This window comes from Phaeodactylibacter sp. (assembly GCF_022763345.1).
In the GTDB taxonomy this organism is placed as follows: Bacteria; Bacteroidota; Bacteroidia; order Chitinophagales; family Saprospiraceae; genus Phaeodactylibacter.
In genome coordinates, this window is the sequence record NZ_JALEGS010000022.1 from 1 (window position 1) to 57671 (window position 57671).

The 57671-nt window shown below is 50.4% G+C and carries 36 protein-coding genes (1 of these 36 running past the window's edge); 9 read left to right on the forward strand and 27 right to left on the reverse strand.

The window, feature by feature from the left end; all coding sequences use genetic code 11:
• The 7 genes from MRY86_RS06245 to MRY86_RS06275 form a co-directional block, all read right to left on the reverse strand.
• The coding region (locus MRY86_RS06245; RefSeq protein ID WP_293571081.1) for an HYR domain-containing protein at window positions 1–11386 on the reverse strand (11386 nt) is incomplete at its 3' end.
• Between the two features lie 883 nt (window positions 11387–12269).
• Window positions 12270–12839: a DinB family protein gene (locus MRY86_RS06250; protein WP_293567043.1), complete on the reverse strand. Its 570-nt coding sequence runs from the start codon at window positions 12837–12839 to the stop codon at window positions 12270–12272.
• 55 nt (window positions 12840–12894) lie between these two features.
• Window positions 12895–13437 (reverse strand): Crp/Fnr family transcriptional regulator, encoded by a 543-nt coding sequence (locus MRY86_RS06255; RefSeq protein ID WP_293567042.1) that lies wholly within the window; start codon window positions 13435–13437, stop codon window positions 12895–12897.
• A 27-nt stretch (window positions 13438–13464) separates the two neighbouring features.
• Complete coding sequence (locus MRY86_RS06260) at window positions 13465–14046, reverse strand: TetR/AcrR family transcriptional regulator (RefSeq protein WP_293567041.1); 582 nt, start codon at window positions 14044–14046, stop codon at window positions 13465–13467.
• Between the two features lie 85 nt (window positions 14047–14131).
• The gene (locus MRY86_RS06265; protein ID WP_293567040.1) at window positions 14132–14893 is read right to left on the reverse strand and encodes an SDR family oxidoreductase; all 762 of its coding nucleotides are present in this window, start codon (window positions 14891–14893) and stop codon (window positions 14132–14134) included.
• Between the two features lie 250 nt (window positions 14894–15143).
• Window positions 15144–15554 carry a hypothetical protein gene (locus tag MRY86_RS06270; RefSeq protein ID WP_293567039.1) on the reverse strand — a complete coding sequence of 137 codons (411 nt, stop codon included), beginning with the start codon at window positions 15552–15554 and terminating at the stop codon, window positions 15144–15146.
• A 285-nt stretch (window positions 15555–15839) separates the two neighbouring features.
• The gene (locus MRY86_RS06275; protein WP_293567038.1) at window positions 15840–16346 is read right to left on the reverse strand and encodes a KilA-N domain-containing protein; all 507 of its coding nucleotides are present in this window, start codon (window positions 16344–16346) and stop codon (window positions 15840–15842) included.
• A gap of 160 nt (window positions 16347–16506) precedes the next feature.
• Here MRY86_RS06275 and MRY86_RS06280 point away from each other — a divergent pair, with 160 nt between their 5' ends.
• Window positions 16507–16644 carry a hypothetical protein gene (locus MRY86_RS06280; protein WP_293567037.1) on the forward strand — a complete coding sequence of 46 codons (138 nt, stop codon included), beginning with the start codon at window positions 16507–16509 and terminating at the stop codon, window positions 16642–16644.
• A gap of 31 nt (window positions 16645–16675) precedes the next feature.
• Here the strand turns inward: MRY86_RS06280 and MRY86_RS06285 are convergent, their stop codons facing one another.
• From MRY86_RS06285 to MRY86_RS06305, 5 genes are all read right to left on the reverse strand, one after another.
• Window positions 16676–16906 carry a hypothetical protein gene (locus MRY86_RS06285; RefSeq protein WP_293567036.1) on the reverse strand — a complete coding sequence of 77 codons (231 nt, stop codon included), beginning with the start codon at window positions 16904–16906 and terminating at the stop codon, window positions 16676–16678.
• 600 nt (window positions 16907–17506) lie between these two features.
• Window positions 17507–17956: a hypothetical protein gene (locus tag MRY86_RS06290; RefSeq protein ID WP_293571083.1), complete on the reverse strand. Its 450-nt coding sequence runs from the start codon at window positions 17954–17956 to the stop codon at window positions 17507–17509.
• 3 nt (window positions 17957–17959) lie between these two features.
• The gene (locus tag MRY86_RS06295) at window positions 17960–24463 is read right to left on the reverse strand and encodes an RHS repeat-associated core domain-containing protein (protein ID WP_293571084.1); all 6504 of its coding nucleotides are present in this window, start codon (window positions 24461–24463) and stop codon (window positions 17960–17962) included.
• Between the two features lie 43 nt (window positions 24464–24506).
• Window positions 24507–25889, reverse strand: coding sequence for a T9SS type A sorting domain-containing protein (locus MRY86_RS06300; RefSeq protein WP_293564040.1), 1383 nt, complete (start codon window positions 25887–25889; stop codon window positions 24507–24509).
• A 488-nt stretch (window positions 25890–26377) separates the two neighbouring features.
• Window positions 26378–27016, reverse strand: coding sequence for an LON peptidase substrate-binding domain-containing protein (locus tag MRY86_RS06305; RefSeq protein ID WP_282777807.1), 639 nt, complete (start codon window positions 27014–27016; stop codon window positions 26378–26380).
• A gap of 139 nt (window positions 27017–27155) precedes the next feature.
• On the opposite strand from MRY86_RS06305, the gene MRY86_RS06310 reads away from it, so the two are divergent.
• Both MRY86_RS06310 and MRY86_RS06315 read left to right on the forward strand, forming a co-directional pair.
• On the forward strand, window positions 27156–32720 hold the full coding sequence (locus MRY86_RS06310) for an MG2 domain-containing protein (protein ID WP_293564042.1): 5565 nt from the start codon (window positions 27156–27158) through the stop codon (window positions 32718–32720).
• A gap of 137 nt (window positions 32721–32857) precedes the next feature.
• Window positions 32858–33961, forward strand: a complete 1104-nt coding sequence (locus MRY86_RS06315; RefSeq protein ID WP_293564046.1) for a heparan-alpha-glucosaminide N-acetyltransferase domain-containing protein — start codon at window positions 32858–32860, stop codon at window positions 33959–33961.
• Here the strand turns inward: MRY86_RS06315 and MRY86_RS06320 are convergent.
• A complete protein-coding gene (locus MRY86_RS06320) occupies window positions 33952–34392 on the reverse strand; it encodes an NUDIX domain-containing protein (RefSeq protein WP_293564043.1) in 441 nt (146 codons plus the stop codon). The two genes, MRY86_RS06315 and MRY86_RS06320, sit on opposite strands and share 10 nt — an antisense overlap.
• 230 nt (window positions 34393–34622) lie before the next feature.
• Here MRY86_RS06320 and MRY86_RS06325 point away from each other — a divergent pair, with 230 nt between their 5' ends.
• Window positions 34623–35552 (forward strand): hypothetical protein, encoded by a 930-nt coding sequence (locus tag MRY86_RS06325; protein WP_293564044.1) that lies wholly within the window; start codon window positions 34623–34625, stop codon window positions 35550–35552.
• Window positions 35553–35698: 146 nt separating this feature from the next.
• Here MRY86_RS06325 and MRY86_RS06330 read toward each other — a convergent pair whose 3' ends face one another.
• From MRY86_RS06330 to pyrE, 3 genes are all read right to left on the reverse strand, one after another.
• On the reverse strand, window positions 35699–36547 hold the full coding sequence (locus MRY86_RS06330) for a hypothetical protein (protein WP_293571085.1): 849 nt from the start codon (window positions 36545–36547) through the stop codon (window positions 35699–35701).
• A 3-nt stretch (window positions 36548–36550) separates the two neighbouring features.
• Entirely contained in the window at window positions 36551–37630 is a 1080-nt protein-coding gene (locus MRY86_RS06335; RefSeq protein WP_293566857.1) for a M42 family metallopeptidase, read from the reverse strand.
• Window positions 37631–37802: 172 nt separating this feature from the next.
• Window positions 37803–38429 (reverse strand): orotate phosphoribosyltransferase, encoded by a 627-nt coding sequence (gene pyrE / locus MRY86_RS06340; protein ID WP_293566858.1) that lies wholly within the window; start codon window positions 38427–38429, stop codon window positions 37803–37805.
• Between the two features lie 22 nt (window positions 38430–38451).
• Here pyrE and MRY86_RS06345 point away from each other — a divergent pair, with 22 nt between their 5' ends.
• Both MRY86_RS06345 and MRY86_RS06350 read left to right on the forward strand, forming a co-directional pair.
• Window positions 38452–39075 carry an NUDIX hydrolase gene (locus MRY86_RS06345; protein WP_293566859.1) on the forward strand — a complete coding sequence of 208 codons (624 nt, stop codon included), beginning with the start codon at window positions 38452–38454 and terminating at the stop codon, window positions 39073–39075.
• 245 nt (window positions 39076–39320) lie between these two features.
• Window positions 39321–39713: a hypothetical protein gene (locus MRY86_RS06350; RefSeq protein ID WP_293571103.1), complete on the forward strand. Its 393-nt coding sequence runs from the start codon at window positions 39321–39323 to the stop codon at window positions 39711–39713.
• Here the strand turns inward: MRY86_RS06350 and MRY86_RS06355 are convergent.
• From MRY86_RS06355 to MRY86_RS06380, 6 genes are all read right to left on the reverse strand, one after another.
• On the reverse strand, window positions 39688–40197 hold the full coding sequence (locus tag MRY86_RS06355; RefSeq protein ID WP_293563953.1) for a hypothetical protein: 510 nt from the start codon (window positions 40195–40197) through the stop codon (window positions 39688–39690). The two genes, MRY86_RS06350 and MRY86_RS06355, sit on opposite strands and share 26 nt — an antisense overlap.
• Window positions 40197–41624 carry a thioredoxin-like domain-containing protein gene (locus MRY86_RS06360; protein ID WP_293563955.1) on the reverse strand — a complete coding sequence of 476 codons (1428 nt, stop codon included), beginning with the start codon at window positions 41622–41624 and terminating at the stop codon, window positions 40197–40199. The genes MRY86_RS06355 and MRY86_RS06360 overlap by 1 nt, the downstream gene beginning before the upstream one ends.
• Window positions 41625–41723: 99 nt before the next feature.
• Window positions 41724–44741 (reverse strand): hypothetical protein, encoded by a 3018-nt coding sequence (locus MRY86_RS06365; RefSeq protein ID WP_293563956.1) that lies wholly within the window; start codon window positions 44739–44741, stop codon window positions 41724–41726.
• 212 nt (window positions 44742–44953) lie between these two features.
• Window positions 44954–45886, reverse strand: coding sequence for an aspartate carbamoyltransferase catalytic subunit (locus MRY86_RS06370; protein WP_293563958.1), 933 nt, complete (start codon window positions 45884–45886; stop codon window positions 44954–44956).
• 40 nt (window positions 45887–45926) lie between these two features.
• Window positions 45927–46487, reverse strand: coding sequence for a bifunctional pyr operon transcriptional regulator/uracil phosphoribosyltransferase PyrR (pyrR, locus tag MRY86_RS06375; RefSeq protein ID WP_293563960.1), 561 nt, complete (start codon window positions 46485–46487; stop codon window positions 45927–45929).
• A 58-nt stretch (window positions 46488–46545) separates the two neighbouring features.
• A complete protein-coding gene (locus MRY86_RS06380; RefSeq protein WP_293563962.1) occupies window positions 46546–47499 on the reverse strand; it encodes a hypothetical protein in 954 nt (317 codons plus the stop codon).
• A gap of 254 nt (window positions 47500–47753) precedes the next feature.
• On the opposite strand from MRY86_RS06380, the gene MRY86_RS06385 reads away from it, so the two are divergent.
• The gene (locus MRY86_RS06385; protein WP_293563964.1) at window positions 47754–48995 is read left to right on the forward strand and encodes a hypothetical protein; all 1242 of its coding nucleotides are present in this window, start codon (window positions 47754–47756) and stop codon (window positions 48993–48995) included.
• Between the two features lie 128 nt (window positions 48996–49123).
• Window positions 49124–52000, forward strand: coding sequence for a TonB-dependent receptor (locus tag MRY86_RS06390; RefSeq protein ID WP_293563966.1), 2877 nt, complete (start codon window positions 49124–49126; stop codon window positions 51998–52000).
• A gap of 106 nt (window positions 52001–52106) precedes the next feature.
• Here MRY86_RS06390 and MRY86_RS06395 read toward each other — a convergent pair whose 3' ends face one another.
• The 5 genes from MRY86_RS06395 to MRY86_RS06415 form a co-directional block, all read right to left on the reverse strand.
• The gene (locus tag MRY86_RS06395) at window positions 52107–53405 is read right to left on the reverse strand and encodes a 1-acyl-sn-glycerol-3-phosphate acyltransferase (RefSeq protein ID WP_293571105.1); all 1299 of its coding nucleotides are present in this window, start codon (window positions 53403–53405) and stop codon (window positions 52107–52109) included.
• Window positions 53406–53438: 33 nt separating this feature from the next.
• Window positions 53439–54131, reverse strand: a complete 693-nt coding sequence (locus MRY86_RS06400) for a TIGR04283 family arsenosugar biosynthesis glycosyltransferase (RefSeq protein ID WP_293563970.1) — start codon at window positions 54129–54131, stop codon at window positions 53439–53441.
• A gap of 9 nt (window positions 54132–54140) precedes the next feature.
• On the reverse strand, window positions 54141–55223 hold the full coding sequence (locus tag MRY86_RS06405; RefSeq protein WP_293563972.1) for a BamA/TamA family outer membrane protein: 1083 nt from the start codon (window positions 55221–55223) through the stop codon (window positions 54141–54143).
• Between the two features lie 168 nt (window positions 55224–55391).
• Complete coding sequence (locus MRY86_RS06410) at window positions 55392–56474, reverse strand: adenylate/guanylate cyclase domain-containing protein (protein ID WP_293563974.1); 1083 nt, start codon at window positions 56472–56474, stop codon at window positions 55392–55394.
• Between the two features lie 88 nt (window positions 56475–56562).
• Window positions 56563–57321, reverse strand: coding sequence for a CPBP family intramembrane glutamic endopeptidase (locus tag MRY86_RS06415; RefSeq protein ID WP_293563976.1), 759 nt, complete (start codon window positions 57319–57321; stop codon window positions 56563–56565).
• Between the two features lie 284 nt (window positions 57322–57605).
• Here MRY86_RS06415 and MRY86_RS06420 point away from each other — a divergent pair, with 284 nt between their 5' ends.
• Window positions 57606–57671: the 5' end (the start) of a sigma-70 family RNA polymerase sigma factor gene (locus MRY86_RS06420; RefSeq protein WP_293563977.1), read on the forward strand. It continues 498 nt past the right edge of the window; the window shows 66 of its 564 coding nt (coding positions 1–66); it begins with the start codon at window positions 57606–57608; its stop codon lies beyond the right edge, outside the window.

The window sequence follows — 57671 nt, forward strand, 5'->3', positions numbered from 1 at the left end:
CGATGTTGTCTTCCACTGTGACAATTGCCGTGCAAGTGCTCGTATTGCCATGCTCATCTTCTGCGGTAACCACTACCGTGTTTGAACCAACATCCGCACAGTCGAACGCACTGATATCAAGCGTAGTGCTTGCCAGTACACAACCCTCGGATGGCGTGCCCACAATATGGGCAGGCGTGATGCTTGCCAATCCATCGTTATCCAGCTGTACGGTAATGTCCTGGCAGTCCAGGCTTGGTGCGGTATTGTCCTCAACGGTGACTGTTGCCGTGCAGGTGCTGGTGTTGCCGTTGTTGTCTTCCACGGTTAATGTGACCTCTTGGGAGCCAACATCAGCACAGTCGAAAATGCCGATATCTATGGCTACACTTGCCAGACCGCAAGCGTCGCTGGAACCATTATTTACCTGAGCGGGCGTTAAGCTGGCATTGCCAAGGACATCCAACTCCACCGTCACATCCTGACAAAGCGCAATCGGTACGACATCATCGATAATCGTAATATTGGAATTGCAGCTACTGCTGTTGCTGTTGTTGTCTGTAACCGTAAGGGTAACCGTTTGCATGCCCACATCGCCACAGCCAAAAGCGTTAATATCAAGGCTTAGGGCAGCAATACCGCCCGGTACGGGTAAGGATGTGCAGTTATCTGAGGACCCTGCGTCTACTTGTGCAGTGGTAAGTTCGGCTACGCCATCTTCGTCCAGCAGCAATATCACATCCTGACAAACGGCAGCTGGTGCAATGGTGTCAGCAACCGTCACCACTGCACTGCACTGGCTGGAATTTCCAGCGATGTCTTCTGCGGTAACCGTAACGGTCTGTGTCCCAATCGCACTACAGTCAAATGTAGTAACATCCAGATTCACACTTGCCAGCCCACAGGCATCGCTGAGGGGGGTGGCCACCTGGGCTGCAGTAAGTTCAGCAGTACCATTGGCATCCAACTGCACCGTGATATCCTCGCAGATCAATTCCGGCGCTACCATATCCAATACGGTAGCGGTGAAGGTGCAGGTGCTGCTGTTGCCGTTGTAGTCCGTTGCCGAAATGGTCAGGGTGTTCTCACCCAGATCACCGCAATCAAAGGTCCCAAATTCCCAGGACCAGGATTCAATGCCACAAGCATCACTGGAGCCGTTGTCGACTTCCTCCTGTGTGATGGTTGCGGTACCTGAGGCATCCAATTGTACGGTTACATCCTGGCATACCATATCAGGACCGATGTTGTCCTCTATGGTGACCGTAGCCGTGCAGTTACTGGTATTTCCACTATTGTCCTCCACAGTCAGGGTAAGGACCTGTTCGCCAACATCACCGCAACCAAAGATGGTGGTATCGGATGTAATGCTCAGGAGGACGCCCGGCAGTCCGTTACCGGAACAGGCATCATAAGAGCCTGCATCAATTTGTTGCGGGAAGACTTCAGCCGCACCATCGTTATCCAGTTCAACTGTAATGTCCTGGCATAAAGCCACCGGAGCAATATCATCGACAACGGTGACGATGGTTTCGCAGGTGGTGGTATTCCCACTTGGATCGGTAGCCGTCAGCAAGACCGGGTTAGGCCCTACATTCGTACAATCGAATGCTGTTGTACTCAGAGAAAACTGATCGTTCGGTATCGGGTTGCTGCAGGCATCGGTTGCTGAAACTAATACATCATCAATACCGATTGCCGCCATGCCATTCTGATCCAAAGGCAGGGTTAGGCTTTCACAATTCACCACCGGAGCGATGGTGTCGAGGACGGTGACCAGCGCCACGCATTGGCCGGTATTTCCATAGACATCCTCGGCCGTGAGCGTCACTTCATTAGTCCCCACATCTGCACATCCAAAAGTGGTTTGATCTGCGCTCAGCGAGGCAAGCCCGCCAGGGCCATTACCGGATGGGCAGTTATCAGAAACGCCCCCATTGAGTGCGGCCAGGGTAGTGCTGCCGTTGCCGGAAGCATCCAGCCAAACCGTATCCGTTAGGCAGGTGACCACCGGTGCTTCATTGTCTACTACAGTAATATCAAAAGTGCAGACATCGGTATTGCCGTGGTAGTCGGTGGCGGTGTAAGCCAGGGTAGTTGTCCCAATCGGGAACGTGCTGCCCGAGCTCAACCCTGTGATATCGATTTGATTGATGTAAACTGTTGCGAGGGCATCCCACGACAGGATAACCTTTCCGTGACCGTAGTTGAGCCCTGTGACGTTATTTTGTGAAGTGCCGCTATTGAAAGAGCCACCTCCACCACCGGCACCGTACTGATCGCCACCACCGGCAGCACCGCCACCGGAGTAGCCGCCACCACCGCCGCCGGGACCATAGCTTAAACCGCAGTTGTAACCACCGCCGCCGCCGCCGAAGCCGCCGTAGGCGTCCACGATACCACCAGACTGCCCGCCGAAGCCGCCGGTCTGATAAGAACGGCCGCCGGTAGACGAACAGTCGCCGTTAGCACCGTCCGAAAAGAAGCCACCGCCGGCTCCGCTCATCTGTGTAGCGGTACCTGCTTCGCCGCCGTTACCGGAATTACCACCGGCTCCTACCCCACCGGAAGCATTGATGCCGGCAGAGCCAAATGGAGCAACTTGTCCGGGCGCGCCGTCGTGGATGGTACCACAGCAGAACCCGGCACCGCCGCCACCGCCACCAGCGATAATCAGCGGTGTACCGGTATCGTGGTCTACCACAAAGGTACCGCCACCGCCACCGTTGGATACGGCTGGTTTTTCTCCAACCAAAACATCAATGACTTGCCCCGGCGTTACTACGAAAGTACCGCTCATGTAAGCCCCCAGGCCACCAAATCCTACATTGGCGTCGCCACCCTGCGCACCGTAGGCTTCAATCTTTAGGGAAGTCACCCCTTCCGGCACAACGAAAGTCTGAATCGTCCCGTTGAACTCCAGCGTATCGGAAGATACGGCTTCATCACAAACAAAAACAGCCTCGGGCAGATCGTAGGCCACTATGGCATCGCAAACACCGGGATCCGTATCTGTTGTGATGTCCCCGGGACAGATCGCTGTGGGCCCGTTGGCATCCTGAACGATGGCCATAGCGGTACAGGTGCTTGTATTGCCGTTGTTGTCCATTACGGTCAGCGTGACCGGATTGGGGCCAAAGTCTTCACAGCTCAGGGTTTCGATATTCAGTGTGAAGCTGCCAATTCCACAGGCATCGGTGGAACCATTGTCAAAATCTTCAGGTACCAAACCGTAGGCAACATCTGAAACTGGCTCTACCACAACATTTTGACATTGGGCAACGGGTGCGATGTTGTCCTCAACGGTAGCTACTGCCGTACAGGTGCTCAGGTTACCATTGATATCCGCAACGGTGAGCGTCACCGTATTTTGCCCCACATCCTCACAATCAAATTGAGTCTGATTGAGGGAAATCCAGTCAATTCCACACACATCATTAGAACCCGCATCAACCAAGGCAGGAGGCAATACCCCTTCACCCGATGCGTTCAGCTGAACCGTAACGTTTTGGCAAAGCGCTTGTGGTGAGGTTTGGTCCTCCACCGTTACGGTAGCCGTGCAGGTGCCGCTATTCCCATTAACATCCGTTTGAGTGAGTGTAACGGTATTCTCACCGATATCAGCGCAATCGAAATCGCCGCGGTCAAGCGTCAGTGTTTCGAGCCCACAGGCATCAATAAAGCCGCTACTGACTTGTGCCGGTGTGACGCTGCCCAGCCCATCTACATCCAGTGCAATCGTCACATCCTGGCATAGAGGCACGGGTGGGGTATTGTCTTCCACGGTTACGGTGGCACTGCAGAAACTGCTGTTGCCATTCACATCGGTAACGGTAAGTACCACCAGGTTCTCGCCTACATTTTCGCAGTTAAATGTAGTGCTGCTCAGTACCATATCTTCAATGCCGCATGCATCGGTAGAACCAGCATTTATTTCATCCACAGTGAGGCTTCCCAATCCTGTACCAGACAGTACAACAGTTGCATCCTGGCAAAACGCAGAGGGCGCTACATTATCTTCAACGGTCACCTGACTGGTACAACTGCTGCTGTTGCCATTAGCATCCGAGACCGTCAGAATGACGGTATTCGGACCGAGGTCAATACAACCGAAAGCGTCAATGTCGAGTGACAAGCTTTCAACACCACCCGGTACGGGCCCGTATGGGCAGGCATCTGAGGATCCGTTATCAATTTGAGCCGGCGAAAGAAGTACCTCCCCGTTTTCATCCAATTGTGCGGTTATGTCAGCGCAGGAAGCAACCGGCGCGATATTGTCTTCTACCATGACCGTAGCATTGCAGGAACTGCTGTTGCCGTTCACATCGGTGAGGGTTAAAACAACCTGGCTGGCCCCAACATCACCGCAGTCAAAAGCAGTGATATTCAGCCCCTGTATGGCTATTCCGCAGGCATCCGTTGAACCTGCATTGACCTGCGCGGGAGACAACAGTGTCTGACCATCAGCATCCAGCTGAACAGTAACATTTTGACAAAGCGCAATGGGCGCTTCATTGTCTTCAATTGAGACGATAGCGGTGCAGGTGCTGCTGTTGCCGTTCACATCCGTTGCAGTGAGGGTGACTTCATTTAGACCGGTGTCTGAGCAATCGAATGTAGTGACATCCAGGGAAAGCCCCGATAGCCCGCAGGCGTCTTCTGATCCATTATCGACCTGCGCGGGGGTAAGCGAGCCGCTGCCAGCGGCATCCAGCTGTACCGTCACATCCTGGCAAAGCGCCTGAGGCGGCACATTATCTTCCACAGTGACTACAGCAGTACAGGAACTGGCATTGCCATTGGCATCTACAACGGTAAGTGCTACGGTATTGGCACCGACATCCTCGCAATCAAACTCCGTAATATTCACCGCCAAATTACCTATAGAGCCCGGTACGGGCCCGTATGGGCAGGCATCATTGGAGCCCGCATCAATCTGAGCGGGTACAAGACTGGCGACACCATCTGCATTGAGTTGGATCGCAATGTCCTGGCAGAGGGCCTGCGGTGCGATGTTGTCCTCCACAGTGACTGAGGCAGTACAGGTATTGCTGTTTCCGTTGTTGTCTATACCGATCAATGTTATCGTGTTGACCCCAACGTCACTACAACTAAAGGTATGCTGGTCAAGGGCAAGACTGGAAATCCCGCCCGGGCAGGCATCGGTTGATCCACCATCAATCTGATTGACGGTTATGCTACCGGCACCATCCGCATCAAGCTGTACCGTCAGGTCGTTACACACCATCGTTGGAGGTATATTATCCTCAACCGTTACAGTAGCGGTACAGGTGCTGCTGTTGCCGCTGGAATCCGTAACCGTCAGGGTGACTTCATTCAAGCCTATATCTGAGCAGTCAAAGCCTGTTAGATTGAGGGAGAGGTTTTCTCCGTTGCAGGCATCATTGGAACCCGCGTCTACCTGAGTAGCGGTGAGACTGCCTAAACCATCAGTATCCAATTGTACGGTTACGTCTTGGCAGAGGGCTATTGGTGCAACATTATCCTCCACTGTAATCAGGGCGGAGCAGGTACTGTGGTTACCGTAAATATCGGTAGCAGTCAGGGTAACGGCATTCGGCCCAATATCGGCACAATCAAAGGTTTCGGTATCTATAGTCAGATTGTCCAGACCACAGGCGTCACTAGAGCCATTATCCACCTGAGCGGCCGTGAGGCTTCCGGAGCCATTGGCATCCAATTGAACAGTCACGTCCTGGCACAAGGCTTCCGGGGCTACATTATCTTCTACGGTAACCGTTGAGGTGCAGGTGCTGGCGTTGCCGTTCACGTCTATGACGATAAGGGTAACGATGTTAGGACCGATATCCGAACAGTCAAAGCTATCGTCACTAAGTACCAGGCTGGAAACGCCGCAAGCCCCGGCAGAGCCACCATCTACATCAGCGGGCAAAAGGCTGGCTGTACCATCGCTATCCAATTGGATGGTCACGTCCTGGCAAAGTGCGGTAGGTACTACATTATCCTCTATAGTAATCTGAGCAGTGCAACTATCGGTATTGCCATTGATGTCAGTGACCGTCAGGGTAACGATTTGCGTACCCACATCATCGCAGTCAAAAACATTCTCGCTAAGGGTGAAATCACCTAGGGCACAAGCGTCCTCTGACCCTGCATCTACGTCTTCAGGGTCAAGCTGCCCGGCACCTGAGCCATCGAGCTGTACGGTCACATCCTGACAAAGGGCTTGCGGTGCCACGTTATCTTCTACCGTCACTACTGCCGTGCAGGTACTGCTGTTACCGTTGCCATCTGTAGCCGTTAAGACCACGTTGTTTTGCCCAACGGCACTACAGTCGAAGGCCGTAATGTCTAAAGAAAGGTTATCCAGCCCCCCCGGTGTAGAGCAGGCATCATTCGAGCCATTGTCGATCTGGGCAGCAGTAAGGCTAACATTACCGGTGGCATCGAGTTGAACCGTAATACTCTGACACAGCGCCTGAGGTGGCACATTGTCTTCTACGGTAACTGTAGCGGTACAGGTACTGCTGTTGCCATGCGTGTCTGTTGCGGTCAGGGTTACAGGGTTCTCTCCCACGTCTTCACAACCAAAGGATTCGGTACTGAGTGAAAGCCCGGCGAGTCCGCAGGCATCATTGGAACCATTGTCAACTTGTGCGGCGGTGAGCGTGGCGGTGCCGGAGTCATCCAGCTGTACCGTAACGTCCTGACACAGGGTAGTAGGTGTTAAATTGTCTTCAACGGTTATTTCTGCGTCACAGGAGCTGCTATTGCCATTTACATCGGTAACGGTAAGGGTGACGGCCTGAATACCAATATCCCCACAACCAAATGAAGCCTGGCTAAGACTAAAGCCATCTAGCCCGCAGGCGTCGGTTGAGCCACCATCTACCTGAGCAGCAGTGAGCGTCCCTACTCCATTGGCCGCTAACTGTACGGTCGCGTTCTGACAAATAGCTTCCGGAGCGACATTGTCTTCTACAGTTACGGTAGCGGTGCAGGAACTGCTGTTACCATAAACATCCGTTGCAGTGAGGAGGACTGCGTTATCCCCTATATTGGAGCAATCAAAAATCGCAATATTCAGGCTTAGGTTATCCAACACGCAGGCATCTGAGGAACCTCCGTCCACGGCAGCAGGAGTGATACCGCCTGTACCGTTTTCATCAAGCTGAACGGTGACCGGCTGGCACTGCGCATCAGGTGCGATATTATCTTCTACGGTAACGAGTGCCGTACAGGTACTGCTGTTGCCATACTCATCTTCAGCCGTGAGAGTAACGGTTTGCGTGCCCACCTGATCACAATCGAAGGCAGTGATGTCAAGAGAAAGGGAAACCTCACCACAGACATCACCGGAGCCCGCATCGACTTCAGCGGGTGTCAGCGTGCCCAAGCCATCAGCATCGAGCTGTACGGTAACATCCTGACAAAGGGCTTGTGGAGCAACGTTATCCACTACAGTAGCCAGCGCGGAGCAACTGCTTTCATTGCCACTGGGGTCCGTTACGGTTAGAATGACCGGATTGGGCCCAATATCCTCACAATCAAAATTGGTAACATCAATAGCCAAAAGGTCTACACTGCAATTATCTGTTGAACCGGCATCTACTTCAGCAGCAGTCAGGCTGCCCAGTCCATCCGCGTTCAGCTGCACCGTCACATCCTGGCAGCTGGCGATTGGATCGATGACATCCGTTACGGTGACGATGGCGGTGCAGGTATCGCTGTTGTTGTTTTCATCTTCCACAGTAAGGGTGACCAGGTTGGTACCCAGGTCCCCGCAATCAAACATATCCTGATTAAGCAGGAAGGGGCCGACCCCACACGCATCGGTAGAACCATTCTCCACATCGGCTGGCGGAAGCACGGCAAATCCGAGGGAATCCAATTGTATGGAAACATTCTGGCAGCCGGCTACCGGTGGCACGTTATCTTCCACGGTTACGGTGGCGGTGCACTTACTGCTGTTGCCTGCCAGATCGGTGACCGTGAGCGTGACCGTATTGGCACCGACATTACCACAACCGAAGGTCGTTTCATCCAGTATTAGTGTATCCAAACAGGCATCACCCGAGCCGGCATCGATCTCCTCAGCGTCGAGGATCCCTACACCAAAAACATCAAGCTGTACCGTGGCGTCCTGACAGAGGGCCACCGGCATGATGTTATCTTCAATAGTAACTGTTGCGGTGCAGGTACTGACGTTACCGTTATTGTCCGTTACGGTAAGGGTGACCGTATTATCACCTATATCTGTACAATCGAAAAGGGTCTGATCCAAAACAGAACTGGCGATCCCACAGAAGTCCAGAGAACTGGCGTTGAGGTCTGCCTGGCTCAGGGTCGCTTGCCCGGAGCCATCGAGTTGCAAGGTAGTGGATGCGCATTGTACCTGAGGTGCAATATTGTCTTCTACGGTGATGGTAGCGGTACAGCTATTCATGTTTCCATTCAGGTCCACTGCGGTTAGCGTGATGGTATGCTCACCAACATCCGCGCAATCAAAAGCAGTTTGATCTATATATAAGGTGTCGAGGTTGCAGGCATCATAAGTGCCATCATCCACATCTGCCACACTGAGGGTGCCCTGCCCGTTGGCATTAAGCTGTACGGTGACATCCTGGCATAGCACTTCGGGCACTACCGTGTCGGCTACGATGACGGTTGCGGCACAGGTTGCGGTATTTCCGTTGTTGTCCTCCGCAGTCAGGATGACCGTATTGGTTCCGATAGCGCCGCAGTCAAAATTTGAAATATCCAGTTCCAGGCTGTTTATCCCACAGGCGTCTGAAGAACCATCATCTATGGTTGAGGCAGTGATGCTTCCCAAGCCATCAGCATCCAACTGAACGGTTACATCCTGGCAGAGCACCTGCGGGGCAATGGTGTCAGCCACGGTTACGGTAGTGGTGCAGGTGCTAAGATTGCCATTCGTGTCTTCAACGGTTAGGGTTACGCTATTATCGCCTACATCCGAACAGTTAAATGCCGTGGTATCTATGGTCAGGCTCGCAATTCCGCAGGCATCGGCTGAGCCACCGTTTATGTCAGCGGGAACAATACTTGCGAGCCCATCTGCATCCAACTGAATAGTGATATCCTGACAAACAGCAGTGGGCAGGACGTTATCCTCCACAATGACTTTGGCAATACAAGTATCCGTATTACCCCCAACATCTACCGCAGTGAGCGTTACAGGGTTTGTGCCGATATTATCGCAGTCGAAAGCTGTTTCGGACAAAGAAAGACTAGCCAGCCCCCCAGGACCCGAGCCATTAGGGCAGTCATCGGTGGAGCCTGCATCCAGGTCATTCGTGGAAATTGTGACGAACCCATTCTCATCCAGCTGCACGGCAATATCCTGACATGCCGCAATCGGTGCAGAGGTATCGGCAACGGTAACGGTCCACGATCCCAGGGATACTTCAGGGCTGGTATTACAGGTACTATCGCTGGCGTAGCGCCGGAAGATAGTGGTTTGCGGCAGCTCATCCTCAGGTGTGTAGGTTGGATTATCAGCGCCCGGGATAGCCGCTGTAAAGTTATCAGCAGAAGAACGCCAGGTGTAGGTAATCTCTCCATCTCCACCCGTTGCCAGGAATTCATTCGGAATAGTGGATGGCGTGCCACCGGGGCAAATCGTTTCACCTTCATCAGCGATTTGACCGGGGTCGAAGGCGGGCAGTACGGTGACGGTCCATTCTCCAATGGCGGGAGTGGGGTCTGTACTGCAGGTCTCGTCTATAGCGTAGCGGCGGAAAGTGGTGGTTTGTGTCATGCCATCGTCCGGCGTATAGGTAAGGCCATCGGCACCGGGTATTGAGCTGGTAAAGTTGTCTGCAGAGGAGCGCCAGGTGTAGGTGATTTGACCATCTCCACCGGTAGCAGGAGCGGTACTTCCAATTTCTGAGGGCGTACCTCCAAAGCAGATCGTCTCCCCTTCATTAGCGAGCTGTCCCGGATGAAATTCGTCGAGTACGGTGACGGTCCATTCCCCATCTGATGGTGTAGGCGTGGTGCTGTAGGTCCCATCGTTGGCATAGCGCCGGTAGGTGGTGGTTTGCGTCAGCCCGGCAGGCGGAATGAAAATGGGTGCAGTCGCAATGGGGAGCGGATTCGTGAAGTTATCAGCGGAGGAACGCCAGGTATAACTGATGTTTTCATCTCCCCCACTCGCCAGGGTTACATTGCCAATCATCATGGAAGGTGTCCCCCCGTAGCAGATGGTTTCCCCACCGCTAACGATCACGCCCGGAGCAAAAGGATAAATACAAATATTTTCGTACCAGTTAATTTCATCGTCGTAATTGGCTGCGCCAAGCACATCCGGGTCGCCGTCCCCATCCAGGTCGGCTGCGTACACCGAAATAGCACCATCGGCATTTCCATCAATAATGCTTTGTGAAGCAAATGTGCCGTCGCCCAGATTTTCGTACCAGGCGATTTCATCATCATACTGAGAGGCAGACAGGACGTCAGGGTCCCCATCGTTGTCCATATCCACCGCATAAACCGACAGCGCACCATTAGCGGCGAAGGAGATAATTTTCTGAGCAGAGAAAGTACCGCCCCCCAGGTTTTCGTACCAGGCGATTTTATCATCCTGAAAGGAGGCAGAGATCACATCCATGTGCCCGTCGAGGTTGATATCCGCTGCATAGACGGAGCGGGCCAAATTGGCTGAAGAAGTGATGACCTGCTTACTGCCAAAGGTACCGCTCCCCAGATTTTCATACCAGGCAATCTGATCGTCGAAACCAGAGGCGGTAAGTACGTCCATATCACCGTCATTATCCAGGTCTGCGGCATAGGCGTCGTAGGCCCCATCCGCATCCGCTGCAATGATTTGCTCCCCGGAAAAAGCGCCGCCTCCCAGGTTCTCAAACCAGGCAATTTTGTCGTCGAAAACCGAAGCTGAAAGAATGTCCAGATCTCCATCCCCGTCCAGGTCTGAAGCATTGACAGATATGGCGCCATTAGCGTTAGTAGTCAGGACTTGCTGCGGTCCAAAACTTCCACCCCCCAGATTTTCGTACCAGGCGACTTTATCATCATACCCGGAGGCAGACAGGACATCCACATCCCCATCGCCATCCAGGTCAGCGGCATGTACGGAGAGGGTGCCGTTCATAATGGTGGAAATGACCTGCTGCGGGCCGAAGTTGCCGCCGCCGAGGTTTTCGTACCAGGCGATTTTGTTGTCGTTGAAGGAGGCTGAAAGCACATCCATATCGCCATCGCCATCCAGGTCCTCTGCAAAGACCGCATAGGCCCCGTCAGCGAGGCCACCCGCGACAGGGGCACCCGAAAACGTGGGCTGTGGGCAGGGCTGTGCAAAAATAAGGATTGGGCTAACTAACACGAGAAAGGATGCCAGGCGCATACCTCTACTTGTTACCTTGGGTAGTAATTGTGTAAACATGTTTAACGTTTTCTCTGATCAGACTCTTTCCTAAGCGATAAGTGCCTGAAAATGAAATAAGCCCGTTCAGGTTCCCGGTACACGGGCATCCTGGGGACCAATTCAATAGTATGTTCCGAAAAGCAGGCAACACTAAAGTGTATAAGCTCCTTCGGTATGTTTGTTGAAAGTTTGCGATCCAACCGAACGGATCAAAGGTTCGGACTGGGACATGCGTACCAAAATCCACCGGAAAAAAGAAACGACTATGCGGGATGACATAAAGCCATTACCCCACAGGCGTTGCGTGACGCGGTGGAAATCAGAAAAGGTATCAAGTTAAAGTATCAAGGCTCAGATTTCTGCTGTTTGGAAAAGCATTACTGTTTACCAATATCAGCAGAGAGGTCGGAAGCGACCAAAAATCGGTTTACCAGATAAATCAGCACTTCTAATTGAAAAGTGCCGGAAGCCAGCAAGGATGGGAATGCATATTTGTTCCCTGTTATTGCGCTTTTTCCCGAAGAGGATTAAGGCAAACCCGTTGGATAAGACAGACTAACTTTTGATATTAGTCTGGTATTCATCGTTTCGGGGTTTAGCTTGCTGCATGTTTGTTTGCTTAAAACTGTTACGAACTTATTAAATATTTTTGGGATATCCTAGGATGGAATTCCAGTATTTACACCCTGAGCAACAGATTTTTAGAACTTAAATATGGAAAAACAGGCATATTACAGATGATGCGTTGCAACTTATTCCCTTGTCACAATGCTAATGCAGGGTCTAAACAACGAATTATGTGGGCAATGTGCATTTGCTTTTTCATTAAGTATTTTTCATGCACAGTGCCCATCAGTGCAACCAAATGACCACGAGCTGAATTCGCAAATCCGCCGCTTTGTTAGGTGTTTTGGGAAACATTCTGCCGCTTAGGTGCTAATGCAGCCCGTTCTGCCTGCTCCATATGCCGCTGATTGTGGTAAATGACAACCCGAAAGGTATCGCCCAACCGAAGCTTGATCCATGAAGAAATGGAAATACTGGTCTTTGTCCGGGTAAGATCCACTGTTTTGGCCTGCTCAAGCAACCTCAGCAACTCCTGCTGCTGCTTCAGGAAAGTCGTAAGAACGGATTTATTCAGTTGACTGCCGGCCGGGTCCATGGAAGAAAAGGTCTTCATTTTATTAAGCTTTGGTTTGGGCAGCAGGCTTTTGGCGAAGTAATTGCCGAGCCAGCCCGTCTTAAACCGCCCTGTGGTGTTTTCGGGGGCTTTGTCCATACGCTGCTGTATTTCCGGCAGGTAGAAATCGCCATATCGGTTGAGGTGTTCGATACACTCAAGCGCACTCCAGCTGTCTGCTGAAGGCTTGGTGTTGAGAATGGCTTCGGATAGTTCCAGCAGCTGTTGGGCACCCTGTATCACATCTTCGGTGCGTGTGGTAAGGTCAGCAATGAGTTCAGATGATCGCATAAGTCCTTTTACCTGCAAAGATGTGGCAGTCAGGTTTTCTTTTCCTTGATCGAAATCAAGATTTCTTAATCCGGGAAAGGGTTTCCGGGGTCATGCGCAGGTAGGCAGCGATGTATTTATGGGGGACTTCCTGAAAAAGCATAGGGCTTCGTTCCAATACCCGCTGATAGCGCTCCACCGGAGAGGTGATCAATAAATCCTGTTCGCGCTCCATTTGCTGCAGTATCAACTGTTCCAGCAAAAAGTTGTACAGTTCCGCCACTTCCGGCACCTTTTCCAGCAGTTCCGTAAAGCTCGACTTGCGGATAGCCTTCAGCTCACACTGCCGTAGCGCCTGCAAATAATAGGCAGAGGGCTGCCCGTGAATAAAGCTGTCCAGGGCCGCAATGAAGTGCCCGGGGTACCCGAAACGGATCGTATACTCCTCCACCTCATGCTGCCAGTACACCCGGATGCTGCCCGACTCAATAAAGTACAGCCGGTCATCGACCTGTCCTTCCATGGTGAGGAACTGATTGCGGTCGAGTAAAATGGACTCATCCCAGTCCTGATGCTGACTGATGAGGTGGTGAAGGGTTTGGATGGGGTTGTTGGTCATGAAGAGTAGTTTTAAAAAAGCAAATGACTACCTCAACGCCCCCAGCGCCGCCTCCACCGCCCCCAAGAGCGCTTTTTCCTGCCCGGGGATCTTGCCCACCACTTTCACACCATTGTATAAGGTGAAGAAGAGGTTGGCTGCAGCTTCCAAATCCTGATCTGCTGACAACTCGCCGGAGGCTACGCCTTGCTGCAAAAACTGATGGAATACCGCCGTGAAGCCTTCCTTATTCGCCCGGATAACTCCCTCCATAGACCGGTCTTCGGGCAGAAGCTCCGTCGTCACATTGACCACAAAGCAGCCTTTTTGGCCAGCTTCGGATTGCGTTTCTTCTATGGCCATGGCGAATAATTGCCGAAAACCGTCGCGTACGCTGTCTTGCTGCTCCAGAAAACGCTGCAGGCCCTGAGTGTTAGTCTTGCGGTACAGCTCAAAGGCCTGATCAAACAAGTCCTTTTTGCCCCCAAAGGTGTCGTACAGGCTCGCGCGATTGATCCCCATCGCGTCTACCAGATCCTGCATGGAAGTGGCATGGTAGCCTTTGCGCCAAAAGGTGTGCATGGCTTTCTCCAAAGCTTGTTGTTCGTCAAAGGTTTTTGTGCGTGGCATAGCTAAAAAATTAAGGGGAACGGTAAGCCGCTCCCCTCTTATAACCCCATTTTGGAATTATCGTTCCGTTTTAGGGCAAAAAAATTTAGTTGGCCGCCAGCAGCGGGTTCACATTAATACCGCCGTCGATGTTGTACTCTCCGCCGGTGATGAAGGAGGCATCATCGGACGCCAGGAAGACAACCAGATTAGCAATATCCTTGGGCTGCCCAAACCGCTTAAGGGGCACCCGGTTTTGCATGGCCGTCGCAAAACCATTGAGCTGTTCATCCGGCATACCAGTCTTGCTGAAAATAGGGGTGGCTACAGGGCCGGGGTTGACAGCATTGACGCGGATCTGACGAGGGGCGAGCTCGGTGGCTGCCGTGCGGGTGTAGGCGTTCAGTGCGGCCTTTGAAGCGGCATACACGGCCGTATTCGGCATGCCGGTGTAGGCGTTTACAGAAGACAGATTGATGACGGAAGCCCCATCGTTAAGCAGGGGCAGAAACTTCTCAATGGTAAAGACCGCGCCTTTGAAATTGATCCCCATCTGATGGTCAAACATCTCTTCGCTGATCTGCCCGATTGGTGCGGGGGCGAAAATCCCGGCATTCACAAACAGGATATCTACCTTTCCGTATCCTGCCTCCACCTGCTCTACAAGATGGTCAATGGCACTGAGCTGACTCACATCAGCGACTATGCCCTCCACCTGAAGGGCCTCCGCCGCTTCTGCCACTTTCTCCGCTGAGCGGCCAGTGATGATGACCTGCGCGCCTGCTGCTTTCAGGCTTTCTGCACTTGCGTATCCGATGCCGCTGTTACCGCCGGTGACTACGGCTACTTTTCCAGTTAAATTACTCATGATGGTTGTTGTTTTATGGTTTTAGAATGATCGTTCCAATTAAAGAACAAATACAAGAACGATCGTTCCAGATAAAAGTTGAGCGCTTTGTTATTTTTTTTCAAAAACCCAAGGCTACACGGTTCAGGTTGCATGGAATAGTAAGAAAGGGTACTTGGATAACAGGGTGGGCGCGAGTGAGAAAAGCTTCATTTAAGAATGAAACAGAAGTTGGCAATGCCGTAAGCAACAATCTGACCACTTCAAAGTATCAGACCCAACTCAACAGCAACAGCGCCCTCAAACTCCAGATAATGGTGCGTATCCAGTTGGTTTGGACCAGGCGGGCGTGGTTTTTCGGATCAAATGCCTGGCTTAGCGCATTGTGCAATGGTACCTGAATGAAAAAGGTGGAGCCCCAGAGCCCTAACAGCCCTGCTGCATTTACCCACCAAAGCCAGCTGTCGGTATGCTGAAACAGCAGCAACAGCCCACTCCCCAGCTCAATCAGCATAGGCGGGGCGGTAACCCAGGAGGTGAAGCGGGTGTGCGCCCGTTCGTAGTCGATAAAGCTGGAGGCGCCTACTTTGCCCATGAGCGGGTAATGCACGACCTGCACAAACCAGATTAGCCCCAGCATGTAGAGCGTGAATAAGAGGTGAGTTTTATATGCCCAGTCCATTAGCAAAAGTTAACATTAATCAATGCCTATCATGAAGTCACGCTGCAGCAACGCTTGCAAGTCCAGGCTTATCACTTGGGAAGAAGGAAACTGGATGCGAAACAAGATTACCTTAAATATTCTTCAATTGACTGTCGGCAACTGCATTGCTTAAGGAACGTAACTATATTAGATATGCTTTGTTCGTTACGATCTGGGCGTAGGGAATAGATTTCCACCGTCCCAGCATAATATCATTGAATAGTGGCTGGTTTCAGAGTGTCTTGCTGATAAGCCCAGCGAATTTTAAGAGCCAGGGGTTTCAAACAGACTATGGCACTCGGTGGGGGCACACTTCAGGCTCCAGTCTAAACTTTCTTCTTTTTCCTGAGCCTCGATCTTCTTTAGCCTCTGGAATTCCTTGGCGATATAAACCTGGAAGGTGGGCGACAGCCACAGGGCAAAATTGAAGGCGATATCAGGATGAGCATACGTCCCGCCATAACGCCCTGTTTTAGCTTTTATTCCAATAGCGTTTGTTTCACTTGACCATTTCTTCACGGAGAGCTTGAAGCGGTTCAGACCGGTTTGCGCGAATATTCCGTCGAATCCGACGGAATTAAAATCGGAGTTGTGAACGCTCTCCCACACCCCCAAGAATTCAACAGTGTTCCGGTTGCGCATCCAGTTTTCTATGTGCGATCCGCCACCATCAAAAGCAGCATCTATGTCTGTTAAAGACAGGTAGTCCCCTTCACTGGAGATTAAGGTTATCTTCTTACCCTGTACTAGAATGTCCTTTTTCTTAGCCATGGAAACGAATATACGCTAAAAGTAAGGAATCGGGAAGCAGACACTTTTTCATGTGTACACTGTAGATATGTTTAGTTCGGTTGGGATAAGAACACTGATTGGAAACTCTAACAAAGAATGAGTAAGTTTAGAGCTTATCATCATAACTATTGCATAAAATATGGAACTGCTCAAAGATCCCGATATGCTCAAACATTTGAATGATATTAACAACCTGCCGAAAAAAGATAAGGAAGGAATTTTGTTTGCTCTCGATGGTTTACTGCGAGATGCTAAAACAAGGTTGGCTTATCAATAGAAAAAGCCCCGGTTTCCCGAGGCTTTCTAATTTATTCTTTAAGCAGTAACTCTTTCTTGGCAGCTTGCAATGCTTCCAAGAATATAAAATAATCTACTTCCTTAATTTTCGGTTCATCGAAAAATTCCAACTTTAATTTATCAGCCCCTTCATCTTGATTTAAAAGAGCAACGTCTTTTCCATCTATATGTATATAGGCTACAAGTTTTTCGTAATCAATAGGACTACCAATAATTATCTGATATTTTTTCTCGTTGCTCATAATTGTCTAAAACCATTAAATAATCCGTTCCTTGATAATCCAAATCCACGACCCGTGGCTCCATCAAAAATTCTGTAACCACCATTACCTGCATTTTGAATAACTGGATTCTTGGAATTTAAAATACTATTGAGTACATTCAAGCCTTGTTAATTACCAGTCTTATGCGAAAATTTGATATTGTTAAAAGGACCTGGTCTACCAGCGTGCTTCTTCAAGGCTCTTCCTGCTACACTTAATCCATTTTTATCGAAAACCTGAGCACTTGACAAAACACTTTGTCTTGTCGTTTGGGGCAACATTGGTAACAGCTTCGTACTCGTTTTAGCGGCAAGCCCCTGCCCACCAACCTTACTAGTAATGACTACTACCTCATCAGACAAGCTGACCCTAAAGACTATATTATCAACGCTGCCGCCTACTCCTGTCTTTATGACCGATTCACCGCCGGAAGCAATAGAAGAACCGTAGCTGCCAGCTAGTTTCTGTAGGCTGCTCGCTAGATTACTACCGATCTTTGGAGTGAGGCGCCATGCTGAAATAGTCCGTGACTATATTCTTATTGTCAAGACCCGAAGACATAAAGTTTCTTCATTCGCTTTATTTGGAGCTCAATGCCCTATATCTTTTATTGAGGGGTGATTCGTCTATGGCATTTTTAATAGAAGGATAGCTAACTTCTAAAAATTGATGGTTTTCATCAATTACCGCTAATTTTTTTGAGTGAAAGAACTCAATTACTTCTCTCAAAAAAACTTCGTAATCACAAGAATAATCTACTCGTAAAGAAACCGATGCTACTTGGTCATTCTCGCGATAAACTTCTAGGCAATTGGATTCCTCATTGCCAAAAATCAGTAAGTCTTTGCTCCACGACTTACCTTTAGGAAGAATTTTCTCAAAATCTTCAAAAAGACTAGTTGAAGCAGAAATACTTGACCAGAACACATTGTCTTCAAACAAGCCATCTTCATCGTATTGGGGTTCAAACGACTTACTTGAAACTGAGTGTTGGGGCACTACTAAAAACGTATATTGCCAAATAGCCATAACTTATTTTATGTATTTCCAAAAACCCGGATGCCTACCAGGCTCAAGTATTAAATCCATAGTACTCTTATATCCTGCATAAGGAAGTTGAACTTGTTGGACAGGAACATTTTGAATTCCTAGTTTTTGAGCTGCATAAAATCTATGATGACCATCTACGATATGCTTTATTCCGTTATGTTCAACATATTTTATCGATTGCTTTATTCCATTCTCACGGATATCGTTTAGCAATGTTTTCATTTGCGTTTTTGACTTTGTGATATAATGTGTAGGACTTAAAGCGCTTCTTGAAATATTTGTCACACCAGTGGCTTGAGCAACCCCACCATAGCGCACCCACCCCCCGGGCAAATTGATGTAAAGTTTTCCGTCGGGGAAACGGATTACAGAGCGTCCCGTTCTTACTGTAGCATTAATTGCCGCATCATCAACAGTACTAGCAGCGACACTTTTAAGGCCTCCTGCAATATTACTGCCGATATTGGCAGCAGCTCCTACCATCAGATAGTCACCGCCTATATCTAAAGCCAGATTTGCTACATCCCCTACCGAATTAATTTCCGTGACGTCAAACCGGCCAGTGGCGACCTGAATGCCTTTGTTCCCGATTGCCTGTACGCTGCCTGCGGCGGCTTGTCCGCCAGGCGTGACATACAGCGCACCTGCAGCGGCTCCGATTCCAAAGTAGCCGAGGCCTGCGCCTAAGCTTGTCACATTGCCTTTGAGCGCTTGAGACGCTAAGTTAAACAATCCCCCGACTATAGCAGCTCCTAGATGAAGCGGGGTGTCCCCGTTTGGATCATCAAATAGAATGGGGTTGTTGAGCATGGAGTTGTAAGGGGTATGACTAAAGTGCAGCTCCGCTTTCGGATCTACCTGCCACCACCGTCCCAAACTCGGGTCTAGCGTCCGGTAAAAAGCATTGTACACATCCAGCCCAAGATTAGCCGTCTGCTCGATACCGTTGTACCGGTACTTATTTTTGGGCATGGAAGTGCTCAGCCAGCCGCCTTGCATTGCCATGCCGAAAGGATAGTAATGCGCCTCTTGGCTGACCTCCGACATAGACACAAAGCCATTTCCATTGGTATCGCTGAAGAAGACCCGGTTATTGCCCAGATGGTCTCTGATAACATACTCATGGTGCCAGTTGCTGCCATTTTTGACATAGCGGCCTTCTTCGTGGTAGATGGATTGCAGCGTGCCGTTCACATATTCCATGCCGCCGGCATATTCAGTGGTTACGGATAAAGCAGAGGGGCTGCTTTGGCTGACTACCCGCTTGAGCAAATTGCCGTCGTAATCGTAGGTGAAGGTGAGGGTCCCGGTGAAACTACTGTTGTTTACAGTGATCTGCTCCGGTAGGTTCAGGCGGTTGTAGGTGGTTGTGATGCCACGCGAAGGGTCATTGGTTAGGTTGCCATTATTGTCGTACCCCATTTGCCCAGAGCTGCCTTTGAAGCCTTTGTTCTGTAGGCTATTCTCCGTAGCAAACTTGATCCGGTTTTTTTCATTCACTAAAGTAATTTGATCAATCGCCCCAAAATTAGTGGCCCCGCTGATCAGCCCATTCCGGTCGATGGAAGAAATGTTCCCCCGGTGGTCATCGTACTCAATATTCACATCATAGCGCCCGTAATTTAGGTATTCTGGGCATTCCTGAGCATAGTCATACTCTGCAAACCTTGCATCGGTAAGTCGGTCCAGATTATCGTAAGTAAATCCATAGTTTTGGATGATCCGGCTGCCCACTCTCCAACGGAGGTAGGCAACATTGCCATTGTACTGTGCAGATGCATTGAGGTCGCTGTTGCTGCTTGTGTAATAAAGGTTCTCGGCAAAAAGGTCATTCTCAGGTGCTGTATTTGGGGGCGGTGGCGGAGGCGTCGATGCCGCAGCTTGTACGCCATGGAAGATACTTTGCTCTAAAAAATTTAAAGTTTCTGAACTATAATCCGAGGCTGTTGCTTCTGCTGTTTGCGCTATGTCTGCCTTAATATTGAGGGCTATGATCTTTGCTGCATCTTCAAAGGTGAGCAGGCCTTCTACTTCCATGGTTTTAGTCTCAAAAGCAGCTACTCCCCCACCTGCTTCCCCTTCCAAGCTGATACTAAAACTTTCGTTGAAGGGTTTTAACGGAAGCTCGCCGACTGTACCTTGCAGGTCAAAGTGAAAGTCTATTGAAGTGGCATGTTGCTGCCTAACAGCTTCTTTATCATAGGTATAAGCGATTGTCCCTTTTAGTTGCGGCTCTTCGTCATAATTGCTTTCCTGCCCCGACATCATGAACAAAATATCATCATCGCAAGGTGTTTGTGCTCCACCAAAAAAAACATTGTTGATACGAGTTAACCAGCTTCGGCTGTTATAGGCAAAATCGATGGATTGAAGGACACCTCCTGAGGTGACGCCAAGGTTTTTTTCAACCAGCCTGTCCTTACTGTCATACTCCAGTTCGCTTAACTGGACCTCTGTGCCACCATCTACGCTCATGAACACCGCTTCTAATCTTCCTGAGTCATCGTATTCATATCTTTTGTCAACCTCTTTATCAGGAGTTGTGGAGCTGCTGCTATCGTAGTGGTCCCGTTCAATAGTTTTAATGTTGTCATTCATGTCATAGGTGTAGGTGTGCTCGTCCCTGCCACCTAAATAATTGTCGGTTGTTTGCGTCTCTACTCTACCATACTGATCATATTGGTATCCGGTATGCAGCATTACAGAGGTGCCCAGTACCCTTGTCTCTATGTCGGTAACCTTTCCGACATCTATGCCGGAAGTAGCTGTAGAATAGGTATATTCTTTTAGGATGTTGTCATTGCCATCTTTTATATACTCGATTTGATTGAAAGTATTGTAAAAGTACTTTGTAATGTGGCCTTCCGGGTCTGTTTCTTGTTTGATCAAGTCATTAGGCCAGTAGGTAAATTCGTACCACCCTGAGCCCGGGATATACTTACGCTCGATCAAGCCATTATCGTAGTACTCATATTTAAATGATAGCACACTGGCTTCGTTAGGTGCTCCTGGAGGGATTACGTAAGTTAAGTTCCCCTTTTCATCATAGCGGAAGTAGGTATCTGCAAACACCGAAGCGCTTACTTTTCGGCGCTTGAGCACCGTGCGGCCTAGCTTATCCTTAAATTCATAAGCATAATTGTAGTTCTCATCTTTGTACTCATATTTGTACAGTGAGCCGGCAGCATAATAGGTAGTTGAGGTTTTTTTGACATTATCAGATGCCGTGTTTACCAAGTATTTGGATTGCGGCTTTCTTGTCCATCCTGGGGCCTTCTGTTCATATAAACGGTTGAGCGGGTTATCTTCATAGTAATAATAAGTACATCCGCCAGAGGCAGGGTCGCATTGCTGAGTCATACGGCCCGCACCATCATATTCCTGGCTGGAAACATAGTCCGTACCGGATGGGGTATAATTTTCTAAGCGGGTCGTGATGCTTCGCCCCAGCCCATCGTAGTACTCTGATGCAGGCGGTATATTTGACAGCCCAGTGTAAGAAAAGGTCGTCCTGACTTTATTATCGCCCCCTGTAACCAATTGAAGGGTATAATCATATTCGTCTTTACGGTTACCTCCCCGGTCTTCCTTGGATTCTAAGCGGTTTAAATCATCGTACTTATAAGTTGTCGTTAGCCCGTCAGGTTCGGTAGCGGTGTGGAGCATACGGTCTGAATAATAAGTATAATCCCATTTCCAGTTGGTATTAAACCTTTTCCAGAGCATTTCGCCATTCACAATGTTAAACAAAGTCATTGGTGTCCCCGGAGAGTCATAACTCATCAACAAGCCAGTATGGTAATAATTCAAATGCGTTTTTTCGAGCTCCCATGTGGACGTACTTTCATGCCAGCTATAGAAGCGCTCAGGAGCATATATATCATAAGGGCCTAGGGCAGAATTTCCTACAAAATTGTCATAAACAATTTTCTGCCCCCCTACCGTTTGGAGGCTGGCTGGAGGCCCTACTTTTTTTAGGACTCTAACTGGTGAGCCAATCCGCCAGCTATCAGTAAGCTGTGCAATGCTCTCATCTTGCGGATAATAGTACTCAGTGCGGTGACGAAGGCCATCGCTATTGTCAGTGTAAGATGCGGACAGCATGTGATGATGGGGGCTGTCATATTCATAGTTGGTTTCTGTGGTCAATGTGTTGCTGAGGTCATCATAGTTTGTTACTGTTTTTTTAACCAATTTATGAAAAGCGCTAATCAAATAGTACTTGCCCCATTCGTAGCGGTCAGGGTCAGGAGCGCTTTCGGTGTAAACGGAGCGGATCGCGCCTATCTTTTTATGATCGAGCAAGTCGTATTCATACTCAGTTGCACTTACTAGATCGCCATTATCATCGTATACTTTTTGATTGCTCGGAAGACCATTTCGCCAAGAGTAGTTTGGGTTAGGGGGATAAGGGAAGTTGTCCTCTTTGGTTGGGGCTGATATCCTATCGCTTACAGATTGCGTATACACCCCACTGTCATGGCTAGGCGTTCCGTATTCCACAGGGATATTATACTCGGTAACTATTTTGCCATGAGCCACTACTTTACTTACCTTTGAGTATCCTATAGGAGGAGTATTGCTTGAATTCATTCTATCAGAAGACCCAATAAGCTCTTGGTCCACCCAATGATTGTAAGTGCAGATTTTAGTGTTTCTCAACATAGCAAATGCTGGCATTTCCAGTAAGCGCCCAGTAGTTTGGCCAGTACCGTCTTCATTTGAGTCATAGTAATAAGAAGTATTTGTCGTATTACCGTTCCCATCATTTTCAGTGACCGACTTCACCCTTAGGCCTCCACCAGTTTCTGTACTATTTAGAAACAAAAAACTGTTCGATTCATAAGTAATATCAGTGGTGCCACCTAACGGCGTAGTTATCGTATTTAAATTCCCCGCTTTTGCATAGGCAGCATCGGAGTCCCTGTCTGCTCCCGGCCTTATTATTTCTGATCCAGAATATCCCAACCGTTTGATAGGGGAGTGTATTGTTTTAAAAGCACCATTGTTGACTGCATCATCAGGATAAGCGTACAATACAGGCCGGAAGTGGCTGTTTTGATTTGTGCCATTATAGTACCCCCATAAGTCAATTTGTGAAGAATGCCTGGGAGGCATCGGAATAGTATTATATGTGAATTCATATTCAGGAAGAGCCAGGCCATTGTTTTTTTCCTGGATACTACTTAACTGTAATCTTTTTTTATGGGCGCTCATGTATGCAGGGGGAGAAGAGCAGTTTGTATTTAGTTCATTGGCCCAAGCATAAACGAAACTATATTTTTTGACTATTTGGCTTCCGCTTTTATGCTCTATGGTCGAAAGAGCTTTGGGATGTTGGTAACCTAATGGAAGGTACTGCGTGTACTGATAGATATCATCCCTGTTAAAAGTGCTTATAAAGGCTATTTCCCCATAGTCTGAAACGCCATTACCGTATGTAATTTCATCCAAGCGTTTATTTAGATATGTTTCTACAGATGATGATGAGTGGCTCGTGAATGATGATGTATCCGAGCACGTCAGCGCTTTCCACTGGAAGATATTAGAATGGTTTAAATAAATTTCGTCCTTGTATTCAAAAGTAAAATCAGGGGCTATCGGGTTATCATTTTCGTCATATAGTGGGTTGGTAATGCTAGTCAGGTGCCAGGCTGTTACCACAGCATCTACGCCCGAAAAATCCTCTCGGTATGGATCTTCCAGCACAGGGAAGCAATTTGAGCTTATATACTCGGTCCCATTATCTTTACTTTTGTATTGATCCTCATTACTTGAAATAGAGTATGATCTTTCTTCAAATTTAAAGATATGCCCACTTGGGATAGTTATCGTAAAGCTCTTGATAAGCCCCCTGTAATTAGAGGTCAGGAAACTATGATCGGTGGTGTAGCTGTAATTCTGATCAAGGTCATATTCGATTTTCAAGTCAGCCTGGCTTTCAAGCTGAGGATCTCCGTTTTTATCAAAAAAGAACTTTCCGCTTATGCCTCCTCCAATATTAAAGTAGAAAATATCAGGTTCCGAGTCTTTCCCATACTTAAACATATAGTCCTCTTCCGAAGAAGATAGCTGGCCAAAGTACTTACCGTATATGTCATCTACTGTCTGCCCATTATACAAATAGCCGTCCCCGCTGAAATTGTGCGCATCGTCCGGTAAGTCATTGACCTGCCTTGTGATCACGCCCCCGGCATTTAAGTTCCACCCCATACCGACCCAACTCGCAATTTGGCCTACCTTTGCCCCTTGTGAGGTATAATTAAGGCTAATCGGAAGGGTATAAGACTCAGACTTAACGGAAAGTAGGGGGATTGATACAGAAATAGCCCCTGTGAACTCATTAACGGTAGTGTTTGCCCCTTTTGATGTAGAAGCGATTGACGTCCCTGGTGTAGGATAGTATTCTTCATCCTGTGCTTGAATAGAAGAAATAGCTAAAAAGAATATTGCGGTTACAATTAGTAGTATTTTGGGATATTCCATTTTTCAAAGTTATAGCGGTTAGAAAAATAAATGGGCAGAGCCTCTAGCGGGCGATAATCACTGGGATTGGCTCAAAAACCTGGGCGTTATCAGACTGAATCCAAAGAAAATAGCTGCCAGAAGCAAGGTTCTTTGTATCTACAGTTGTTTGTTCCCCTATGAGTTTGAAACGTTCAATAATGTCCCGGCCTGCTAAATCCTTTAAAACAGCTGTATATGATTCCTCTGCGTCGTAATGTTGGCACTCAATCGTGAAATTCCACCTACAGGGGTTTGGGGATACTTCTAAGAGCATCTTGGATTGATTGTCATCGATGCATGGGGATATGATGAAATCTATATCGACTTCGTCAGGAACAGCACATAAACTTAGCTTTGTGCTCTTTTCCCGCAGCTCGCTTAACCCAAGCAGCTGGCCATTATTTGTAATTACTTGTAAAGGTAAATCGGTTTTCGATACTGCCGTAAAAAAGCTTGTAACCCCTGCGATGACTGGCAAGTATGTTTGATTTACACTATAATTGGGAGGGCCGTCTGTATAAATAAAAATGGCTTTATCTTCAGCTCCATCTGCAATCAGGAAATCCATTACGGAATGAAAATTAGTCATCTCCTGCATCTCTTCTTTACTGGCTATGTTCTCATTTGCGTCAAAAAAGTATTCATATAGCTTTGAACCTGGTTCAAAGTCAGCTTCTGTTATCGTCGGCAAATAGAACTGATTTACCGCGGAGTTCCCAAAAGCAGCAATCTGCAGCCCTATTTGCTTGCCTGCTAATTTTGACAACTCATCCCAGGCATGCTGTTTGTAAGTTGTCATTTCATCATTCGAGATGGAGCCGGAATTATCAAAAACGAGGAGGATCTTATCCAAAGAGCAACCTTCTGCCCACGGGTCTTTTTCTCGGTAACCGGCCGAAAAGTCCTGGCTGGAGACTCCGTCTATATTGAATTGTATATATCCCCCTGATTGGATACCGCTCGGGGCAAATCTTATTCTTGAGACTTTTTCTTCGAAAAGAAAAATAGGTTGCCTTGATAGATCATCGATACCTAGCTGAAGTGCTTTTGCTTCACCTTGACGTGTAAAACAATGAGGGACAATCTCTTCCCCATTTTGATTGTAGCCTGATATTTCAAAATGGGCCTCTCCTTTGTCTTTCGGAGTTTCGCTTATGTAAACTGATTTTGATAGCGAAAAGGAAGTGATAGATCCATTAAAGGTAATTTCAAGTGGTTCGCTTGAACTCGAGAAAGAGATTCGGTTAAATTCACTTATAGGGTCAAACCCATTCTTTTTGGAATAATTAGCTTCTAATGAATGTTTCTGATCAGCATCCCATAATGCAAAGAAGGCTTCCGATTGTGCATACGAGAGTACCATTCCTTGCAATGCAAGGATTAAGGTAAAAATCCAATTTTTCATAAAATCAGTTTTTAGGCTTTCAAAATAAATTTGTTTGCATGCCACCAACACTTGTAGCTGTATCGTTTGGAGTGCTCAGTAAGGGCATACCTGCATACCTGCATACCTATTCCAATTTGAAACTCAGCTTCAAGTAATAAAAGGCAGAAATTGATAAGTGCCTGAAAGACTAAAAACGGAAGGGATAAATCGTTGTAAAGACTTTCAGAGTTTACGCGTTTGTTCATCCGCAAAATAGAGACAAACTCTGTAAGAAGCAAACGACACAATGTTAAAAGCAAGATTATGGACAAATCGAATACGTGGTTAGATTCTTGCAGCTTCTTCAGTTTGATTAGTACAGGTACTATCGCTACTTGAATTTGATCGTACCGCTTTTTAGAGTTCGTCAGGGGTATGATATCATTTCCTCTTCCGCGAACTAAATGATTCACAAAGTTTTTGATCAGCATGGCTTAACTTTTCACCAGCTACAACATGACGTTTAGTTAGAATTTGGGCGGCTGAAGGTTCTTAAAATGCCCGTTCATCCGCGCCCGCTCCTGCAGGTTATTCATTTCCCGGACTACCGGCAGCATCTTTTCCAGATGGGCGCGCATGTATTCCTGCCGGGCCAGCTCATTCGGGATGCAGAGGAACTGATACTCCTGCTCAATGGAAAAGCCAACGTGGTGGGCCACATCAAACGTTTGTAGCGTTGCCGGGTCTTCCGGGACCGGCTTGTCGATGCTCAGCAGGGCAAATAGCTCGCCAATGAGCTCAATCAGTTGCATGCTTATGGTAATATCGCCCTCTGTGCTTGTATACTCCAACCAGTCTATCTGTGCCCCGGCGTACAGCTTCCCCGGTGCCTGCCTGAAAAACTGTTCGATCCGGAACGGGCGGATACCTTCGGTCCTGATGTCCAGTTCGCCATTGGGATACCGCTTTTCGACCGCGACCAGCCGCATTTCCGTACCGACCTCCATGACTTTGCCGTTGATATAGGCAGGAATGCCAAATGTGGCCCCCTCTTCTTCGCACGCTTTGGCCAGCTGACGGTAGCGGGGCTCAAAAATGTGGAGGTTGAGGGACTCGCCCGGGAAGGCAACCAGTTGCAGCGGAAATAAAGGCAGCATTTCGTTCATGGAATCCGGTCGTTTAGATTTTCCCGTAATAACGCCATTTACCGGCAGGTGTTGAAGGGATTGAATATTTTTTCTTTGGAACGAAAAGCAAAACCTGCTATCTTACGTGAGTTCAATTCAAACCCAAAAACCAGCCACCATGTCCAGGTCTTTTCTTCTCCCATTGGTCGTTTTCATGCATACGCTTGCTATTGTAGCGGTATTATCCTCCTGCGGTTCTAAAGAGCAACGCGCTGCCCCCATGCCGGAGAGCGCCAATGCCTACCTTTACAGCTACACGTCCGGTGTGATTTCCCGGACCAGCCCGGTGCGGGTAAGATTCGCCAGTGCAGTAGTGGCCGAAGAGCAGATCGGGCAGCCGGTCGAAGGGCTCCTGCAGCTTCAGCCCGCTAATAAAGGACAGGCGATTTGGGAAGATGCCCAAACCCTGGTTTTCCAGCCGGAACAGCACCTGGCTTCCGGAACGGCTTATGTGGCTACCGTGCAGCTTGGCGAGTTGTTTTCCAATGTGCCCAGGGAAGCGCGGGTATTCGAATTCGACTTTCGCACCTACGACCTACAGCTTTCCGCAAATATCGGCGGGCTGCGCACCCCGGACATCCGCGACCTTTCCAAACAGGAACTTTCCGGCACCGCCCATACAACTGACTTCGGCAGCAGTGAGCTCGTCGAGCAGGCCATCTCTGCTACTCAGAATGGCGAATCCCTGCCCATCCGCTGGGAACATGGCGGGCGTGGGACCGAGCACTACTTCTACGTTGAAAAGATTACCCGCACAGACCAACCCAGTACCGTTGCCGTGGCGCTGGACTACGATGGCTTTGATCAATCGGGCAGCCAAACCCTGGAATTTGTTGTTCCCGCTCTGGGCGACTTCACCCTGACCAACGTGCAGGTCAATCAGGGACAGGAGTTATTCCTGGAATTGTTCTTTTCGGACCCCCTCGATGCTGCACAGGACTTCAACGGGCTCGTGACTATTGAAAACTACAGCGGCACCCTCCGCTTCCTGGCGGACGGCAACCGGCTAAGGGTTTATCCGTCCTCCGGCATCATCGGCACCCGCAAGGTCACCGTGAGCAAGGGGCTAAAGAACAGCATGGGGGCGCCCATGAAAAAAGCCGGGCTTTGGGAGGTGGATATTCAGGATGCCAAGCCGCAGGTCCGACTGGCTGGCAATGGCGTGATTTTGCCCAATACGGAAGGCCTGGCTTTCCCGTTTGAAGCCATCAACTTGCATTCGGTGGTGGTCGAGGTCTTCAAGATCTACCACAACAACATCTTACAGTTTTTACAGGACAACACCATTGACGGAGGCTACAATCTCCGGCAAGTAGGCCGTCTGGTCAAACAGGTGGATGTCCCGCTGCAGGCCCTCAACGCGGAAGCCAACCTCAATACCTGGTCCCGCTATGCCATCAGCCTGGACGAGCTCGTTCAGTCCGATCCACAGGCGATCTACCAGATCCGTATCGGGTTCCGCCCGGAGCATACCGCCTACACCTGCTCGGAAGAGCTGAGCAGCAAGGACGATAATGCTGATCCTAATGACAGCGAATTAGAAAGCATCATGGAAAACTGGTACGGCTTTGCCGGCTATTACGATGGCTTTAGCTGGTCAGACCGGGATGACCCCTGCAAGCCTGCCTATTACAATTCCGACCGGTTTGTGCAGCGCAACGTCATCGCCTCCAACATCGGCCTGCTGGCCAAATCAGCTGATGCGCGCAACTGCACGGTTTACGCCACCGACCTCCGCACCGCAAAGCCATTAAGCAGTGTCAACCTCGAGTTTTACGACTTCCAGCAGCAGCTCATCGGCTCCGGCACTACCGATGGGGACGGGCGTTTTCAGGCAGACCTGCCCCGCGAGCCTTTTGTGGTGGTCGCTAAACAGGGATCAGAGCGCGGCTACCTCCGCCTGCAGGACGGCGATGCTTTATCGCTCAGCAAGTTTGACGTAGAAGGCGCTGTAGCGCAAAAGGGCCTGAAGGGCTTCCTCTACGCCGACCGTGGTGTTTGGCGCCCGGGCGATTCGGTTTACCTTAATTTCGTGCTCGAAGATGCGCTGGGAAAACTTCCGGCAAACTATCCCGTCACCTTCGAACTGCGCGACCCACGCGGGCAAGTCCGGGAAACCCGGACGGTCACCAACCGGGTGCCTAAAGTCTACCCCCTCCACTTTGCCACCGCCACAGACGCCTTTACCGGTATCTGGAGGGCTACAGTGAAAGCCGGGGGCGCCACCTTTACGAAAAACCTCCGCATTGAAACGGTCAAGCCCAACCGGATCAAGATCAATTTCGATTTTGGTACGGAACAGCTCAGCGTAGCCAATGCGCCCTTCTCTCCTACTCTTCAGGCCAATTGGCTGCACGGGGCGCCGGCCTCCAACCTGGAAGCACGCATAGAAGCGCAGCTGCAATCCACCAATACCGCCTTTTCCAGCCGGCCGGATTATGAATTTGACGACCCTGCCCGCTCCTTCAGTATGGAGCCGCGTTTGGTTTGGGAAGGCAAGCTCAATGAGGAAGGCGCAGGTTCGCCCGCTGTCGATTTGGGAGACCAACAGGAACTCCCCGGCCGGCTAACCGCCAACTTCCAAACCCGGGTATTCGAACGCGGTGGCGGGTTCAGCACCGACAATTTCAGCCTGCCCTATGACCCCTACAGCGCCTACGCCGGACTGTCCATCCCCAAAAACAAGTACGGCAGCAAGCGCATCAATAGGAACGAGCGCACCGATATCCCTATGACGGTGGTGGACACCAAAGGCAAACCGGTGGCCAACCGCAAAATCAGCGTGGGGCTCTACCGCGTAGACTGGCGCTGGTGGTGGGACCGCAGCAATGGCAACATCTCCCGTTACAATACGGCTACCCACTATGGTGCCGAAGAAAAAACCACCCTCACCACCGGCTCCGACGGAAACGTTGCCTGGCCCGTAACGGTCAGAGACTGGGGCCGCTATATGGTCAGGGTTTGTGATACCGAGAGCGGGCACTGTTCCGGCGACTTTTTCTACGCAGGCAGCCCGTGGTACGGCGATCAGGAAGGTAACCGGGAAGCCGCAGCTATGCTCCCCTTCACGGCCGACAAAGAGCGGTATGATGTTGGAGAGCAGGTGACGCTGCGCCTGCCAGAAGCCCGTGCCGGAAGAATCCTGGTCAGCCTGGAAACCGGCAGCGAAGTGCTGCGGTCTTTCTGGGTAGACGCCAAGCCGGGTGAAAACACCATCACTTTCGAGGCTACGCCCGACATGGCCCCTACCGCCTACGCCCACATGACACTGCTGCAACCCCATGGCAAAGTGGAAAACGACTTGCCCATCCGGCTTTACGGGGTCATTCCGGTCAATGTGGAAGACCCGGCCACCCATCTTAAGCCAGAAATAAAAGTCGCCGAAGAGCTCCGCCCAAAACAAGACTTTACGGTGAAGGTCAGCGAAAAATCCGGCCGCCCCATGGCCTACACCCTTGCAGTCGTCGACGAAGGGCTGCTCGGGCTGACCCGCTTCGAAACCCCAGACCCGTGGAAGCACTTCTACGCGCGGGAAGCTTTGGGCGTACGCACCTGGGACCTTTACGACGAGGTGCTGGGCGCTCAAAGCGGGCAACTGGACCGAATGTTGAGCATTGGCGGGGACGCTGCTGCAAAGGTGCAGGCGGCTAAAAAGGCCAACCGCTTCGAACCTGTAGCCATGCACCTGGGCCCCTTTTATTTGGAAAAAGGCAAAACCGTTTCCCATACCCTGCAGATGCCTAACTATGTAGGAGCAGTGCGGGTCATGGTCGTTGCCGCCGAACAGCAAGCCTACGGGCATACCGATCAATCTGTGCCCGTCCGCCAGCCGCTGATGGTCCTCGGCACCCTGCCCAGGGTACTCGGCCCGGGCGAATCCCTGCAACTCCCGGTCAATGTATTTGCCATGAAGGACGGTATACGGGATGTCAAAGTCACGGTGAAGTCGCCCGGCAGCCTGATTGAACTGCCGGAGCCTTCCCAGCGCATCCAATTCCAGCGGACGGGCGATCAGCTGGTCAATTTCCCGGTACGGGTGGCGGAGCGCATCGGTATAGCGAAGTTTACGATCACAGCGGAAGGCGGCGGCCACAAAGCCACCCAGGAAATCGAAATCGAGGTCCGAAACCCTAATCCCGTAGTAACGGATGTGGATGAAAAAGCCCTTGACCCCGGACAAACCCATGCCTACAATTTTGAAAGCCCGGGCATGCCTGGCACCAATGAGGTAGTACTGGAAGTCAGCAATCTCCCGCCAATCAATCTGGAGCAACGGCTCAATTACCTGATCCGCTACCCCTACGGCTGCCTGGAACAAACCCTCTCCGGCGGCTTCCCTCAGCTCTATGTCAATGACCTGCTCAACGTGGAGGAGGACCAACGCCAGCAAACCACCAAAAACATCAAAGCCACCATCAACCGGCTCGGCTTATTCCAGCTGGGCAATGGGGGCATGGCGTACTGGCCCGGCGGCAGCACCGCCAGCACCTGGTCCACCACCTATGCCGGGCATTTTCTGCTTGAAGCCAAGGCGCAGGGGTACTTTGTGCCGCCCACTATGCTTGACCAATGGATACGCTATCAGCAGGAGACCGCACGACTCTGGTCCGCTGATGCAGCCGCGTACGGGCTATACCACGCCGGCAATCAGGCACTGGACCAGGCCTACCGGCTCTACACCCTGGCTTTAGCCAAGGCACCTGACCTGGCCGCCATGAACCGCCTGCGCTCCAATGACAACCTGAATACTGCTGCGAAGTGGCGCCTCGCTGCCGCCTACGCGCTTACCGGCAAAATGGATATGGCCCGGCAGATGGTGCGCAGTGCGGACCGCAATATCGGAACCTATCAGGAAATGGGTTCCACTTTCGGATCAAGGCTGAGAGACCAGGCCATGATCCTGGAAACCCTTGTGCTGATGGAACAAACAGACGAGGCGGCTGAACTCCTGCGGGATATCGCCAGCGAGCTCAGCAGCCTGGACTGGCTCAGCACCCAGGAAACCGCTTACAGCCTCCTGGCTATCGGCAAATTTGTAAAAGCCAAAGGCACCGAAGCTAATCAGCCCATCGCCTTCGAGTACACCGCCGATGGCAATACAACGGCTGCCGGATCGGACCATCCGGTAATGCTTATCCAACTATCGGAGGACAGCAAACAGGTTACGGTCAGGAATACCGGCAAGGGCCTCCTCTTCACCCGGGTCATCCGGAGCGGGCAGCCCCTGACCGGCGAGGAGACCGCCCTGAACAGTAAGCTGCAAATGGATATTGCTTATAAAAATATGGCAGGCGAGCCGATCAGCCCGGCGAATCTGCCGCAGGGCGCCGATTTCATTGCCGAAGTTACCCTTACGCACCCCGCCAACCGTAACTACCGGATGTACGAAGAGCTGGCCCTGGAACAGATTTTCCCCTCAGGGTGGGAAATCAGGAACACCCGCATGTCCGGTTTCTCAGATGAGGCCGATACGCCGGAGTACCAGGATATCCGGGATGACCGGGTACATAGCTTTTTTGACCTGGGCTGGAAGAAAACCAAGACCTTCCGGGTACAGCTGAACGCGGCCTATCAGGGGCGGTTTTACCTGCCTGCCACCCGCTGCTCGGCCATGTACAAAGCGGATATTGAAGCCCGGACCGCCGGCCAATGGGTGGAAGTGGGACTGCCGGGCGCGATTTAGATTTCGGAGAACCTTTTAAGCCGGATCAAAAAAAGTTCAGGCGGCAGGAAACGTTTTTGGGGGGCCGTATCGTTATGGTATTTTAACACTTTTTAACAACTGTTGCCATCGAAAGCCTCCAACGCCGCCTGACCTTTATCGACCTGCTGCGCGCCTATGCCATACTGATGATGCTGCAGGGGCATTTTACGGATACCTTGCTCGCGGATACCTTCCGCGACCCCGACAACCCGTTGTTTTCCGCCTGGAAGTACCTAAGGGGCATGACAGCTCCACTGTTCTTTTTTGCCAGCGGCTTAATTTTCACGTTTCTGCTGCTTAGAGATGGGCGCCCGCTGTCCGCCAACAAGCGCGTTCACAAAGGGCTGCGCCGAGGATTGCAGCTCATCGTTATTGGTTATGCACTCCGGCTTTGCTTCCCTCAATTGCTGAGTGGCTATATTTCGCCTAATCTGTTCCGGGTGGATGTACTGCATTGTATCGGGCTGGCGCTAATCGGGCTCGTAACGCTTTATGCGGTAAGCCGCTGGTGCAGATTGCCTTACCCTCTCCTACTGGCAGCTGCCGGTGGATTGGCTTTTTTCTTCTTCTTTGAAGTGCAGGACGGACAGTACGCCACCCTTCCTATTGCCCTCCAAAACTACCTGGTCAGAGATCATGGGTCTGTTTTTACGCCGGTGCCCTGGGTAGGCTACACTTTTTTGGGCGGCACTCTGGGCACGCTGCTCCACAATAGGCCGGACTGGGCATTTAGCCACGCTTTTCCTGCCGCACTTGTTGCCATTGGCATCCTGCTGGACCAATATTCCTCAGGCTGGCTAATGAGCCTTTTTCATGGGACCGGTGTACAGACATTCAAAGACCATGCTTATTTCAACTTCCTTTTGATTCGGCTGGGGCATGTCCTTGTGGTTGTCGCACTGTTCATGTGGCTCGCACAGGCTTGGCGCAATATTCCTCCGCTACTGCTGAAAATCGGAAGCGAAACGCTGGCAATTTACGAGGTGCACTACATCCTTTTGTACAGTACCTGGTTTGGTATTGGGCTTTCAGCCCTGTGGGCGCATTCACTTACGCCTGTGCAAACGTTTATAGGTGCGCTAACCTTTTTGGCCTTTTTCGTCGTCCTCATCGCCTACATCGACCGCATCCGGGCCATTTGGCGCTCCAAGTCCCGCTGGGCCATGCGCCTTTCACGGGTAGCGATCCGGCGGCGCTACCACCGCTGGGCTTACCGTTGAGCCTGCTCCACTGCCCAACGGTACATATCGTGGTAGAGCAGCGGGAGCGCCTTGGCTACCGGCAACCACAATAAGGTGTGGTCCGCTTCCGTCTTTTGGGCCAGGTCCTGTCCGGTGATCACCACCTTATAAAAGTGCCCGATTTTTTCATAGTACCGGGATTCTATCTCATCCAGGTAGAACTCTTTGGCCTTGCCGATTGGGGCTTGTACAGCAGCTATGAGCCCCGTTTCCTCCAGGATTTCACGAATTAGCGCCTCTTCTTTTTCCTCCCCGGCTTCGATACCGCCTCCTGCCAGGAAGTAACGGCCATCATCTGTGCGCACCAGGCCAAGTTCCTGCATTTCGTTAAAAAATACCGCGTAGGCACCCGGACGGGTAATAAAAGCCGCATCCACAGGCGGCGTTCCGAAAGTCAGTAAAGCAGACATTGATTACAGATTGTTGGAAGAGGGTAATCCAGAAAGGAACAAAAAGGTTCCGCATCGTATATTTTTTTCAAGTATTTAATTTTTGGCATGCCTTTTGCAAAGGAGTAAGTGTAACACAAAATCGTCCCCCCGATGATAAGAGCCTGCTGAACCGTCCCCTTTGCTGCAACTCGGTAAAGGCCAGGTATTCAGGCTCGTAGTTTTCATGAAACGCTTAAAGTAAAGAACAAATGTTTGCCAAAATCAACTTCATCACACTTGCACTAACCTTGATGACTACGCTGGGGGCCACTCAAGACGCTGAGTTCGCGCTCGATGTAGCATTCCGGAACCATCTTATTTACACCCAAATCCCTTCGGCTGGCGGGATGCTGAGCTTCCTGGCCAATACAACGGGCGGCGCCTTCGTAGCAGAGTCTGCTATGCAGGAACACGCCTTGCCAGGGGTGGTAGACGATAGCGGCAACGCCTTCGTTGCCATCAACGAAGTCCTCGAACTGGGCGCCCTTCCAACATTAAACCGAAATTCAGCCCTGGTCCTGCCGGATGCGCAGACCAACCTGGGCAAAGATGTGCACGGATCCCTGGGGCAGTCCTGGTTCGGGCAATACTGCTGGACCTTCGACTTCCGGTCAGAGGAACTCCTTTGCCATTCGCCGGCCTTATCGCCCCTCGAGCCTAACATCGTACCAGTCACTTTCAAAGAAAGCGCGAGTGGCAACCGGATTTCAAGCCTGCCCCGCATCTTCATAGAGGTAGATGGAGAGCAGATACCAGTATTGATTGACTCGGGCGCTAAGATGCTGCCTTCAAAAGCTGCTGCCAGCGCACTGGGGGAAACCGGTACGGAGCTCATCGCGACCTCCTTTATCGTGGAATCACTCTTTGAGCAATGGCATCAACTACATCCGGATTGGAAGGTGATCGAACAGGCCGATGCTGAGCTTGGGAACGTACGAATGATCGAGGTGCCTCAGATCGTTGTCGGCGGACAGAAAGCGGGCCCCGTTTGGTTCTGCTCCCGCCCGGATGCCAACTACATCCAATACTATTCGCGATTAGCGGGTGGACAGGTGGAAGGCGCCATTGGCGGTAACGCCCTGCAGTTCTTCCGAATGACCATTGACTATCCCAATAAACTGGCTCGGTTCGATCAGTAAGAGCAGGTAAAAATCTTTGAAACACTATACCTATTTGGTGCTGCTACAGCACTGGCTATCTACCTGTCAAACCTACAACTACATCAAAATCACACTTTTTCATCCTGCCCGGACTGCTCCTGCGGAGTGGTCCGGGCAGGATTTTTTTACAAAAGAGCAATAAGCAGAAACTGAAGGACCATCATACCATCCACCAGACCCGAGAAAAAGTAGTCGTGGCGGGTGCGGTCAGAAAGGAAAATCAGCAGCCCAGACAGGCAAGCCGAAACCACGAGCGCCACTAAATCATTGAGCGCATAAACATCCCAATAATAGTTGAGGGCAGCCAGCAGAAGCATTAGGCCCAGGCTCAGTCCACCCAGGCGCTGACTGCTGCGGACTCCGAGAACAGCTGGCAGGGTTTTGACCTTATTGAACGCATCAATTTCCATATCTCTGATGTCAAAGGGGATGGTAATGGCGAATACAAAAAACACCCGCTCCAGGACCATCACGTACATCGGGACACTCCAGGTCATGCCGAGCTCCAGGGCGACCAGAAAAACGGTAATCCAGCTCCAGGTAATAGCGATGAGGAAGATCTTTACATAATGAAGGTCACGAAGACGATAGCCTTTCCAAACCGGCAGCACATAAAGCAGGGCAAGCAGGCAGGGAGCGATCAGACCAGCAATCAGCGCCCACGGCATTTGCAGCAGGAACAGCCCCGCACAAAGCCCCGCCATGCCGGCGTAGAATACGATGTGGTTCCTAAACCGCGCGATGACCGCATAGCGCCCAGATTCTGTAAAGGGCTTAGATTTTCGCAACCCGATAATCCGATGGACCGCGTACAGAAAAAGGGTGGCAAAAAAGATAAAGCCAAGCAGTGCGGTGGGCTCTCCCCTGCCACAAAGCAGCAACTGAGATTGCGCAGCCATACCTACAGCAGCCAGAGCAATCCAGAAGTTGCTGTAGAGCAGAAGATCCAGCAGGGCAATGAGCAGGGCTCGCAATCTTTAGAAGTACTTGAAGTTATGATTCTTTTCGATGCGTTGCAGCACCTCATAAATAAGCCGGATGACCGCGTCCACATCGGACTTGTGCGACATTTCCACCGTGGTGTGCATGTATCGCAGGGGCAAAGAGATCAAGGCACTGGGCACGCCTCCGTTGGAGTACGCAAATGCATCGGTATCTGTTCCCGTACGCCGGGAGGCCGCCTCCCGCTGTATTGGTATTTCTTTGGCTTCAGCGGTCTCAATAATCAGGTTGAGCAGCTTATTGTGAACCGCCGGCGCGTAAGTAACGGAAGGGCCTTTTCCGGATTTCACATCCCCGAGCTTTTTACTGCTCACAAGTGGGGTATGCGTATCATGAGTTACATCTGTAACGATGGCAACATCTGGCTTAATTGTTTGCGTGATCATCTCTGCACCACGCAGCCCGACCTCCTCCTGTACCGAATTCACGATGTAGAGGCTGTACGGCAATTCCACCTTGTTTTCTTTGATCAGGCGCGCCACTTCTGCTATACAAAAGCCGCCCATTCGGTTGTCCAGTGCCCGGCCCACGTAGTACCGGTCATTGAGGATTTCCATTTCATCCTCGTAGGTGATGACGCAACCGACATGTATGCCCATTTCCAGTACTTCCTCCTTATTCTCCGCACCGACATCGATAAAAATATTACTGATTTTCGGTGCCAGCTTGGCATCCTCCCCGTGGCGGGTGTGAATGGCCGGCCAACCGAAAACACCTCGTACAATACCTTTTTTGGTATGGATATTGACCCGCTTGGAAGGGGCGATCATATGGTCGGACCCACCGTTGCGAATCACATTGATAAAGCCATCATCAGAGATATGGTGGACGAACCAGGAAATCTCATCAGCATGCCCTTCGATCACGACTTTATAGTCCTGCCCGGGGTTGATGACGCCATAGACGGTACCGTAGTTGTCTAACTGCCATTCGTCAATGAACGGCTTAATGTACTCCAGCCACAGCTGTTGACCCGGAGCTTCAAAACCGGTAGGCGAAGCGTTATTGAGATAGGCTTTCAGAAAGGCTTCGGATTTGGGTGTTATTACGGACATGTGAAGTTTTTAATGATGAGCGGTTATGGATGTCGCTTGGCCAGCTAATATAGAGATTGCCCCTAAAATAATGATAGCTAAGACCGAAATAATTCGCATTGTCAGCGGACGTTTAACCATTGATGAAGCCCAAAGCCTAAAAAGCAGGCTTGACCAATGACGTTGAAGCCCACTATTTCCCCCAGGTTTCCGGAGCTTTGCGCCAGGCTTCCAGAGTGTCCATCTCTTCCGGTGCGATGTACTCGGCCTCAGCGGCGGCTTTTAGAAGGGCATCATAGGTGGAAAGCGTAGCAAAGGATGTCCCGGCAGCTTCAAAAGCAGTGCGGGCTTTGTCAAAGCCATAGCTGAAAATCGCCATCACGCCTACAACATCAGCATTTGCCTCCCGCAACGCCTCAACGGCCTTGAGGGCGCTTCCCCCGGTGCTGATCAAGTCTTCAATGACCAGGACCCGCGCACCTTCCGGCAAGACCCCTTCGATTTGGTTTTGGCGGCCATGGGATTTAGCCTTTGACCGCACATAAACAAAAGGCAGCCCCAGTTCTTCGGCCAACAGCGCACCGTGGGGAATGCCTGCAGTAGCCACCCCGGCCACTACATTGAAGGGCTGAAAAATCGCCGATGCCTGCGCAAACCCTTTGATGATAAAGCGCCGTACCTCAGGAAAGGAAAGCGCGGTGCGGTTGTCGCAGTAAATCGGTGATTGGATGCCGCTGGCCCAGGTAAAAGGCTTTTGCGGACTCAACTTAATTGCATTTATTTGCAAAAGCCTGTGGGCTACTTCAGCTGCTAAATCCATATCGCGAATTAATTTTCGGCAAATGTACAAAATCTATGTCAACGGTAGGCCCTTGGTCCTCGCCACTCTTCCCGAGGAGGGCTTTCAGCCTTCCAGTAATCCGGATGACTTCATCACCATTTATACGGGCAACCCCAAAAGCCTGCTGGGCTATGTGGACATGCTGGAAAAAAATAATGATTTCAAACAGGTCACCATTTACGGAAAGGATGGAGAGCGGCTGTTTAGAGAGTTCTCTACCCAATTTACCATCCTGGAGGCTGCCGGGGGATTGGTTTTCAATACTCACGGACAGGCCCTGCTCATCTACCGTTTGGATACCTGGGATTTACCGAAAGGGAAAATTGATCCCGGCGAAACCCCGGAAATTGCAGCAGTCCGGGAAGTACAGGAGGAAACCGGGCTTAAGGAGGTCCAACTCGGGGCTTTTCTGCAAATCACTTACCATACCTACCGCCATTTGAAAAAGGGCCGTATCCTTAAGCCAACCTACTGGTACCGGATGACTACCCCTGAAATGCACCTTACACCTCAGGCGGAAGAAAGCATCGAAAAGGCAGAGTGGACATCAGTCCCTGATTTCCTCCAAAGCGATTTACCGGTCTACCCTAATATCCGAATGGTGCTTGAACAGGCCCCGCAATAAACCTTTTTTCAAAATCTTAACATTTCCTTAACGGAAAATATATCCAAAGTCACGCAACAAAAACCGGGCTGCTACGCTACAAATGATGGCAACTAGCCTGATCCAGTCCAAAAAATTTCAAATATCCCTAATACCCGACATTTTTTAACCGTGTGGTGCAAGAATTAAGCTTCTTTGTACCGCTAGCTTTTTATATTTTTGTCCAGCCTTTCATCCCCATGGCGTACCTAATAAAAAAACACACTATGCTTAAAAAGCTAAGTTTCCTGCTCGCACTGTTCTTAACAGGCAGCTTGTCAACAGTGGTTGCTCAAACCGCTAACCTTCAGACTTCAACGCTCCCCGAACCGGAAAACATGACCGCCAGCAGCAGCCTCCTGAATATGGATACGGAAAGCTGGTCGCTCTATTCCGATGAGGAGAACAACCTCTACTATGTGGATTTCGCTACCCTTAGCGTAAACTTGAACGATATCGTCGTGACTCGGGATGACGGCGAGGTGGTACTGCGGGAGCAGGTCTTAGACTTGCCGGTGGATACCATATACGAAATTGACTTCAACCAATACGGCGAAGGCAATTATACCATAGAGCTGCGCTCTTTTACCGATGTTATCCGGCGGAAGGTGTCGATTTAGCGCCTTCTTTCCATTCTTTTACTGCGCTGCGCAAGGCCCTCAGGATATCCTCAACCGGATAATCCTCTTCAGATAATGCATGGGTTTTGCCATTTTTTTGGATAATAGCCAAGATACGGGTACTTCTTTGGCTAAGGTTTGAAAAAGGGCTGTTCTGCTGATCCATCATGATCTTAGCATTGCCCAAATCTTCAAATGCCACCTTACCGTAAGAGGTCACCACGGCGTCCGAGTAAATCAGCACGGGCTCTAGCCGATTCGTCCTCATCCATGAAAAGAAAGCAGTGCTTGCCCCGATCAGGAACATAAAAAACAATAGCATCGCGATCAGCATGCGCTGATTGTGCTGCCCGCGGGGAGCGGGTTTTCTCAGTAACAGAACCGTCCCTCCAAGCCCTACGAGTGTTGCCAGCAAAGCCAGAATAAGGGTAACATTTGAGGCGGCACCTGCCGCCTCAAATGTTCTCAGCAAAGTAGTCTCCATTATTTGTTCGGATTAGCTTCCTCCAGTTCCCGCATTTCGATGATGCGGTCCATCACTTCCTCCAACTGTTCTGCCCCAATCCGCTTGGAAAGGATTTCCTTGTTTCGGTCCAGTACGTAGACCTGCGGGGTTGATTTAATGTTGTAGACTTTCATATACCGGCTGCGGTGGTAAGGGTCTACCAGGTGCATCCAATCCCCGATTTCATTCTCATTGATGTAGTCCCAGCAACCTTCGATCTCATCGGTAAACTTGGTACAAACGGATACCAGCTTTACGCCCTTATCCTTGTATTTTTCGTAAAATTCTTTCATGTGCGGAGTCGACTTTTTACAGTGCCCGCAATCGTAGCGCCAGAAGTACAGAATGGTGTACTCCGATTCAATTTCATGCAGCGATTTGGGCTCCCCTTCCTTAGTCTGTAGCTGAATATCGGGCGCAACTTTGCCAATGAGCAGCGGTTTGAGCGTTTTGGCATTGTCAATGATTTTCTCCAGCTGCTCTTCGTCCGTCCAGGGTGCCTGTCCGGTAGCATAGTATTTCTCCACCAGGTAGACGTAAGTCGCATCCATACCCACCACTTTAGACTTAGCGGCTTCGTTGAGGAAGTGGATCAGGTAATACTTAAAGCTTTCCTCGGCTGGCCGCATTTGCTCCAGTACATACTCAATTGCCAGGGCAATAGTATCCGGGTGCTGCAACTGTAGCTTATTCACGAAGTGGTCTACCCGCTGAAACAGGAATGGCGTACGCAGCATACGGGGATCGGCCAGATCAATATTGTCGAAATAGTGCTTTTGAGAATAGCGCCACCGTTTGCGCTGTACTTCCTCATCAGTGCCTTCAAACTCTGGCATTTCCAGAGGCAGGTTAGCCTTGATGATGGCCGCAGTCAGGGTATTTGGGTGTTTGGCAATCAGGGTTTCCTGGTAATTTTTCACCTTTTCGTCCAGTTTGGCACGTTTGGCTTCCAGGCGTTCTTTGTCTTTATCGGATGCATCTTCCATTGCTTTAGCGATTTCTTCCGCCGCCGGTTTTTGCTCATCCAGGAAGTTCATATACGAATAGAAAAGCTGATTGTCTGGTGCCTGCTCCAGTTTCATATCGGCAGAGGGCGCATCCTTGCTAGTCCGAAAAGCAAACTGTTGCTCCTCTTCGGTAATCAGGATTTGAAAGAAGTTGTTATCAGGTGCCATAACAACCAGGTAGACACCAGGCTCCAGCGGCTCATCATCTTCAAAGAGGAACTTGCCTCCCTTTACCTGCGCAGTATCTACAAGGTACTGCTTGTTGCCATAGTAATAACCGAGGTAGAGCTCTTCCTCCTCGTACCCCTCAATTTCAGCCTTGATGGCGTACCCCTGCTGGGCGTTCAGTGAACAAACCGCCCCCAGGGCAAAGAAAAAGACGAATAGCAATGATCGCATATCGATAGATTAATTTTATACGGGTTCAAAAAGAAACACCCCAAATATCACGAATTCCGGGGTGTTCTCTTAGAGAAATCCTATGTCTTAACGAATTGTTTAGTTTTCTCCCTCTGCTTTCAGGGCTTTCAGGCGGGCTTCAGCAGCTTTGATTTCCGCCCGGAGTTCTTCCAGCTGCTTTTCTGCTGCTTTGCGCTCCTGCTGCGCAGCCATTGCACGTTCGCGTTCAGCCTGAACTTTAGCTTCGATTTCCGCTTTTGTAGCGGCAAAGTCCTGCTGCAATTCCCGGATTTTTTCTGCATTTGCAGTTTTAACGGCCGTCACCTGCTCTACAGCGTTCTGCTTGGCGGCATAGATGGCATCAGAAGCTTCTTTTTTCGCCTGATTGATTTCTGTCAGCGATTGTTCGCGGGCTTGCTCGGTATTGGCCAGGTACTCTGCCCGTTTGGCTGCAGATTCCTCCCTCGCTTTGGCCACCGCCGCCTGTTCTTCCTCCCGCACCGTTGCAATCCGCTGCCGGGCAGCTTGTTCCGACTCGGCTACCTGACTGCGGAGCTCTTCCTGACGGCTTTGAGCTTCTGCCCGGGCCTGGGCGATCGCTTCGGAAGCTTCCCGCTGAGCGGTGGCGACCTCGCTGGCCGCTTTTTCACGGGCTTGGGCAATGGCATCTGCGGATTCTTCCCTGGCTTTGAGAACTTGTAGCGTCAGGCGCTCCTGCACAGCATTGGCGCGTTCGCGGGCCACTTTGATGGCTTCTGCAGCCTCCTGATTAGCGGTGGCCTGTTGGGCAGCCGCGCGCTCTTTGGCTGTGGCTACTTCGGCAGCAAGACGTTCGCGTTCGGCTGCGCTGCGCTCCCGGGCTTCCCGCACCGCTGTGGCTTCTTCCTTTTGGATGGCCGCCAGCTGCTCTGCCGACTTTCGCTTAGCTTCTGCGATCTGATTGGCGGCTTCCTGTTGGGCGAGTGCTGCTTTTTCCTTGGCCGTACCGATTTCCTGAGCCGTGCGTTCCTGAAGAGCGAGCAGTTCGGCCTCCGCCTTTTCCCGGGCAGAAACGATTTCTTCAGCTGACATGTTCTTCACTTCCTCCTCTCTGGAGCGGGCAGCAGCTACAGCTGCGGCGGCCTCTTCCTGTATTTTTTGGATGCGGGTTTCTGCGGCTTTTTGTGCAGCAGCCACCTCCTCTGCGTAAGTCGTTGAAGCCTGATCGGCATTGGCTGTGGCCTCTGCTACTTTCTGAGCGGCGGTTTCGCGTGCTTTTCGAATCTCAGCTTCTGCTCTTTCCTTGGCGGCCTTAACATCGGCAGCAGCGGCCTCCTGTACTTCCTTCTTGCGGGCTTCAGCGGCAGCGATAGCCTCTTTCAGCTCTTCCTGTATGCGTGTCTTTTCTGCAGCAGCCCGCTCCCGGGCACCGGTAACCTCCTCGGCAATTGCCGACTTTTCGGTAGCAGCTTTCTCCCGTGCTTCCGTGACTTTTGCCGCTTCCTGCGCTGATATCTCTTTAATGGTCATAGCGGCCTTCTCTCGGGTAGCCGCCACCTCTGCTGCTGATGCAGCCTTCGCAGACTCCACTTCTCGGTCTGCCTTTTGCTGCTCCGTGACAACCTGCTCCTTAATCGAACTTAACTCCTCGGAAGCCCGGCGCCGTGCTTCGGCCACTTCACGGGCGGTCGCTTCCTTCTCCCGGGCAGCATTTTCCTTGATATCAGCCAGTTCAGAGGCTGCATTTTCCTGCACCAATGCTTTTTCTTCAGCGGCCCGGCGGCGGGACTCCGCCAATTCAAAAGCCAGCTTTTCCTTTTCCAAAACGGCATTTTCCCGAATCTGGGCGATTTCTTCTGCCGTCTCTTCCTGAATTTTCAGGATTTGCTGTGCCGCTGTTTCTTTGGTGCCCACCACTTCCTCCAGGGTACGCCCCCGCTCTTCTTTCGCCTCTTCCCGGGCTTTGGTAATCATGGCAGCCGTTTCTTCCCGGATGCGCTTCAGTTCGGCGGCGGAGTTTTCCCGGGCCACGGATATCTCATCAGCGTACTCCAATTTGGCCAGTTCCAGCTTGTCCTGCACTTTCTTGATCTCAGCTGCCGCTTTATCCCGGATGGCAGCCACCTCACGGGCAGATTCCAGCTCAGCCTGCTGAATCGCTTCGCTGGCTTTCCGGCGGGCTTCCTGTACATCGAGGGCTATTTTTTCCAGCTCTGTGCCTGCTTTGTCACGGGCGGCCTTGACTTCATCCGCAATCTGAGTACGGGAAGCTTCTATTTCTTTATTGGCAGCTTCGCGGGCCGCCACCACCTCATCGGCATACTTTTTCTTTTGCTCGGCTGCCTGTTCCCGGGCCAGGTTAACCTCTTCCTGCAAACGGGACTTGATGCCTTCCGCTTTATCTTTTTCTGCCTGAATTTCAGCTTTGAGGCGGGCTTTCGTATCGGCCAGCTCTTTTCTCAAATCTGCCACCTCCTGGTTATCAGCAGCGGATGCCTGTGGCGCACCCGTGGTTGGAGCAGAGGCAGCCGGAGTCGTTCCGATAGAGGTCGTCGCTGCAGCAGGCTGAGCCGCAGAGGGATTAACGATGATCACATTACCTTCCAGCTTATTATCATTAACTTTATCCAGTTTGAGGCGCTCCTTAAAGCAGGTAAGCAGTGTTTTGAACTCCGTTTGCCGACTTTCATTAATCGTAAATTTCCGGAATTGATTGCTCACTTTGTTTTTGATGTACATCACCTCGACATCCGTACTCAGCATCCAGTCAATGGCAGCAAGGTCCATCTGCAATACGTTTTGGTAAACCGGTGTGCCCGCCTCCCGGACCATTTCTCCCATTTCAATAAAACGGTAGAACCGGCGCTCCCCGCTCTTGTTGAGAAAAATGATCTCATCATCCTGATTGAATTCCACACCTGCCTTTGAATACATCTTCCCGGTGATGCCCATGCGCCCACTCTGCAGCTCAAGGCTGTAGGTGTAATTCCCGCGGACCACCAGGGTCTGATTGATGGTTTTCAGCACATGAATGTTATTGATGATCCGGTCATCCGTAATCAGGCTTTCGCACTGTGCCTGTAGGGTGGAAGAGGAAAAAAGAGATAAGATAAGTAAGGCAAGAAGAGCATACCTCATAGCAATTCAGAGTTTTGTCATGTGTAAGATAACCTTTTTCAATACACCTGGAAAAATAAACCTGGCATTACCTGGTGGTATAGCCAAATATTTTTTGGAAGTCGCATTTATGGCCCGCTGAGATTGAGACCCGAAGCTTGTATGATCAGATTACCAACGTCCCGCCCGGCGTGATAATTGTTTAACTCGGTGCAGAGCGCGCAAAAACAGGCTTACCGCCCGGCCGCCAGAAGGTAGAGCACGGCCATACGGACAGCCACGCCATTTTCCACCTGTTGCAGGATGATGGAATGGTCGGAATCTGCTACGTCACTGGAAATCTCCACACCCCGGTTGATAGGCCCGGGGTGCATGATCACGATTGGCTTGTCGAGGCTGTCCAAAAGGGTTTTATTGATCCCAAAGTACTGACTGTACTCCCGCAGGGAGGGGAAGTACTTAATGTCCTGCCGCTCCAGCTGTATGCGGAGCACGTTGGCGATATCGCACCACTTGAGGGAGCCCCATACGTCGTGCGACACCTCAACGCCCAGGCTCTGAATATGCTTCGGAATGAGCGTTGGCGGGCCACACACCCTTACTTTTGCGCCCAGCTTGGTCAGGCAGTAGATATTGCTCAATGCTACGCGGGAGTGAAGAATATCTCCGAAAATAACCACTCGTTTGCCTTCCAGATCACCTACCTGTTCCTGCATAGAAAAGGCATCGAGGAGCGCCTGTGTGGGATGCTCGTGGGTGCCGTCTCCGGCGTTGATGATGTTGGCATCAATATGCTGAGCCAGGAAGTGGTGTGCTCCGGGAGCCGGGTGCCGCATCACGACCATATCCACCTTCATGGCCAGGATGTTATTCACTGTATCCAGAAGGGTCTCGCCTTTCTTTACAGAGGAAGAAGAGGCAGAGAAGTTGACCACATCTGCTGACAGGCGCTTTTCAGCCAATTCGAAGGAAATACGGGTGCGGGTGGAGTTTTCAAAGAAAAGATTCGCAACGGTAACATCTCGTAGGGAAGGTACTTTCTTGATCGGCCGGTTGATGACTTCCTTGAAGCTTTCGGCGGTTTCGAAAATCAGCCGGATATCCGCTGCTGTCAGGTATTTAATCCCCAGCACGTGCTTGGTGCTCAGTTGCTGTACCGTAGCCATTCGATATAGTTATGTGCCGTTTGGCAATTTGTTTGTTGACCTATCCTTCTGCTTCGCTCTTGTCCGCAAAAATCAAAACGCGGTCTTCGTTGCTTTGCTCTTTCCATTCGACGCGGACGAAAGCCTTGTCCACAGCATCCACCGTCATGCCAATGTAGTCGCCCTGAATCGGCAGATGCCGGTTGAAGCGGCGGTCGATGAGGGCAAGCAGTTCCACTTTCTTTGGCCGGCCATAGTGGTTGAGCGCCGTCAGTGCTGCCTGTACAGTCCGCCCGGTGTACAGCACATCATCCACTAAAATGACTTTTTTGCCTTCCACGAGGAAATCCAGTTCCGTTGGGCTGGCAGAAAGCGGCTTGGCCCGGGTCCGGAAATCATCCCGGTAGAAAGTGATGTCCAGTTTGCCATATTCAACTTTAGGGCCACCGAGCAAGTCCTCCAGCCTCCGGTGCAAGCGGTCGCCCAGGAATACGCCACGAGGCTGAATCCCAACCAGGCAGGTATCCTCAAAGGCACCATGCTGCTCAATCAGTTGCTGACAGAGCCGCTCTATGGTCAGCGCAAAGCGCTTTTGGCCTACTATGACGCGTCCTTTCTCCATGCAAAAGCAAATATAGCGGTTCCCGGCCGGATTGCAACAATCCCCTTTACGGAATACGCTAGGCAGCCATGAATTTAATGAGGAAGACCAGCAGGATACTCACGACCAGGCCAAAGAAGACTTTGCCGAGATCAGAAAGGATCATCTTAAAGACCTCCCGGGAGAACTTCTTGTCCAACTGATAGCGGATAGCGATTTCCCGGCCGGCCAGCAAACCGATAAACACCCAGGTCGTACTCATGGGGATGTTGCTCAGCTCCTTGAAGAAATACAATACCACGCCGTAAGTTGCATCAATGATGGTGGCCGAACGGATGTCTACGGTATTGGTCTTGGCTTTTACGATTTTCTGGATCGCACCGCCTTTGCTGTAGAAAATATAAGCCAACAGCACCAGCAGAATGGTCAGGGAAATCGCCAGCGTCGTAGCGCTCGTAGACCGGGGCAGGTACACATATATATTAGCAAAATCCTGAATCAGCCACTGCGACCAGAGAAAGCCGGTCGAAAGCCATTGCAGGGGCACCCAGATGCGGCGGTCGGCATCTGTGGGCCGGGTTTCGATAAAGCGGCGCTCTATCGTTTTGGTAATCAGCAGGTAGATGAAAATGGCTACCGTAAAGGCAACAACATAACCCAGGAGCGACTTCACTGTCATATCCACCAGGTTCTTCTCATTGAAGAAGGTCAGGATGAGAAAAGAGGTACTTACCGGAATACCCGTTCGGGTCAGCGACATCAGCACCAAAGGCGGCAGCAGGTAGTACCAGGCAAAAGGTTGCGGCAGGGGGTACTTTTCCAGGCGGCCGTAGGAGACATCGCCACCGTAGTTCATCCAGCCATATATTAAGGTGGCGGACAGAATGCTCCCGGCGAAAAGCCAGAGGACGAACCAGGAGCGCTCCTCATTGGAAGAAAGGAAGGTACCGAGCGTTTGAATACTGTCGTTGCCTACCACAGAATAACCAGCGAGGATAAAACCCGCCCACATAAAAATCAGGGATGGATCCATGTGTTGTTTGCTTATAATATAGTGAGCGACAAAATTAGCGACTACACCTGCGGGCAGTGTTAAGCTAAGGTTAAGTTTAAGTTTTATCCACCTCAAAGCTAGCATTGCTGTATCGTCCCGGATAAAATTCACCTACTCCAAGGGCTAGACAGCCAAAAACAAGTTAATCATTAATTAACACGAGTTTAATCTTCGGTTATCAACTGGCCCCGACATTTGCGGCAGATTACACTTACACAAAAAAACTTTTGTTTATGAACTTTCGACTGTTAGCAATGCTTTTCGTGGTCTCTGCACTTTTCTTCACAGCTTGTGGAGATGATGATGACCAAGTAACACCTATGCCGGAACCAGAACCGGAAGAGTCAACCATTATCCTGCGGGAGAACATCACATCTGATGCAACCTGGGAGTCTGACAAAACTTACGTTTTGGGCGGTCGTATTACCGTTGAGTCCGGTGCAACGCTGACGATTCAGCCTGGTACTGTGATCAAAGCTGAGGCAGGTACAGGCGCAAACGCAACGGCTCTGCTCGTAGCTCGCGGCGGCACACTGATCGCTGAAGGCACAGCTGATGCACCCATCATTTTCACTTCTATCGCTGACGAAATCACGCCTGAGCAGGTAGCTGGCGGTGACTTCGCAAGCCCGAACCTCGATCCAGACATCAATGGTCTTTGGGGTGGTGTGATTGTGCTTGGTAATGCTACAATCTCTGCTTCTAACGATAATGACGAAGATTTGAACGAAGTACAGATTGAAGGTATCCCTTCAACTGATACGAATGGCCTTTACGGTGGCAATGAGGATGGCGACAACTCTGGCGTTATCTCTCACATTTCTATCCGCCACGGTGGTGCAAACATCGGTGCAGGTAACGAAATCAATGGTCTTACCCTCGGTGGTGTAGGTTCTGCTACTACAGTCAACAACGTTGAAGTAGTTGCTAACCAGGATGACGGCATCGAGTGGTTCGGTGGTACAGTTGACGTAACTGACGTTGTAGTTTGGAACGCAGGTGACGACGCAATCGATACCGATCAGTCTTGGGCTGGTACTCTTGACAACTTCTTCGTAGTTACCCCTGTTGGCAGCTGCTTCGAGCTGGACGGTCCTGAAGGTTCTTACGTAGCTCGTCAGACCATCCAAAACGGTACTGTGGTTGCTGGTATCTTTGAAACTGTTGATGGTGAACTGGAACTGGTAGCTGGCGCAACCGGTCTGTTGCTTGATACAGACGAAAACACGCCACTTGACATGTCTAATGTCCACTTTGTAGGCCCATTCGTTGACGGTCAGGACGTAACTGACGACGAACTGCAGAACACGACCCTCACCAATATCACATTCGACGTTGAACCAGCTGCTCTCGTTGATCTGATGGAAAAAGGCGAAGTACCTGCAGGTGTCTCTGCTGGTGGTTCTCCTGTTGCTAATAAGTCTGGCCTTGGTTGGACTTGGGCATCTATCAGCGGCGGACTGGACGGTCTCTAAGCCGAATGGCAGACTATTGTTTTGATATTATATCTCTCCATCATTTTTGATGAATGATACTGAAAAGATTCATGGCTTCCGGGCCGTGAATCTTTTCATTTTAAAATTGCCCTAAATACTTTAAGCACATGAGGCAGCTTTTAACTATCCTATTTCTATTCACTGCACTGTTTGCAACTGCTCAAAACGGCACCATCCGGGGTACCGTAATCGAAGACGAGAGCGGGTTTACCATTATTGGAGCCAACGTGCTGGTGAAAAATACGGACCGGGGAACGGTTACGGACCTTGACGGTAAGTTTTCTATCGAAATCACTCCCGGTACTTATGAAGTACAGATATCCTACATTGGCTTTCAGACCCTGACAATTTCCGATATTGAAGTGGTCGCAGGTGGCGTAAATTCACTGGGCGAGATACGTCTTGGTGACGATACGAAACAATTGGACGAGGTGGTAGTCACCGCCAAGGCCATTCGCACAACGGAAGCCGCACTGATGACCATCAAGAAGAAAGCGCCTGCCATGCTGGACGGTATTTCTTCCGCTCGCATGCAGCTGACAGGGGATGCTACTGCAGTGGAAGCGGCCAAGCGCGTAACCGGTGTTTCCATCGAAGGAGGCAAGTACGTCTACGTTCGTGGCCTGGGTGACCGTTACTCCAAGACGACCCTTAATGGTGTTGATATCCCGGGCCTGGACCCCGATCGGAACACGATTCAGATGGATATCTTTCCCACCAACCTAATCGACAACCTTGTCGTCAGCAAAAACTTCACAGCTGATATGCCGGCCGACTTTACGGGTGGCCTGCTAAACATTGAAACCAAAGACTTCCCGGAAGAGCGCATTGTCTCCGCATCCGTAAGCCTTGGTTACAATCCTCAAATGAACCTGACCAATGATTTCCTGACCTACGATGGAGGAGGCACTGATTTTCTTGGCTTTGATGATGGCGCACGGGCACTGCCTTCTGGTGCCGAATCTGCCAATATCCCCACCCCAATTAGCGGAAACTCTGACAGAGAGGTGGGTGATTTCATCCGCAGCTTTAACCCGGAGCTGGGTGCCAATCGCCAAACCAGTTTGCTCGATTACAGCGCTAGCGTATCACTCGGAAATCAGATTGACCTTGATAATGAAAAGGAGGGCAAATTGGGCTACATCTTTTCCCTCTCCTATCGCAATGATTATACCTACTACGACGATGTTTTCTATGGGGAATATCAGCGGGTGACAGACCCCGCAGATTACGAGATGATCTATGCCAACGATCAGTTTGGACAACTCGGTGAACAAAGTATTCTGATTGGAGGCCTTGCAGGTCTTGCTTACAAAACTCAGTACTCTAAGTACCGCCTGACCGCTATGCGCCTTCAAAATGGTGAAAAGCGTGCCGGTCAGTTCGTAATCGACAACAACGGTGATGCAATTGGCCAGTCCGGATACATTGCATTATCTGACAACCTGGAATACAATCAGCGCTCTTTGACCAACTTCCTGTTGAATGGTACACACGTGCTAGGTGACAAAGGATGGGAAGTGGACTGGCGTACTGCTGCGACCATCTCTACCTCTGATGATCCCGATATTCGTAAGACGGCCTTCACGGTATCTCCGGTTGACACCAACTTCGTAGCTGGTGCAGGGGGTAACCCTTCACGGATCTGGCGCTACCTGGATGAAATTAACCTCGTCGGAAAAGTAGACATCACTAAGCAGTACACCTTCCGGGGTGAAGATGCCCGGTTCAAGTTTGGAGGCGCTTATACCTTTAAGGAACGGGACTACGAAATCCTTTTCTATGACGTTCAGTTCTTCGGAGGCAGCACTTCTTTTGATCCGATCCCAAATGATGTCCTTGTAGATGAAAATCTATTCCCTACTGGCAACATTTATTATCAGTCGGGTAATAATATTCCTAATCCGAACCAGTATAATTCAACGGTAAGCAATACCGGATTGTACGTTTCCAACGAAGCGGACCTGTTCCCAGGCCTGAAAACGATTGTTGGTGTACGTGCGGAAAACTACGTTCAGCGCCATACCGGCCGGGACCAGCGCTTTTCCAGTGGAGACCCGGGCGGGAACAACCTGGACAACGAAAAGGTCCTGGATGACCTGGACTTTTTCCCTTCTGTCAATTTAATTTACAGCCTGCAGGAGGAGCAGAATCTGCGTGCGGCTTACTCCCGGACTATTGCGCGGCCTTCCTTCAAAGAGCTGTCCTTTGCTCAGATCCTAGACCCGGTAACCAACCGGATTTTCAATGGTAGCTTATTTAGCCTCGGGGACTGGGATGGCAATCTGGTAGCGACCCGTATTGATAACATCGACCTGCGCTGGGAGCTGTTTATGGAGGGTGGACAAATCTTCTCCGTTAGCGCTTTCTACAAGCGATTCGATCAGCCCATCGAATTGGTACGGCTGCCTCAGGCCGCCACTAGTGCGGAGTTCCAGCCCCGGAACGTGGGTGACGGGCAACTCTTCGGATTGGAATTTGAAGTACGCAAAAAGCTGAACTTCATTTCTCCTGCGCTGGAGAACTTCTCCTTTAGCGGAAATGTCACAGTGGTAGAGTCTCAAATTGATATGACAGATGCGGAATTCAACAACCGTCAGTTGTTCGAGCGCGACGGGCAAACCATCGAGAATACCCGCCAAATGGCCGGCCAGGCACCTTACGTTATCAACGCAGGTGTGACCTACGGCAACCGTGACAAAGGCATTGACGCGGGCTTCTTCTATAATGTTAAAGGAGAAACCCTACAAATTGTGGGTACGGGGCTTTATCCGGATGTTTTCTTCCAACCCTTCCACAGCCTGAATTTCAGCTTCAACAAAAAGCTGGGTGAAGAGCAGAATACTACCCTCGACTTTGGTATCAACAATATTCTGAATGACGAGGTGGAAAGCTTCTACCAGTCCTTTGAGGCGACACCACAGGTCTTCAACCGGGTGAACCCAGGCGTTTCTGTAAGCGTGGGCATCAGCCACAAGTTCTAAGTGTAACTATTTACCTGACAGTCTCCCTTTTTTCAGTTAAATGCAAAGCGGCATGTTCCCACACCAGGAGCATGCCGCTTCTCTTTGCGCAAAGGGGGGACGAAGATCAGGCGCTTTCGTATTTAGGCTTTAGGTTGTTGTACAGCTCCATTACTAATGCCCGCCGTTGCAGCAGGGCTTCCAGCTGCTTTTCCGGAACGATTTTCAATCGTTGGTGCTGCCGGTACTCCGCCCGGTATTCAAGGTAATATAAGGCGTACTGGCCTGCCAGCAACAGCCCCACATACGCCAGAGAAAGCCACCACCACTGGGTAGCCAGAGTTACCACCACCACGGCTATTGTTGTGAGCAGGTATACGCCAAGGCTGGCAGCCCAGCGCACTGGCATCACAAATTCATGCGTTTTCACACGTGTCTCGGAAATATATTTTCCGGGTAAGGTTAGGGGTTTATTGAAAGCGTACCCCAGTAAGAACACAGGGAAGCTCAGCCACAGCGGCCAGGCAGGGGGAGGTTGCTTACGCTGCATCAGTGTACGGTCTTCCAAACCGAATTGCCCCAGGTGTTCTATATAGTCTGCTACCGCTTCCCGCAATTCGGGCAGGGCAACTTCATCAGCGGCGTTTATTTTTTGAGCCACCGCTTTTTCCATCTCAAAACGGGCAGGGTCTTTCGAAAGAACCGAAAAACGCGATTCCTCAAAAGTACTCCGGTGCATTCGCAGCAAGCCTTCCACCAGCGCGTCATTTTCAGGGTCCTCTACATGAACCAGGCAGTCCTCCAGGGCCGGCCGGACGGCATTGGTGAGGTCCATGATGGCTTTGTTGGCATTATGTAGGTAATCCTCCAGGTAGTCCTTAGCCTTTACTGGCTCACCGATTTCAATCATAACTTCGGACCGGGGGCGCTCTGCGTAGGTAAAGTTCACGCCGCCCGGCACGATGTACACCTCCTCCAGGTCATACGCCTCAATAGCCCCAAAAGCCATGCGGGCGGTCCCCTTTTTGAGCGGGCGCAACCGTTTGACCTGAATGGTGCTCCCCTCGATGAGGATCATGACGGTACGATTGTCATGCAGTGCGCTGAAAACGGATTGAAACGTCTCGTAGTTGTTCTTCACTTTGCTGTAGCCTCCGTCCTTGCGGCGGTAAATGGGCAGCATATTCAGGCCCCGCAGCAGGGTATCAAAAACCTTTTTCTGAAACAGATTGCCGCGTACGAGAAAAAAGAGCGGGCGGTCCAGAAAACAAGCCATCAAACAAGGCTCAATAAAGGCAGTAGGATGGTTGGAAGCTAGAAAAACCGGCTTATCCCTTGGCATACGTTCTGCATGGGAAACGTAGATTTTCCGGTAAAAGACCCGCAGCCCCAAACGGGCAATCGGCCGCACAAACGAGTACAACATGTAGGCTCTCCGTTGGTGAATGAGAGGGTAAAGTTAACGATAATTCAAAAGCCTGCAGTAGGTATTGGCCAATCGCTCCTGAGAAAAGCCCAGCCGGTACATATTGAATACGATTAGATTGGCGAGTTGCACACGCATATAGTTGTTTTCTTCGTACTTGCGCGCAGAGATCAGCGTAGCCTTAGGCATAATTTTAAACGGATGCTCTTTGCGTACCCGCTGCATAAAGTCATACTCCTCCATAATTTGATAATCCTCCCGGTAACCGCCAAAGGCTTCAAAAACAGTGCGGTCTACATAAATCGACTGATCGCCGCCCCGGCACCACATAAAATCAAACCGCGTGAAATAGGCGTTGATTTTTAAAAGTCGGTGATCCGTATCGTAAACCGATTGGTAAGACCCGATAGGGTAGCCTTCTGCTCTGGCTGCTGCAATGTCATCCAGATAGGTAGCCGGTGGTAGCGTATCTGCATGTACAAAATAAAGCACCTCCCCCCTACTCTGCCGCACGCCATAATTCATTTGCCGGGACCGCCCTTTCTGTGGAGCAGCCAGTACGGTTGCCCCAGCCGCCTCAGCAGCACCTGTAGTGTCGTCTGTGCTACCTCCATCCACCACCAGGAGGTCTACCAAGCGGTGGTCAGCATTTTCGCACAGATGAGTGACTACCTTTCCGATTTCCTCCGCTTCGTTCAGGGCGGGAATAATAATACTTACTGTCATAGTCTATTTTTAAAAGGCTTCCCCCACTGTGAGGTAAAAGCCACTGCTGCCGGCCGCAAAACCATAGTCCAGGCGCACATGTACCTGCTCCGCTTCCAGCAGCAAAAATCGTAGTCCAAGTCCGGCTGTCCACCGGGTATTTTGCAGCTGAAACCCGGATATCTCACCCGCCACGTTGCCCAATCCTCCAAAAATGGCGCCCTTAAGCCGCCAGAACAGCGGAAAGCGGTAACCGCCCTGCAAAATCGCCATCTGCCGGTCTCGATAACGCCCCTCGTAGTAGCCTCTCATCCGCCGGGTACCGCCCATGAGGGCCAGGTGAGTAAAAGGTGGTGCTCCGGTATTGAACTCCAAATAGGCATTAAGGGCAAAGACGGCATCCTCACCTGTAGACCAGTACTTCCGAGCATCCAAAGCAAATTTGGTAAAATCAAACCGGCTTCCGGTGCGGGAACCGCTGTTAATGGCGCCAAGTTCAAAATAATGCCCGGCAGTAGGGTAAAAAACATTATTCCGCTGATCCAGGAGCACAAAACCGCCCGCCGCTGAAAGCAATCCGCCCGATTGGCCGACGGTTGACTCCCCGTCCAGCAAGCCTCCCGGTTGCAGCCCGCCTACCTGCATATCATCCAGCCAATAGCGGAAGCCAACGTACCAATCTCCCCAAAACTTCCGCGCTGCATTAAGGCGTACTCTTGGGAAACTCAGGTCAAATAATTCCCCTTCGTAATCTTCAAACTCGTTACCGATACCGTAATAGAAATAGGTATACCGGTAATAGCCTAATTCTCCGTAGATGTTGTAAGCCTCTGCTTTGGCAAAGATTTGGAATGGGAGATAAGACAATATCTGATTTTCCAACGTATAAGCTCCGCCCAGTTGCAGCTGCGAAGGCCGGCTGTCCGGCGCTTCTCCCGGTAGCCGGAAGGTATAAATCCCGGCTGCCCCAAAGCCCCAGCTTGTTTCCGGAGTCAGGAAGACAATGGGCAGGGCCACCAAACGGGAATCGGATTGCGATGTAGTGTCCTCCTGAGCTTGTACAGGCAGCAAGGCCGCTCCCAGGCAAAGCAGGGTGAATAAGGCTGTCTTCATACGGACAAGGTACGAAGTTTCGTGGGGGCTTGGTTTTAAAGCAGGCCTGTTACACCTTACCCCTATAAGCTATCGGCCCATCCACCGACATAAATCTGCCCCCAGGATAAAAAAGAAAAAAGGCTCAGAGGAAAATGGTCAGCAAAATGATCTGACCGGAATACCCATCTAATCTGCCACTGCATATAAAACAACGTTTTCCTGCTTGCCTCGCAACAGAATGCAGCCCATCTCTTTTGCCGAAAAAGCATCCAGCACCTGACCAAGCTTATTGAACAACGCTTTGGAAATCAACAGGTCAACGCCAAATTCATTGCATTTGGATTGAATTCGGGCTGTGGTATTTAGAACATCTCCAGAATAGGCAATATCTCGCTTGACCACGCCAACTTCACCTGCCATCACATGCCCGAAATGCACCCCTGCCTTGAACGTAGGCCGGATGTTGTCATATTTATCCTCATAAAAAGCCGCTCTTTTTCTTAGCACATCCCGGATATCAAAAAAGCATTGTACGCAGTTGGCTTTATTAAAACCCTCCTCTAAATTCCAGGTAATGACTATTTCATCACCAACGTACTGATATATCTGCCCCCTCGAATTAATGATCGAAGGGGTCACATCTGCAAAAACCTGCCGGATAAAATTGAAGTAGCGCTTTTCTCCAAGTTGCTCTGCAATGGTAGTGGAAGCGCGCAAATCCAAAAACATAAAGATGCGCTCCTCCCGTTTGGGCCTAAAGTACTTCCCGAGTAAAAAGGACAAAAAAACACCTGGCCCATACTTATCACTAACCTGCAAAAACACCATAGTGATAAGTACGGTGAGGAGCCAGAATACGAAACTCTGAAGGTTTCCAACATTTAAAAGAAAATCTATCACTCCAATCAGTACCTCCTTGCTAAAGAATGGCATATCTTTTTCATAGGTATTAAAAAAGATGCCATTAATGAAGCTAACGAGCAGGTAAACCAAGATATAGGATAACAGGATATCGATCAGGGCAGCCCCATAACTTTTTTTCCTGAGCCATTTTTCCCAACCGAAAACCATCAAACTTCCGCCAAGCACTCCGGCAATGACTCCCGTTAGCAAGCTACTCTTGAAATAAATTTTTAAATCAAAGCCTATCGGTGTGCAATCAAACATTAGGAACGATGAATAGATCATTAGGATCTGAAATACAGACACTAGTACCCAAGCACCGGCTATCCAGAGGACTCTTGTTACATTCCTGTTCATCGTTATCATTTTGCCACAGCAAATTACTGATTTTTGCTTAAATACAGGGGCAGAGCGGAAGGGTGGAAATAATAGTTATGGTACCTATTGCGCTCCATCAAAGCCAGTAAAAAATAGTGTAAATCATCCCCAGATTAAAACCGGCATGGCAACAAATCGCACCAAGCAGAGAACCGGATTGCTTTTTCATCCTGAAAAATAACACGCTAACGAGGAACATACTTAACACCCATACTATCGCAGGTACTGTAAAAAACTGCCACTTCCCATCAACGAACACCCAACCAAAATGGGCTATATGCGTAAAGGCAAAGGCAGCGCTGTCTACAATTGATGCCCGCCGCTCCCCAACTGAGGCGGCAAAACTACCATGAACCACGCCCCTGAAGAACAGTTCCTCCCCAACCGGGCTAAACAGCATACCCGTGATGGCAACGATGAGGAAGAAAATGAACTTCTCCTGACTGGCAATACCTTCCGGAATACCGTAGGATCTGCCGATATATTGGTACCAGTTCTGGTCAGTATCCCCATATAACCCGTATCCTATTGCGTACAAAATGAAACTGGCGGCTATCCCAAATGCAAAAGCGGGAACCAAGACTGACCACCTTTGAGCGCGTCGAATTCCGATTTTTTGCCTGCCCTGCCTGCTTAGAAAAAGAAAAGGAATCAAAGCGGAAATCAGCATAATCAAGCCAATCGAAGCATAGTTCCCCGTTTGATTGGCTTCCAGGACCAACACAAACCGTGGAATACAAATCATAAGAAGTAAAGCTATTCCAAACTTCCAGTTCCACGGAAAGTACCTGGCCCAAAAGGGACGGAGTTCATTACCAGCCATATTGAAGGACATGATCTGATTTAGTAGTCACCAACTAAAGATAAGATATGCCTTCCAAAATCAAAAGCAGAAAGTTTCCACCTCCCTGTAACCAATCCCACCTCCCGCATTATGAAGGCAACGAACCAAATTTTAGGGACAGGTTTTTCCGATGTTCCTAATTAATTGGATGCCCCGGGGCTTTTATAACCCAATTGGAACATTAGCCTGACGGCAAGCGCCTGGCTTTCGGAAAAAATGTATGATAGATGCTATCGAATTTGCAATTAAGCCGTTCTTTTGCAAAAACCATTCCTATGAGTGCGCCCAAGCGGACGGTCTCAGAAGCAGACATGCAGGAAGAGTGGCTTGAAGTGCAGGCT

What these genes read in the sequence shown, in the direction of transcription:
- MRY86_RS06275 (WP_293567038.1), bottom strand. Translation starts at nt 16,346, where the DNA reads ATGGCTAAGAAAAAGGACATTCTAGTACAGGGTAAGAAGATAACCTTA.
- pyrE (WP_293566858.1), bottom strand. Translation starts at nt 38,429, where the DNA reads ATGGATTTAGCAGCTGAAGTAGCCCACAGGCTTTTGCAAATAAATGCA.
- pyrR (WP_293563960.1), bottom strand. Translation starts at nt 46,487, where the DNA reads ATGGAGAAAGGACGCGTCATAGTAGGCCAAAAGCGCTTTGCGCTGACC.
- MRY86_RS06410 (WP_293563974.1), bottom strand. Translation starts at nt 56,474, where the DNA reads ATGATAACGATGAACAGGAATGTAACAAGAGTCCTCTGGATAGCCGGT.
- MRY86_RS06335 (WP_293566857.1), bottom strand. Translation starts at nt 37,630, where the DNA reads ATGTCCGTAATAACACCCAAATCCGAAGCCTTTCTGAAAGCCTATCTC.
- MRY86_RS06385 (WP_293563964.1), top strand. Translation starts at nt 47,754, where the DNA reads ATGAACTTTCGACTGTTAGCAATGCTTTTCGTGGTCTCTGCACTTTTC.
- MRY86_RS06250 (WP_293567043.1), bottom strand. Translation starts at nt 12,839, where the DNA reads ATGCGATCATCTGAACTCATTGCTGACCTTACCACACGCACCGAAGAT.
- MRY86_RS06365 (WP_293563956.1), bottom strand. Translation starts at nt 44,741, where the DNA reads ATGAGGTATGCTCTTCTTGCCTTACTTATCTTATCTCTTTTTTCCTCT.
- MRY86_RS06270 (WP_293567039.1), bottom strand. Translation starts at nt 15,554, where the DNA reads ATGGACTGGGCATATAAAACTCACCTCTTATTCACGCTCTACATGCTG.
- MRY86_RS06345 (WP_293566859.1), top strand. Translation starts at nt 38,452, where the DNA reads ATGTACAAAATCTATGTCAACGGTAGGCCCTTGGTCCTCGCCACTCTT.
- MRY86_RS06285 (WP_293567036.1), bottom strand. Translation starts at nt 16,906, where the DNA reads ATGAGCAACGAGAAAAAATATCAGATAATTATTGGTAGTCCTATTGAT.
- MRY86_RS06320 (WP_293564043.1), bottom strand. Translation starts at nt 34,392, where the DNA reads ATGTCTGCTTTACTGACTTTCGGAACGCCGCCTGTGGATGCGGCTTTT.
- MRY86_RS06370 (WP_293563958.1), bottom strand. Translation starts at nt 45,886, where the DNA reads ATGGCTACGGTACAGCAACTGAGCACCAAGCACGTGCTGGGGATTAAA.
- MRY86_RS06305 (WP_282777807.1), bottom strand. Translation starts at nt 27,016, where the DNA reads ATGAACGAAATGCTGCCTTTATTTCCGCTGCAACTGGTTGCCTTCCCG.
- MRY86_RS06290 (WP_293571083.1), bottom strand. Translation starts at nt 17,956, where the DNA reads ATGGCTATTTGGCAATATACGTTTTTAGTAGTGCCCCAACACTCAGTT.
- MRY86_RS06415 (WP_293563976.1), bottom strand. Translation starts at nt 57,321, where the DNA reads ATGTCCTTCAATATGGCTGGTAATGAACTCCGTCCCTTTTGGGCCAGG.
- MRY86_RS06325 (WP_293564044.1), top strand. Translation starts at nt 34,623, where the DNA reads ATGTTTGCCAAAATCAACTTCATCACACTTGCACTAACCTTGATGACT.
- MRY86_RS06360 (WP_293563955.1), bottom strand. Translation starts at nt 41,624, where the DNA reads ATGCGATCATTGCTATTCGTCTTTTTCTTTGCCCTGGGGGCGGTTTGT.
- MRY86_RS06280 (WP_293567037.1), top strand. Translation starts at nt 16,507, where the DNA reads ATGGAACTGCTCAAAGATCCCGATATGCTCAAACATTTGAATGATATT.
- MRY86_RS06300 (WP_293564040.1), bottom strand. Translation starts at nt 25,889, where the DNA reads ATGAAAAATTGGATTTTTACCTTAATCCTTGCATTGCAAGGAATGGTA.
- MRY86_RS06265 (WP_293567040.1), bottom strand. Translation starts at nt 14,893, where the DNA reads ATGAGTAATTTAACTGGAAAAGTAGCCGTAGTCACCGGCGGTAACAGC.
- MRY86_RS06260 (WP_293567041.1), bottom strand. Translation starts at nt 14,046, where the DNA reads ATGCCACGCACAAAAACCTTTGACGAACAACAAGCTTTGGAGAAAGCC.
- MRY86_RS06400 (WP_293563970.1), bottom strand. Translation starts at nt 54,131, where the DNA reads ATGACAGTAAGTATTATTATTCCCGCCCTGAACGAAGCGGAGGAAATC.
- MRY86_RS06350 (WP_293571103.1), top strand. Translation starts at nt 39,321, where the DNA reads ATGCTTAAAAAGCTAAGTTTCCTGCTCGCACTGTTCTTAACAGGCAGC.
- MRY86_RS06405 (WP_293563972.1), bottom strand. Translation starts at nt 55,223, where the DNA reads ATGAAGACAGCCTTATTCACCCTGCTTTGCCTGGGAGCGGCCTTGCTG.
- MRY86_RS06255 (WP_293567042.1), bottom strand. Translation starts at nt 13,437, where the DNA reads ATGACCAACAACCCCATCCAAACCCTTCACCACCTCATCAGTCAGCAT.
- MRY86_RS06310 (WP_293564042.1), top strand. Translation starts at nt 27,156, where the DNA reads ATGTCCAGGTCTTTTCTTCTCCCATTGGTCGTTTTCATGCATACGCTT.
- MRY86_RS06355 (WP_293563953.1), bottom strand. Translation starts at nt 40,197, where the DNA reads ATGGAGACTACTTTGCTGAGAACATTTGAGGCGGCAGGTGCCGCCTCA.
- MRY86_RS06380 (WP_293563962.1), bottom strand. Translation starts at nt 47,499, where the DNA reads ATGGATCCATCCCTGATTTTTATGTGGGCGGGTTTTATCCTCGCTGGT.
- MRY86_RS06395 (WP_293571105.1), bottom strand. Translation starts at nt 53,405, where the DNA reads ATGTTGTACTCGTTTGTGCGGCCGATTGCCCGTTTGGGGCTGCGGGTC.
- MRY86_RS06390 (WP_293563966.1), top strand. Translation starts at nt 49,124, where the DNA reads ATGAGGCAGCTTTTAACTATCCTATTTCTATTCACTGCACTGTTTGCA.
- MRY86_RS06295 (WP_293571084.1), bottom strand. Translation starts at nt 24,463, where the DNA reads ATGGAATATCCCAAAATACTACTAATTGTAACCGCAATATTCTTTTTA.